The sequence below is a fragment of the Nonomuraea insulae genome (genome assembly GCF_042656245.1).
Genome location: NZ_JBHSPA010000098.1, coordinates 1 through 55,793 on the forward strand (window position 1 = coordinate 1; position 55,793 = coordinate 55,793).

55 protein-coding genes (1 of these 55 running past the window's edge) are annotated in these 55,793 nt (G+C 69.8%); 25 read left to right on the top strand and 30 right to left on the bottom strand.

What is annotated here, in order from left to right:
• Positions 1-105: 105 nt before the first annotated feature.
• The gene (locus ACFPZ3_RS59225; RefSeq protein ID WP_379523263.1) at positions 106-1,116 is read right to left on the bottom strand and encodes a LacI family DNA-binding transcriptional regulator; all 1,011 of its coding nucleotides are present in this window, start codon (positions 1,114-1,116) and stop codon (positions 106-108) included.
• Between the two features lie 269 nt (positions 1,117-1,385).
• On the opposite strand from ACFPZ3_RS59225, the gene ACFPZ3_RS59230 reads away from it, so the two are divergent.
• From ACFPZ3_RS59230 to ACFPZ3_RS59255, 6 genes are all read left to right on the top strand, one after another.
• Positions 1,386-2,174, top strand: a complete 789-nt coding sequence (locus tag ACFPZ3_RS59230; RefSeq protein WP_379523264.1) for an enoyl-CoA hydratase/isomerase family protein — start codon at positions 1,386-1,388, stop codon at positions 2,172-2,174.
• A 24-nt stretch (positions 2,175-2,198) separates the two neighbouring features.
• Positions 2,199-3,728 (top strand): acyl CoA:acetate/3-ketoacid CoA transferase, encoded by a 1,530-nt coding sequence (locus tag ACFPZ3_RS59235; RefSeq protein ID WP_379523265.1) that lies wholly within the window; start codon positions 2,199-2,201, stop codon positions 3,726-3,728.
• Positions 3,729-3,843: 115 nt separating this feature from the next.
• Positions 3,844-5,124, top strand: a complete 1,281-nt coding sequence (locus ACFPZ3_RS59240; protein ID WP_379523266.1) for an MFS transporter — start codon at positions 3,844-3,846, stop codon at positions 5,122-5,124.
• Between the two features lie 31 nt (positions 5,125-5,155).
• Positions 5,156-5,920, top strand: a complete 765-nt coding sequence (locus tag ACFPZ3_RS59245; RefSeq protein ID WP_379523267.1) for an SDR family NAD(P)-dependent oxidoreductase — start codon at positions 5,156-5,158, stop codon at positions 5,918-5,920.
• Between the two features lie 40 nt (positions 5,921-5,960).
• The gene (locus tag ACFPZ3_RS59250; protein WP_379523268.1) at positions 5,961-6,422 is read left to right on the top strand and encodes a MaoC/PaaZ C-terminal domain-containing protein; all 462 of its coding nucleotides are present in this window, start codon (positions 5,961-5,963) and stop codon (positions 6,420-6,422) included.
• A gap of 558 nt (positions 6,423-6,980) precedes the next feature.
• Positions 6,981-7,382 carry a VOC family protein gene (locus ACFPZ3_RS59255; RefSeq protein ID WP_379523269.1) on the top strand — a complete coding sequence of 134 codons (402 nt, stop codon included), beginning with the start codon at positions 6,981-6,983 and terminating at the stop codon, positions 7,380-7,382.
• A gap of 12 nt (positions 7,383-7,394) precedes the next feature.
• Here ACFPZ3_RS59255 and ACFPZ3_RS59260 read toward each other — a convergent pair whose 3' ends face one another.
• The 4 genes from ACFPZ3_RS59260 to ACFPZ3_RS59275 form a co-directional block, all read right to left on the bottom strand.
• The gene (locus ACFPZ3_RS59260; protein ID WP_379523270.1) at positions 7,395-7,520 is read right to left on the bottom strand and encodes a hypothetical protein; all 126 of its coding nucleotides are present in this window, start codon (positions 7,518-7,520) and stop codon (positions 7,395-7,397) included.
• A 501-nt stretch (positions 7,521-8,021) separates the two neighbouring features.
• Positions 8,022-8,519, bottom strand: coding sequence for a MarR family transcriptional regulator (locus ACFPZ3_RS59265; protein WP_379523271.1), 498 nt, complete (start codon positions 8,517-8,519; stop codon positions 8,022-8,024).
• 540 nt (positions 8,520-9,059) lie between these two features.
• Entirely contained in the window at positions 9,060-9,728 is a 669-nt protein-coding gene (locus ACFPZ3_RS59270) for a response regulator (RefSeq protein WP_379523272.1), read from the bottom strand.
• Positions 9,725-10,882, bottom strand: a complete 1,158-nt coding sequence (locus ACFPZ3_RS59275) for a sensor histidine kinase (protein WP_379523273.1) — start codon at positions 10,880-10,882, stop codon at positions 9,725-9,727. The genes ACFPZ3_RS59270 and ACFPZ3_RS59275 overlap by 4 nt, the downstream gene beginning before the upstream one ends.
• A 167-nt stretch (positions 10,883-11,049) precedes the next feature.
• On the opposite strand from ACFPZ3_RS59275, the gene ACFPZ3_RS59280 reads away from it, so the two are divergent.
• Entirely contained in the window at positions 11,050-11,703 is a 654-nt protein-coding gene (locus ACFPZ3_RS59280; protein WP_379523274.1) for a hypothetical protein, read from the top strand.
• Between the two features lie 9 nt (positions 11,704-11,712).
• Here ACFPZ3_RS59280 and ACFPZ3_RS59285 read toward each other — a convergent pair whose 3' ends face one another.
• A complete protein-coding gene (locus ACFPZ3_RS59285; RefSeq protein ID WP_379523275.1) occupies positions 11,713-12,180 on the bottom strand; it encodes a peroxiredoxin family protein in 468 nt (155 codons plus the stop codon).
• Positions 12,181-12,228: 48 nt separating this feature from the next.
• A complete protein-coding gene (locus ACFPZ3_RS59290) occupies positions 12,229-12,768 on the bottom strand; it encodes an RNA polymerase sigma factor (RefSeq protein WP_379523276.1) in 540 nt (179 codons plus the stop codon).
• 153 nt (positions 12,769-12,921) lie between these two features.
• On the opposite strand from ACFPZ3_RS59290, the gene ACFPZ3_RS59295 reads away from it, so the two are divergent.
• Positions 12,922-14,265: an FAD-binding oxidoreductase gene (locus ACFPZ3_RS59295; protein WP_379523277.1), complete on the top strand. Its 1,344-nt coding sequence runs from the start codon at positions 12,922-12,924 to the stop codon at positions 14,263-14,265.
• Between the two features lie 31 nt (positions 14,266-14,296).
• The gene (locus ACFPZ3_RS59300; RefSeq protein ID WP_379523278.1) at positions 14,297-14,611 is read left to right on the top strand and encodes a helix-hairpin-helix domain-containing protein; all 315 of its coding nucleotides are present in this window, start codon (positions 14,297-14,299) and stop codon (positions 14,609-14,611) included.
• A gap of 146 nt (positions 14,612-14,757) precedes the next feature.
• Here ACFPZ3_RS59300 and ACFPZ3_RS59305 read toward each other — a convergent pair whose 3' ends face one another.
• The 3 genes from ACFPZ3_RS59305 to ACFPZ3_RS59315 form a co-directional block, all read right to left on the bottom strand.
• The gene (locus ACFPZ3_RS59305) at positions 14,758-17,409 is read right to left on the bottom strand and encodes an AfsR/SARP family transcriptional regulator (RefSeq protein ID WP_379523279.1); all 2,652 of its coding nucleotides are present in this window, start codon (positions 17,407-17,409) and stop codon (positions 14,758-14,760) included.
• Positions 17,410-17,490: 81 nt separating this feature from the next.
• Positions 17,491-18,738 (bottom strand): phospholipase D-like domain-containing protein, encoded by a 1,248-nt coding sequence (locus tag ACFPZ3_RS59310; RefSeq protein WP_379523280.1) that lies wholly within the window; start codon positions 18,736-18,738, stop codon positions 17,491-17,493.
• A gap of 194 nt (positions 18,739-18,932) precedes the next feature.
• Complete coding sequence (locus tag ACFPZ3_RS59315) at positions 18,933-19,265, bottom strand: GEVED domain-containing protein (RefSeq protein ID WP_379523281.1); 333 nt, start codon at positions 19,263-19,265, stop codon at positions 18,933-18,935.
• Here ACFPZ3_RS59315 and ACFPZ3_RS59320 point away from each other — a divergent pair.
• The 3 genes from ACFPZ3_RS59320 (at position 19,236) to ACFPZ3_RS59330 (ending at position 21,521) form a co-directional block, all read left to right on the top strand.
• Positions 19,236-19,649, top strand: a complete 414-nt coding sequence (locus ACFPZ3_RS59320) for a hypothetical protein (protein WP_379523282.1) — start codon at positions 19,236-19,238, stop codon at positions 19,647-19,649. The two genes, ACFPZ3_RS59315 and ACFPZ3_RS59320, sit on opposite strands and share 30 nt — an antisense overlap.
• Positions 19,650-19,835: 186 nt before the next feature.
• Entirely contained in the window at positions 19,836-20,492 is a 657-nt protein-coding gene (locus ACFPZ3_RS59325) for a class I SAM-dependent methyltransferase (protein ID WP_379523283.1), read from the top strand.
• Between the two features lie 543 nt (positions 20,493-21,035).
• On the top strand, positions 21,036-21,521 hold the full coding sequence (locus tag ACFPZ3_RS59330; protein ID WP_379523284.1) for a GNAT family N-acetyltransferase: 486 nt from the start codon (positions 21,036-21,038) through the stop codon (positions 21,519-21,521).
• 122 nt (positions 21,522-21,643) lie between these two features.
• Here ACFPZ3_RS59330 and ACFPZ3_RS59335 read toward each other — a convergent pair whose 3' ends face one another.
• The 3 genes from ACFPZ3_RS59335 to ACFPZ3_RS59345 form a co-directional block, all read right to left on the bottom strand.
• The gene (locus ACFPZ3_RS59335; protein WP_379523285.1) at positions 21,644-22,498 is read right to left on the bottom strand and encodes an aldo/keto reductase; all 855 of its coding nucleotides are present in this window, start codon (positions 22,496-22,498) and stop codon (positions 21,644-21,646) included.
• A gap of 220 nt (positions 22,499-22,718) precedes the next feature.
• On the bottom strand, positions 22,719-26,003 hold the full coding sequence (locus tag ACFPZ3_RS59340) for a glycoside hydrolase family 97 N-terminal domain-containing protein (protein WP_379523286.1): 3,285 nt from the start codon (positions 26,001-26,003) through the stop codon (positions 22,719-22,721).
• 146 nt (positions 26,004-26,149) lie between these two features.
• Positions 26,150-26,623, bottom strand: coding sequence for a MarR family winged helix-turn-helix transcriptional regulator (locus ACFPZ3_RS59345; protein ID WP_379523287.1), 474 nt, complete (start codon positions 26,621-26,623; stop codon positions 26,150-26,152).
• A 143-nt stretch (positions 26,624-26,766) separates the two neighbouring features.
• Between ACFPZ3_RS59345 and ACFPZ3_RS59350 the strand changes: the two genes are divergently transcribed.
• From ACFPZ3_RS59350 to ACFPZ3_RS59365, 4 genes are all read left to right on the top strand, one after another.
• Positions 26,767-28,059, top strand: a complete 1,293-nt coding sequence (locus ACFPZ3_RS59350) for an amidohydrolase family protein (RefSeq protein ID WP_379523288.1) — start codon at positions 26,767-26,769, stop codon at positions 28,057-28,059.
• Between the two features lie 166 nt (positions 28,060-28,225).
• Positions 28,226-29,500: an ABC transporter substrate-binding protein gene (locus tag ACFPZ3_RS59355; RefSeq protein WP_379523289.1), complete on the top strand. Its 1,275-nt coding sequence runs from the start codon at positions 28,226-28,228 to the stop codon at positions 29,498-29,500.
• Positions 29,501-29,502: 2 nt separating this feature from the next.
• On the top strand, positions 29,503-30,000 hold the full coding sequence (locus tag ACFPZ3_RS59360; RefSeq protein ID WP_379523290.1) for a hypothetical protein: 498 nt from the start codon (positions 29,503-29,505) through the stop codon (positions 29,998-30,000).
• Positions 29,997-30,290, top strand: coding sequence for a suppressor of fused domain protein (locus ACFPZ3_RS59365; RefSeq protein WP_379523291.1), 294 nt, complete (start codon positions 29,997-29,999; stop codon positions 30,288-30,290). Before ACFPZ3_RS59360 ends, ACFPZ3_RS59365 begins: the two co-directional genes overlap by 4 nt.
• A 188-nt stretch (positions 30,291-30,478) precedes the next feature.
• Here the strand turns inward: ACFPZ3_RS59365 and ACFPZ3_RS59370 are convergent, their stop codons facing one another.
• A complete protein-coding gene (locus ACFPZ3_RS59370) occupies positions 30,479-31,423 on the bottom strand; it encodes an acyltransferase domain-containing protein (protein WP_379523292.1) in 945 nt (314 codons plus the stop codon).
• Between the two features lie 488 nt (positions 31,424-31,911).
• Between ACFPZ3_RS59370 and ACFPZ3_RS59375 the strand changes: the two genes are divergently transcribed.
• Together ACFPZ3_RS59375 and ACFPZ3_RS59380 are read left to right on the top strand one after the other, a co-directional pair.
• Entirely contained in the window at positions 31,912-34,314 is a 2,403-nt protein-coding gene (locus ACFPZ3_RS59375; protein WP_379523293.1) for a pentapeptide repeat-containing protein, read from the top strand.
• A 343-nt stretch (positions 34,315-34,657) separates the two neighbouring features.
• Entirely contained in the window at positions 34,658-35,176 is a 519-nt protein-coding gene (locus ACFPZ3_RS59380) for a SixA phosphatase family protein (protein WP_379523294.1), read from the top strand.
• Positions 35,177-35,326: 150 nt separating this feature from the next.
• Here the strand turns inward: ACFPZ3_RS59380 and ACFPZ3_RS59385 are convergent, their stop codons facing one another.
• Positions 35,327-36,067: an aminoglycoside phosphotransferase family protein gene (locus ACFPZ3_RS59385; RefSeq protein WP_379523295.1), complete on the bottom strand. Its 741-nt coding sequence runs from the start codon at positions 36,065-36,067 to the stop codon at positions 35,327-35,329.
• Between the two features lie 13 nt (positions 36,068-36,080).
• Positions 36,081-36,428, bottom strand: coding sequence for a hypothetical protein (locus tag ACFPZ3_RS59390; protein ID WP_379523296.1), 348 nt, complete (start codon positions 36,426-36,428; stop codon positions 36,081-36,083).
• Positions 36,429-36,448: 20 nt separating this feature from the next.
• On the opposite strand from ACFPZ3_RS59390, the gene ACFPZ3_RS59395 reads away from it, so the two are divergent.
• Positions 36,449-36,676 carry a hypothetical protein gene (locus ACFPZ3_RS59395; RefSeq protein WP_379523297.1) on the top strand — a complete coding sequence of 76 codons (228 nt, stop codon included), beginning with the start codon at positions 36,449-36,451 and terminating at the stop codon, positions 36,674-36,676.
• A gap of 250 nt (positions 36,677-36,926) precedes the next feature.
• Here ACFPZ3_RS59395 and ACFPZ3_RS59400 read toward each other — a convergent pair whose 3' ends face one another.
• Both ACFPZ3_RS59400 and ACFPZ3_RS59405 read right to left on the bottom strand, forming a co-directional pair.
• Entirely contained in the window at positions 36,927-37,712 is a 786-nt protein-coding gene (locus ACFPZ3_RS59400; protein ID WP_379523298.1) for a LysR family substrate-binding domain-containing protein, read from the bottom strand.
• Positions 37,713-37,869: 157 nt separating this feature from the next.
• Positions 37,870-38,607: a phosphotransferase family protein gene (locus ACFPZ3_RS59405; protein WP_379523299.1), complete on the bottom strand. Its 738-nt coding sequence runs from the start codon at positions 38,605-38,607 to the stop codon at positions 37,870-37,872.
• Positions 38,608-38,911: 304 nt separating this feature from the next.
• Between ACFPZ3_RS59405 and ACFPZ3_RS59410 the strand changes: the two genes are divergently transcribed.
• From ACFPZ3_RS59410 to ACFPZ3_RS59435, 6 genes are all read left to right on the top strand, one after another.
• Positions 38,912-39,286 (top strand): sigma-70 family RNA polymerase sigma factor family protein, encoded by a 375-nt coding sequence (locus ACFPZ3_RS59410; protein ID WP_379523300.1) that lies wholly within the window; start codon positions 38,912-38,914, stop codon positions 39,284-39,286.
• Between the two features lie 142 nt (positions 39,287-39,428).
• The gene (locus tag ACFPZ3_RS59415; RefSeq protein WP_379523301.1) at positions 39,429-39,755 is read left to right on the top strand and encodes a PadR family transcriptional regulator; all 327 of its coding nucleotides are present in this window, start codon (positions 39,429-39,431) and stop codon (positions 39,753-39,755) included.
• Positions 39,752-40,108 carry a DUF1048 domain-containing protein gene (locus tag ACFPZ3_RS59420; protein ID WP_379523302.1) on the top strand — a complete coding sequence of 119 codons (357 nt, stop codon included), beginning with the start codon at positions 39,752-39,754 and terminating at the stop codon, positions 40,106-40,108. The genes ACFPZ3_RS59415 and ACFPZ3_RS59420 overlap by 4 nt, the downstream gene beginning before the upstream one ends.
• A 1-nt stretch (position 40,109) precedes the next feature.
• Positions 40,110-40,436, top strand: coding sequence for a DUF1048 domain-containing protein (locus tag ACFPZ3_RS59425; RefSeq protein ID WP_379523303.1), 327 nt, complete (start codon positions 40,110-40,112; stop codon positions 40,434-40,436).
• 807 nt (positions 40,437-41,243) lie between these two features.
• Positions 41,244-41,774 carry a pyridoxamine 5'-phosphate oxidase family protein gene (locus tag ACFPZ3_RS59430; protein ID WP_379523304.1) on the top strand — a complete coding sequence of 177 codons (531 nt, stop codon included), beginning with the start codon at positions 41,244-41,246 and terminating at the stop codon, positions 41,772-41,774.
• Between the two features lie 176 nt (positions 41,775-41,950).
• Positions 41,951-42,340, top strand: coding sequence for a GNAT family N-acetyltransferase (locus ACFPZ3_RS59435; RefSeq protein ID WP_379523305.1), 390 nt, complete (start codon positions 41,951-41,953; stop codon positions 42,338-42,340).
• 89 nt (positions 42,341-42,429) lie between these two features.
• Here the strand turns inward: ACFPZ3_RS59435 and ACFPZ3_RS59440 are convergent, their stop codons facing one another.
• The 12 genes from ACFPZ3_RS59440 to ACFPZ3_RS59495 all read right to left on the bottom strand — a co-directional run.
• The gene (locus ACFPZ3_RS59440) at positions 42,430-44,601 is read right to left on the bottom strand and encodes a tetratricopeptide repeat protein (protein WP_379523306.1); all 2,172 of its coding nucleotides are present in this window, start codon (positions 44,599-44,601) and stop codon (positions 42,430-42,432) included.
• 178 nt (positions 44,602-44,779) lie between these two features.
• Positions 44,780-46,459 carry a TROVE domain-containing protein gene (locus tag ACFPZ3_RS59445; RefSeq protein ID WP_379523307.1) on the bottom strand — a complete coding sequence of 560 codons (1,680 nt, stop codon included), beginning with the start codon at positions 46,457-46,459 and terminating at the stop codon, positions 44,780-44,782.
• A 492-nt stretch (positions 46,460-46,951) separates the two neighbouring features.
• Positions 46,952-48,568: a gamma-glutamyltransferase gene (locus ACFPZ3_RS59450; RefSeq protein ID WP_379523308.1), complete on the bottom strand. Its 1,617-nt coding sequence runs from the start codon at positions 48,566-48,568 to the stop codon at positions 46,952-46,954.
• A gap of 5 nt (positions 48,569-48,573) precedes the next feature.
• Positions 48,574-49,206: a cyclase family protein gene (locus ACFPZ3_RS59455; RefSeq protein WP_379523309.1), complete on the bottom strand. Its 633-nt coding sequence runs from the start codon at positions 49,204-49,206 to the stop codon at positions 48,574-48,576.
• Positions 49,203-50,027 (bottom strand): creatininase family protein, encoded by an 825-nt coding sequence (locus ACFPZ3_RS59460; RefSeq protein WP_379523310.1) that lies wholly within the window; start codon positions 50,025-50,027, stop codon positions 49,203-49,205. The genes ACFPZ3_RS59455 and ACFPZ3_RS59460 overlap by 4 nt, the downstream gene beginning before the upstream one ends.
• Before the next feature lie 20 nt (positions 50,028-50,047).
• Complete coding sequence (locus ACFPZ3_RS59465; RefSeq protein WP_379523311.1) at positions 50,048-50,536, bottom strand: cytidine/deoxycytidylate deaminase family protein; 489 nt, start codon at positions 50,534-50,536, stop codon at positions 50,048-50,050.
• Positions 50,533-51,297 carry an amidohydrolase family protein gene (locus ACFPZ3_RS59470; RefSeq protein ID WP_379523312.1) on the bottom strand — a complete coding sequence of 255 codons (765 nt, stop codon included), beginning with the start codon at positions 51,295-51,297 and terminating at the stop codon, positions 50,533-50,535. The genes ACFPZ3_RS59465 and ACFPZ3_RS59470 overlap by 4 nt, the downstream gene beginning before the upstream one ends.
• Positions 51,294-52,244 (bottom strand): ABC transporter ATP-binding protein, encoded by a 951-nt coding sequence (locus ACFPZ3_RS59475; protein WP_379523313.1) that lies wholly within the window; start codon positions 52,242-52,244, stop codon positions 51,294-51,296. The genes ACFPZ3_RS59470 and ACFPZ3_RS59475 overlap by 4 nt, the downstream gene beginning before the upstream one ends.
• Before the next feature lie 5 nt (positions 52,245-52,249).
• Positions 52,250-53,341 carry an ABC transporter ATP-binding protein gene (locus tag ACFPZ3_RS59480; RefSeq protein WP_379523314.1) on the bottom strand — a complete coding sequence of 364 codons (1,092 nt, stop codon included), beginning with the start codon at positions 53,339-53,341 and terminating at the stop codon, positions 52,250-52,252.
• Positions 53,338-54,021 carry an alpha/beta fold hydrolase gene (locus ACFPZ3_RS59485; RefSeq protein WP_379523315.1) on the bottom strand — a complete coding sequence of 228 codons (684 nt, stop codon included), beginning with the start codon at positions 54,019-54,021 and terminating at the stop codon, positions 53,338-53,340. The genes ACFPZ3_RS59480 and ACFPZ3_RS59485 overlap by 4 nt, the downstream gene beginning before the upstream one ends.
• Positions 54,022-54,025: 4 nt before the next feature.
• Positions 54,026-55,063 (bottom strand): ABC transporter permease, encoded by a 1,038-nt coding sequence (locus ACFPZ3_RS59490; RefSeq protein WP_379523316.1) that lies wholly within the window; start codon positions 55,061-55,063, stop codon positions 54,026-54,028.
• Positions 55,063-55,793: the 3' portion of an ABC transporter permease gene (locus ACFPZ3_RS59495; RefSeq protein ID WP_379523317.1), read on the bottom strand. The gene runs 106 nt beyond the window's last position; 731 of the gene's 837 nt are visible here — the last part of the coding sequence; its start codon lies off the right edge, out of view — the gene reads right to left on this strand; it ends in the stop codon at positions 55,063-55,065. The genes ACFPZ3_RS59490 and ACFPZ3_RS59495 overlap by 1 nt, the downstream gene beginning before the upstream one ends.

The following is a 55,793-nucleotide window of genomic DNA, read 5'->3' on the forward strand; positions in this document are numbered from 1 at the left end:
CAATCACCCGGTCACTGACCGCCTACGACCACTGACCGGAGATCGGACTTACTCGTCTAGATCGTTTTCGTACCGACACCGGCACCCGTTCGCCGTCACTCCGGGTCAGTGTCGCGGGCGGGTGGATCTCGTGGCGGTGGACTCGCGGAAGACGGCCGTGGCGACGAGCATGGAGTGGATGACCGTCGAAGGGTCGACGATCATCTGGCTCATCGCGTCCCAGGCGACTTCGCCGAGTTCGTCGGTCCGGATCCTGGCGGTCGTCAGCGCGGGCGTGAACCAGCTGGCGAGCGGTGTGTCGTCGAAGCCGGCGATGGAGATGTCGCCGGGCACGTCGACGCCCATCCGGGTCAGCGTGGCGGCCAGCGAGACCGCGCCGATGTCGTTGTTCGCCAGCACGGCCGTGCATTCGAGATCGAGCACGGTCTTCGCGATCGACGTCCAGGACGGAATGTGCTCGTCTATCGGCAGACGGAACAACTCGACATCGTCCCCCGCGCCGGCCCGCTGGATCGCGGACCATCGCTGCGTGTCCAGGTAGGACTGGACGCGACCGCCGACGTAGGCGATCCGCCGATGGCCCAGGTCCAGCACGTGCCGGGTGATGTCCTCCATGGCGGGCCCGACGTCGGTTATCGCCGTGGAGACCTCGCTCGTGGTGAACCTGCGGTTGACGAAGAGCACCGGCTTGTCGTGCTCGGTGAGCGCGAGCAGGGCCTGGTCGTCGGCGCGCGGGTTGCACATCACCACGCCGTCGCATCGGCGCAGCAGATCGGTGGCGAGCGAGCACTCGGTGTCCACGACTTCGTCGGAGTCGGCGACGAGCACTTCGTAGGAGTCGGCCGCAGAGGCGTGGATCAGCCGTTTGACCAGGGTGGTGAAGTGCGGGTTGGACAGGTCGGGGACGACGACGCCGATGATCCTGCTCTGCCCGGTGGCGAGGTTCTGGGCGGTGATGTGGGGGCTGTAGCCGAGTTCGGCGACCGCGCCGAGCACTTTGTCCCTGTTGATCGCCGACACCTGCCGGGAGCCGGAAAGCACCCGCGACACCGTCGCGGGTGACACGCCCGCGTGCCGGGCGACCAGCCGGATCGTCGCCCGATTGTGGTCTGACATCTCACCTGCTCCGGAATGGCGCGCCCTGTCCGGGCCATGCGATGGCCCCCGTCTGGGACCGGCTCAATGATAGTGACGGTGGGGTGCGACACGTCGGCCGAAGGCATCGCAGATCGTGCCCGGCGGCGTGCGCGGTCATCACACCGCATCTTCTGACCGTTCGTTGACACCCGGTGTGAGCTCGTTGCATACTTCCGCGAAGTCCTTGGAAACCGGTTTCCAGAATTCTGGCAACCGGTTTCCACGGTTCGACGTCAGGAGCAGATTTCATGAGTGCCGCCGCCGCGAAGCCACACGTCGAGCGCACGAGACAGGGGCCGGTCGCGATCCTGCGGCTCTGCAATCCGCCGCTGAACCCGCTGACGGCCGGCATGCGGCAGGAGCTGCTCGACGTGTGCCACGAACTGGCCGCCGACACCTCGGTACGCGCCGTGGTGGTCACGGCCGCCGGGCGACGCGCCTTCTCCGTCGGCTCGGACATCAAGACCTTTCCGCAGTCGGCGGAGGAGGGCCGGCGTCTTTCCGAGTCGGAACACGCCGCCTACGCGGCGCTGGAACAACTGCCACAGCCGGTGTTCGCCGCCCTGCGCGGACACACCCTCGGAGGCGGGCTGGAGCTGGCCCTCGCCGCGGACTTCCGGGTCGCCGACGCCTCGGCCTGCCTCGGCTTTCCCGAAGTCAAGATCGGTGTCTTCGCCTCGGGCGGCGGCACGCAACGACTCGCCCCCCTGGTAGGTCTCGGCCGGGCGAAGGAGCTGCTCTACTTCGGCGAGACGATCAGCTCAGCCGACGCCCAGGCCATCGGCCTGGTCAACCGCGTGGTCCCGGACGGCACCTCGGAAGAGGCCGCGCTCGCGTGGGCGGCGCAGCTGGCCGGCCTCCCACGGCGAGCCGTGCGGGCGACCAAGCGGGCCGTCGATGTGGGCGTCCGCGCCGGCCGAGGCGCGGGTCACACCGCCGAGGTGGACGAGATCGCCGAGCTCTACGTCTCGCCCGACGCGCGCGAAGGCGCTCGCGCCTTCGCGGAGAAGCGTCCGGCGCGGTTCACCCACGCCTGACGGAACGAGGAGACACCCAGCACCATGCAGACGATCAGCAGTGATCAGGCGGCTCGCCTGGTGAACACCCGCGACACCCTGGCCATCGGGGGCTCGGGAGGCGGTCACACCGTGCCGGAGAGCCTCATCGAGGCACTCGAACGCCGCTACCTCGACGAGGGCGCCCCCACCGGACTGCGTACGGTGCATCCGGTCGGCATCGGCGACAAGGCGACCAAGGGAGTGCACCGGCTGCGCCACCCGGGCCTGCTGGAACGGGTCATGTGCGGCACCGTCGTCGACGCCCCCGGGATCGCGGAGTCGGCGGCTCGCGGCGAGATCGAGCTGTTCACGTTGCCCCAGGGCAGCCTTTCCCAGCACCTGCGGGAACTCGCCGCGGGAAGGCCCGGCCTGATCACCGAGGTCGGTCTGCACACCTTCGTCGACCCGCGGGCCGAAGGCGGCAGCCAGGGCCGCCGGTCGGACGACCCGCCCATCGAGCTGGTCGCCATGGCGGGCCGTGACTACATCAGGTACAAGCCGTTCCCGATCGACGTCGCCTTCCTCCGCGGTTCGACGTCGGACGAGGCCGGCAACATCTCGCTGGAGGACGAAGCGTACTTCGGCGAAGGCCTGTCCATGGCGCAGGCCGTCAAGCGATGCGGCGGCACGGTCGTCGTGCAGGTCGCGCGAGTGGTGCCGCGTGGGACGATCGACCCGAAGACGGTGAAGATCCCTTACTTCCTGGTCGACTACGTCGTGGTCGACCGCGCGCAGCCGACCACGTACCTGACGAAGGACAGTCCCGCGTACGCCGGACGCGTCAGGCTCGGACGCGACGCCCTCCCTGGGCTGCCGCCCGGCCCCCGCAGCGTGATCGCGCGAAGGGCCGCCCGCGAGCTGACGGACGGCGCCGTGTGCAACCTGGGGTCGGGCATCTCCACCGGCGTCGCCGTCGCGGCCGCCGAGGACGGCCTGCTGGAACGGGTCGTGCTGACCAACGAACAGGGTCTCATCGGCGGCATGCCGATGGGCGGGCTGGACGCCGGCGCCGCGGTCAACTACGACGCCATGGTCGATCAGCCTTACCAGTTCGACCTTTACGACGGAGGCGGGCTGGATCTCGCCTTCCTCTCCTTCGCCGAGGTCTCGGCACGCGGTGACGTCAACATCAGCAGGTTCGGCGGCCGGATCGTCGGCGTCGGCGGGTTCGTCAACATCAGCCAGGGCGCCTCGACGGTCGTCTTCAGCGGCACGTTCACCGCCGGCGGCCTCGAAACCAGCTGGGACGGGCACCGGCTGAGCATCGGCCAGGAGGGTCGCGTCCGCCGCTTCCTCGACACCGTCGAGCAGATCTCGTTCTCCGGCACCTACGCCCTCGACCGGAGACAACGCGTCGTCTTCGTGACCGAGCGCGCGGTGTTCGAGCTCGACGGCGGCACGCTCGTGCTCACCGAGATCGCCCCTGGCATCGACATCGAACGCGATGTCCTCGCCCACATGGACTTCATGCCGAAGATCGACCAACCCGCCCGCATGGACGCGCGCCTCTTCGAGGCCGCGTACCGGCACTAGCCCGAACACTCACACACGACAGATACCGAGTGCTGCTGTGGATACAAACGCTCATCCGGCCGGGAACTCCGAACCCGCAATCAAACAAGGTGACCTCGACACGTCGTCGACGCGGTTGACGCCACAGGCCAGGAAGGTGCTGCTCGCCGGATCGGTCGGGTCTCTCCTGGAGTGGTACGACTTCGGGCTCTACAGCGCCGCGTCGGCGCTGGTGATCGGGCCGGTGTTCTTCCCCTCGTCGGGATCGAGCACCATCGCCACCCTGGCCGCGTTCGCCACCTTCGCCGTCGGTTTCGGCGCGCGTCCCCTGGGCGGCATGCTCATCGCTCACTTCGGTGACCGGGTCGGGCGCAAACCCGCGTTGATGTTCACCCTGTCGCTCATGGGCGCGTCCACCGTGCTGATGGGGTGCCTGCCGAGCTACGACTCGGTGGGCATCCTGGCGCCCATCCTGCTGATCGTGCTCCGCATCCTGCAGGGTGCGGGAGCCGGGGCGGAGCTGGCAGGCGTGTTCACCATGATCTCCGAGACCACGCCGCCTCGGCGACGAGCGTTCGCGACAGCGGTGCCGAACGGCGCCACCGCCATGGGCGGCGCGATCGGAACGCTGACCTTCCTGGTCATCTCGCAACTTCCCGAGGACGACATGCTCGGCTGGGCGTGGCGGCTGCCGTTCCTCTTCTCGCTGGTCATCTTCGTGATCGCCTACTTCGTGCGAAGCCACGTGGAGGAGACGCCGGAGTTCCGCGACGTCGAAGATCAGGTGAGCGAGAAGGCGCAGGCCAAGGCGCCGGTCGCCGAACTGCTGCGGCTGCATCGCAGGCCGGCGCTGCTCGGCCTCGCCGCCATGGTGGCCCACCAGGCCATGACCTACGTGACGACGACGTTCGCACTCAGCTACGTGGCGGAGACCCTGGAGATGGGCGCGGACCTGGCCCTCGTCGGCTCGCTGTGCGCGTCGGTCGTCGGCGCCCTGCTCGCCGGCGCCTTCGGCATGCTCGCCGACCGGATCGGCCCGCGCCGCGTCTTCATCGGAGGAGCCCTCTACATCACGGTCATGGCCTACCCGTTCTTCGCGCTGCTGAGCCTGCGCGATCCCGTGATCACGGTGCTGGCGCTCGTCGCCACCTACAGTGTCTCGTTCGGCGCGATGGCAGGCGCCCAGGGCGCCTACCTGGCCGGCCTGTTCCCGACCAAGGTCAGGTACTCGGGCGTGGCCTTCAGCCGGGAGTTGTCGTCGGTCCTCGTCGGCGGTCCCGCCCCGTTCATCGCCTCGGCGCTCGTCGCCGTGATGCACGGCTCACCGTGGCTGGTCGGCGCGTTTCTGGTCGCCTGCGGCCTGCTGTCGTTCGGCAGCCTGCTGGCCGGGGCGAAGGTCGCCGTCCGTGCCGGCTGACCACCACGACACACCGAGAGGAAGCACGTCGATGGAAAGCCGGCACACCGATCCGTTCCGTCTGGATGGCCAGGTCGCCGTCGTCACCGGTGCGACCGGTGGCCTCGGCCATGAGATCGCGCGGGCGTTGGGACGCGCGGGCGCCACTGTCGTCGTGCACCACCTCGCGGATCCGGGAACCGCCGCGAAACTGGTCACGGAACTCGAGGAAACGGGCACGACCGCGGTCGCGGTAGAGGCGGACATCACCGAACCCGGCCAGGTCGCCGCCGCCTTCGACGCCGCCGAGGCGAGCGTGGGGCCGGCCACCATCCTGGTCAACAACGCCGGGTACATGGAGCAGGCGGCCTTCGGCACGATGAGCCTCGAACACTGGGAACGCACCGTCCGCACCGACCTGACCGGCACGTTCCTCGCCACCCAGCGCTTCGTCGCGGCGGCGCGGGGGCCCGCGGCCGTGATCAACGTCGCCTCCCAGCTCGCCTTCAAGGGAGCGCCCGGTTTCGCTTCCTACTCCGCGGCGAAGGCCGGCGTCATCGGTCTCACCCGTTCGCTGGCACGCGAACTCGGCCCACGCGTACGTGTCAACGCGATCGCGCCAGGACCGGTCGACACGCCCTTCATATCCGACTACGCGACCCCGGACTGGGTGAAGGAGCGCACCGGCGGTTCCGTTCTCGGCCGGCTCATCACACCCGGCGAGATCGCCCCGAGCGTCGTCTACCTGGCCTCACCCGCCGCCGGTTCACTGCACGGCCAGGTGCTTCACCTCAACGGCGGCGGCGTCATGGCATGACCGTCCACCCACCACCGACAGGAATGACACTGTGAACGCCATGAGCCTGCGCTGGCCGGATCTTCACCTCGGCCAGGAGTTCCAGTCTCGAACCCGGACCATCACCGAGGCGGACGTCGTCGCCTTCGCCGGTCTCACCGGGGACTACTCCGAGATCCACATGAGCGAGTCCTTCGCCGCCGCCGGCGACTTCGGCGGCCGTATCGCGCACGGCCTGCTCGTGCTCTCCTACGCACACGGCATGATGCTCGGCGGCGGCCTTCTCGCGGACTGCGCCGTCGCGTTCCTCGGCATGTCCGAGTGGCGTTTCCGCGGGTCGGTGCACCTCGGCGACACCATCCAGGTCAAGTTCCGGGTCGGTGAGCTACGGAAGAGCCGTTCGCTGGAGCACCGGGGGATTCTCACCTTCGACGTCGAAATCGTCAATCAGCACGGCGCCGTGGTGCAGTCCGGTCGCAAGAGCCTGCTGCTCTCCACGGAGGCAGCGCCACGAGGCCGATGAGATATCGGTTTCTCCACAAGATCCCGTTTGATACTTCGTGGATTCTTGAAATGACGGCAATGAGCTGGCCAAATGCATGACTCATGACAAATCAGGGCTGGACGCTCGTAAAGTCCCGAACGTACGTTCATCGAGAAATCGATTGCTCATTCTCGCCCGGCACGCAGACCACGCTGCTCGCCACCGCCCGCACGCTCGGCTTCACCCACGGTCCGCTGCCCGCCGGCACGACCCGGTACTACCGGGTGCAGGCCGTGGACCTGTCGGGCCGCACCGCCGACATCGGCACCACCGTCACGGGCCACACCGACCCGCAGCGACCTCGACCGGGACGGCAAGGACGACATCCTCACCTTCACCCGCGGCGACACCGCCGACGTGCTCGCGGCCAGGTCGGAGGGCTTCCGCTTCGCCCTCACCGTGGCCAAGTGGCACGACCACTTCGCCGTCGGGACGGAGTGGCCTCAGCCGAGCCAGGTCCGCTGAGTCTCCACGCGGCTGGGGGAGCCCGCCCCCCTTCCCGGGCGGGCTTCGCCGCGCGGACTAGGGTCACAGGACATGAGACCGGATCTACGGCTGACGTCCATGACCATCGGCACCTCTCGTCCGCTCGGCCTCGCCCGCTTCTACGCCGGCCTGCTGGGCTGGCGGGTGACGGAGGCGGAGGAGCCGGTGCCCGGCGACCCTGTGCGCGGCGGCTGGGCGCAGGTCAAGCCGCCCGAGGGGGTCGCCGGTTTCACGCTCAACTTCGAGTACGAGCTGCACTACCGGCCTCCCGTGTGGCCGAGCGTCCCCGGCGCGCAGAACGCCACCCAGCATCTCGACATCCACGTCCCCGATCTGGCGGCGGGGGTGGAGTGGGCCGTGGCGTGCGGCGCGGTGCTCGCCGAGTTCCAGCCGCAGCAGGACGTGCGGGTGATGATCGATCCCGACGGGCACCCGTTCTGCCTGTTCCTGTGAGCCGGTCCCGCGTCACGGGCTGAGGCGGCCGGCGTCCGGGTGGCCGAGCCGGTCGAGGATGTCCAGCGCGCGGTGCAGGGTGTCGTGGGCCGCCGCCTCGTCCCCCGCCGCGGCGTGCATGTCGCCCAGGTACACCATTGTGTCCGCCTCCGCCCAGCGGTCGCCGACCTCCTGGTAGAGTGCGATGGCCCGCTCGTGCTCGCCCTGCCGCCGGGCGGTGTCGAGTGCCAGTTGCTGGGTGCCGAGGAGGTCGTTCCGTCCTCAGTTCGGCGCAGGTCCGTGGCACGAGGGCCGCCCGCGTCTCAGCGCGCATCCGGAGTCGCCGCCGGACACGCAGGATTGCCGCAGCCGGCATACATCGTCACTTCATGCCCCACACCTGTGCTCGTGGTTCCCGGCGGATGCCGCGCATCCGCAAGGACCACCGTGTCAGGGCGCCTTTGCGCGTTCCTTGTGTGATCCATGAATCCGCAGGTCAGCGACCGGCCAGCACGCTGCTCGGCGTCGCGGGCGTGGTCTCCACCACCGCCGGCTGAACGGTGGCCGACGCTCGGCACCCGCTCGACCTGGCCGGGTGCGCCGGCCCGTGACCTGCCGCGCACCGCCCCGCAGGTGAGCCGGCGGTGAACGTCGCGGCGCTTACTCGCCGGCCAATTCGCTGGTGGCGTCCTGGCCGGCGTTGGTGGTGCGGCTCAGGAAGTCGGCGAGCACGTCGAGTTCGGGGCCGGTGTACCGGTCGCAGATCTGGTCCATGACCGAGTTCATGCCGGCGTAGAGGGCGAACAGTTCCGCGTTGCGATCGCGGAGGGCGCGGACTGCGACGGCGCGGCGGTCGGACGCTTGGGGGTCGCGGTCGCGGGTGATCCAGCCGCCCCGCTGAAGCCGATCCAGGATGCCGGTGAGGGTGGCGGGGTGCAGTCCCGCGCGGCGTGCCAGGGCGGTGGGGCTGAGCGGACCGTGCCGGTTGATGATGTCGAGGCAGGACAGGTCGGCGTCCTTGAGCTCGACGCGTGCGCTGACTTGGTGGTTGAGCAGGGACAGCTGGATGCTGAGTTCGCGCAGCGATTCTTTTATCGTGTTCGTCACCCGGCGCCGATGCCGTGCCGGGTCGGCTTCCGCGGGGGTGGATGACGTCATACGATAGGCCTTCCCGAGATCAGGTATGGGTATCGTATTATACGTAATTCGAATGATGGGGCGGCTACGCTGCGCGCGTGAACTCTCGGATGAGATGGGCCAGTCTGGCCGGCTGGTCCAGGGGGAGCAGCGTGTAACTGTCCTCCACCTCGACCAGTCGTCCGTGGGGGAGGAGTGCGGCCAGGCGCCGGCCGTGTTCGGGTGGCATCACCCGGTCTCGGCTCGCCCAGACCACGAGGGCGCGTCGGTCGAAGCTGGGCAGGCGATCGGCGGTGGCGAGCGAGCGGGAGCCGCCGGAGCATCCGGATCCGCATCTGCTGCATGAACAGCCCGAACATCCGGGGTGAGAGTTTGCCGGCGAGCACGAGTGTCCTGCCTGTCAGCCCTGGCGGGAAGTTGTCGAACGCGTCGCATGAGGCGAGCACGACCCGCCCCACTCGTGCGTCGCCGTCGCTCATGAGCAGTTGGACGAGCGCGCCGCCGGTGTCATTGCCGACGAGGGTGACGTCATGGAGATCGAGGCGTTCGAGCGTGGGCCCGTTACCTGTGGCCCGGCTGGACAAGGCCGTACTCGTAGGCGTAGATCACTGCCTGCACACGGTCTCGCAGCCGAAGCTTCATCAGTATTCGGGCCACGTGCGTCTTGACCGTTGCGTCACCGACTACCAGGCCGGCGGCGATCTCGGCATTCGACATTCCGCGGGCCAGCATGTGCAACACCTCGACCTCTCGCGCTGTCAGCTGATTCAGGCCCGGAGGCGGATCCGTGCCGTCCGGCTCCCAGGTGGTATGGGCAAAAGCGGCGATCACTTGGCGGGTGACGAGAGGGTCGAGGAGCGCATCGCCGTGGGCGGCGACGCGGATGGCTTCGACCAGCCGCTCCGGCGGAGCCACCTTCAGCAGAAAGCCGCTGGCGCCCAGCCGTAGCGCGGTCTGCACGTACTTGTCCTCGTTGAACGTCGTCAGCACGACAACCCGCACTTCCGCGTCGGCGGCGAGAATCTGCCGCGTCGCGTCCAGTCCATCCACGCGGGGCATTCGTACGTCCATGAGGATGACGTCCGGCCGGAGCGCGGCGGCGGCGGTGACAGCTTGCGCGCCGTCGGCGGCTTCGCCCACGACCTCGATGTCGCTCTCGGCTTCCAATACCATGCGCAGTCCCGCGCGGATCATGGCCTCGTCGTCGACGAGCAACACCCGGATGGTCATCCGCCGGCCGCCCGCGGAATCGGTAACGTCACCCGCACGGCGTAGCCCTTGCCGAGGTCCGGCCCCGCTTCAACCGTTCCACCGTAGAGCGATGCTCGTTCGCGCATACCCGCCAGGCCGTGGCCCGCTTTCCCATGGTTGATCGAGTCCTCGTTCCCGTGACCATCGTCGAGTACGGCGATCGTGAGTCGCGTGTCGCCGTAGCTGAGCAGAACGCTGGCCCGGGCGGGTCCGGCGTGTTTGAGGGTGTTGGTGAGCGCCTCCTGAACCACCCGGTACGCGACCAGGTCCAGCCCGCCGGGAAGCGGCCGCGGTGAGCCCTCCGTCCGGACCTGGACCGGCACGCCCGCGGCGTGGACCCTGGCGGCGAGCTGGTCAAGATCCGCCAGCCCGGGCAGCGGCGCCAGCAACGCGCCCTCGTCGATCTGCGATTCGGCTCGCAAGATGCCGACGGCGCGGTGCAGCTCCTCGACGGCCTCCCGGCCGAGGCGTTCGACGGCGAGCAGGACGTCGCGTTCTCGCCTGCGGTCCGGATCGGTGTCGAGGCGCCGTCGCACACCCGCGGTCTGGACGGTCATGATGCTGACCGTGTGCGCCACCGCATCGTGCAGCTCCCGAGCTATCCGGGCGCGCTCGGCGCTGACGGCCTCCCGCGCGCGGGCCTCACGCTCGGTCACCAGCTCGGCCGCGAGGGCGGTCAACTCCACGTTGCGTTCGGCCTCCCTGCGTAACAGCCGTCCCGCTCCCCACGCGGTGGCGCAGCCGATCAACGCGACCAGCGCGTCCCAAGGACGGGGACTGAACGCCAATCCCACCGTGAAGATGCCCACAGTAGCGAGCGCGGCCGCAATGCTGATCCGGTCGCGGCAGCGCCGCCCCACGGTTCCGAGTGCGATGAGGCAGCCGGCGACCACCGCGGCCGTCAAACCGTCGCCGATGACGGGTGTTGCCGCGACGACGATCAGAGCCACGAAAAGCGCGAGGCACGTCAAGGGCCGCTGGGACCGCACCAGCATCACGGCCGCGCCCGCGAACACCGCTGTCGCGGTCGCCAGCGGGCGTTCGAAGTCCAGGCGACTGACAGCGACCTCGAGCAGTCCCGTGACCGCCAGCAGCGCTGCGAAGACCGCATCGATCGGCCGGGGCGCGCGCACGACTCGACGCTACCGGGCCGCACCGGTCACGTCGTCCGCACGACGGATGACGCCGTGCCGGGCCCGTCCGCCGTTCGGGGGAGCCGCAGAACGCGAACGCGGGGGACGACAGGTGAGCTGCCGGCGGTCAAGGCTGGACCTGTCCACCACGAACCCCTGAGCGCCGGATGCGCCGACCGCGCACGCGCATCCAAGAAAGGGAAGAAATGAAGCCGTCGATCATTCGGGTGTGCGGTTCGGTCGTCGCCGCCGGCGGGATCACCTGGGGTGCCGCCTTTCTCTTCAGTCCCTCCAGCCCTGAGCGAAACAGCCAGATCGAGATCTGGGCGAGCGCGGTGTTCCAGCTCGGCCTGCTGGCCCTGCTGGCCACGATGTGGGCCACCGCGGCCACCGGTACCGGCCGATGGGGCCGCGGAATCCTCGCCGCGGAGGCGGTCGCGCTGGTTCTCGCGGGGATGTGGACGGCGCCGTACGTATTCGACGCCGATCGCCCCAGCACCGGGATCCTCGTTGTCCTCGATGCCTTCTGGCCACTGAGCATGGCCGGCCTGATAGCCGTCGGCTTCCTGGTCATGCGTGCCCGCCGCTGGCCCACCCCCACCCGCTACCTTCCCCTGGCCGCAAGCCTGCTCATTCCAGTCGACATCGCGGTCAGCTGGGCGCCCGCCGGACTTCGGAGTGCCGTGACCGGGCTCTACCTCGCGCTTGCCTACGGACTCCTCGGTCTCATGATGATCCGGGACTCCGCCTCACTGAGCAGGCGGGCTCCGAACCGCCCGGGCGATGTCCAGCCCGCTCCTGGGGCGCCACCGTTGGCGTGACGCGATAGATCACCCAGACGCGCGGAGGGCCTGGACGGCGGCGGTGATTCCCTTTCTGTGGTAGCCACCGGTGGGCATGGTGGCTCCATGGACGTGGCGGACGATGCCCTGGGAATCGATGAGGACACTCCCTGACTGCTGCATCGAGCCGAAGACCTTTCTGCTCAGGCCGATCACCTCGTGCGGGGTGCTGCCGCGCCCGATGAGAACGGGAAACGGGATCTGGCGCCTGGCCTTCCACTCGGCCGCTGCCCGGCGGTCCTCAGGAACCGCGACAAGCACCCGGACGTTGCCGGCCGCGAACTCGTCGCGGCGCCGGATGAGGTCTTGGACGTGCCGGTTGCAGACCGGGCACGACGCCGACCGCATGAAATAGACGAGCACGGCATGATCGCCCCGATAGCCGGACAGACGGACGGCTTGGCCGTCGGTGTCTTCCAGCACGACGTCGGGCGCGGGCGAGCCGGGTTCAAGCATGGCAGAACTCCCCTTCAACTCGGGTTGTGGAACTACGGTCCGTTCCGGTCAGCCGCCGGTCTTTCCACCCAGGCTGAGCCGGACCGCGCTGCGGGCCCGGTGCAGCTGGGACTTCATCGCGGCGTTGCTCAGGCCGAGCGTCTCCGCGACTCTCCGCCCGGGGTGGCCCAGGACATCCCGCATGATCAATACTCTGCGCTGGACGTCCGGCAGCTCCCTGATCGCCTGCGCGACGACCTCGGCTTCCAGGCGCTGGATGACCTCCTCCTCGGCCGACGCCACCAGACCGGCGCCGGCCTCGTCATAGCGGTCGAGCAGCAGCCGCGCGCGGCGCAGGCACTCGTTCCTGACGATGCGGAACATCCACGACGCCAGCGCCCCGGTGGCGCGAAGTGAGCCGATCTTCCGGTAGAGGATGATCAGCGCCTCCTGCGCGGCGTCCTCGGCATCCTGCGGGGACGCGCACAGATGCTCCGCGAAGCGCCGCACGTGAGAGTGGGCACCATGGACCACCGCGGTGATCGACTCGGGATCACCAGCCTGTGCGGCCTGGATGAGTCGCGTGCTCGCCCAACCCCGGTCAGCCACGTCCGCACCCTTGCCACCGGAACGAGGTCGTACTCATTCGCATCTCCTTCCCAGCGTTCACCCTCATAAGAGACCCCGGAGTGCGAAAAGGATTCATCATCTCAAGTCCGATTCCTACAAGACCGCCCCATTCCGCGCCGTTACGTTGCCTGCATGAACGTGTTTTCGAACCGGGTCTTCCGGCCTGGTGAGCAGGAGTATGACGCCGAACGGAGGGGGCTCAACCGGGCCGTCGAGTCGCGTCCTGCGTACGTGATCGGCGCGGCCGGCGAGCAGGATGTGGTGGCCGCCGTCCAGTTGGCCGCGGCGCAGGGCCGGGCCGTCGGCGTCCTGGCCAGCGGCCACAGCCCAACGGTGGCGGCGGACGGAGCCGTGCTGATCAACACCGCGCGGATGAACGGTGTCGAGGTGCACCCGGACACCGGATCCGCCTGGGTCGAGGCCGGCGCGCGGTGGCGGCAGGTCCTGGAGCGAACCACCCAGCACGGCCTGGCCCCGCTCAACGGTTCCAGCCCGAACGTGGGCGCGGTCGGCTACACGACCGGCGGCGGCGCGGGACTCCTCGGCCGCCGCTTCGGCTTCGCCGCCGACCACGTACGGCGGCTGCGCGTGGTCACCGCCGACGGCCGCCTGCGCGAGGTCACCCCCCGCAGCGACCCCGACCTGTTCTGGGCGGTCCGCGGCGGCAAGGACAACTTCGGCATCGTCGTCGGCATGGAGATCGAGCTGTTCCCGGTGTCCCGGCTGTACGGCGGCGGCCTGTACTTCCCCGCGGACGCCACCCGCGACGTCCTGCACGCCTACACCGAATGGAGCCGATCGCTGCCGCAGGACATGGCCTCCTCGGTGCTGCTTGCCCAGAACCCGGACCTGCCCATGGTGCCGGCGCCGCTGCGCGGCAGGTTCGTCGCCCATGTGCGGATCGCCTTTATCGGCGCCGGGGGCGGCGCGGAACTGGTGCGCCCGCTGAGGGAGATCGGCCCTCCCCTGATGGACACGGTGCGGGACATGCCCTATGCCGAGGTCGGCAGCATCCACCACGAGCCCACCGATGCCCCGTATGAGGCATATGACCGCAACGTACTGCTGCGCGAGATCGACAAGGACGCGGCCGACACGCTCCTGACCCACGCCGGCCCGGACGCGCAGCCGCCGTTCGTCACCGAACTGCGGCATTTCGGCGGCGCCTACGCCCGTCCGCCCGAGATCCCCAACTGCGTCGGCGGCAGGGACGCGGACTTCTCCCTCTTCACCGGCGCCCCGGCGGCACCCGGGAGCCGCGAGCGGCGCGACCGCCTGCTGGCGGCCATGCGTCCCTGGAGCACTGGCGGCACGAATCTCAACTTCGCCGGCGTGGAGGATGCCGACCCGGCCATCGTCCGCACCGCCTACCGGCCCGGCGACTACCTCCGCCTGACCGAGCTCAAGGCCCGCTACGACCCCGGCAACATGTTCCGGATCAACTTCAACATTCCCCCGAAGGAGGGGCCGGCATGACAAGCCTGGCAGCGGCCCGAGAGGCGGTACGGTGACCTCACATGACCGGGCGGACACCACCGGTTCCGACCTCACCGGACTCCTCAACGTCGGCAACGCGGTCGCCCGCTACTTCGAGCGCGTCGGCATCACCCGCATCACGCAGTTGAAGGGCAGGGACCCCGTCGAGCTGCATGAGCAGATGTCAGCCGCCCACGGTCAGGCCCTGGACCCGTGCCTGCTCGACACCATCATGTCCGCCGTGGACCAAGCAGAAGGGCGGCCCGCCCGCCCATGGTGGCACTACACCCCGGAACGCAAAAGGTTGTCGGCCCGAACCGGCTCCGCGCGAACTGAAGGCGCGTAGCCCTGCCTGGCGCGGCTGGCCGGACCCGCTGGAGCGCGCCCTGACCAGCACCGGCCTCAAGTAACCGAAGTCGCCAGCGGCCATGACGGTGGGCCGTGGCGCCGGGCGGCGCGACCGCCCGCCGAGAACCCGCACCACGAGGACGTTCAGGGGAGAGCCAGGAGCGCTCGGGCCGCCTCGGCGCCGTCGCCGCCGGTCTGCTCGAAGACCTCCAGCGCCGCCCGGGCCAGCTCGTGCGCACGCTCGGCCGCGCCCTCCGCCCGGGCGATCCTGGCCAGCGCCAGCAGGGCGTGCGCGTCGAGCAGGCGGTCACCGAGGCGTACCGCGATGCCCCTGGCCTGTTCGGCAGCGGCCCCGGCGGCCGGCTTGGCGCCCTGGGCCAGGCGTACCGCGGACAGCTGTAGCAGCGTGTCGGCCTGCCGGTGGCGGTCGCCCAGCTCGGTCAGGTGCCCGACCGCGGTCAGCAGCCGGTCGGCGGCCTCGTCGAGCCGGCCCGCCCGATGCAGCACGAGGCCGAGCACCTGCTCGGCGTCGGCGGTGTCGCGCTGGTTCTGCACGCCCTCCAGACACGTGAGCAGGGCCCGCTCCGCCTCCTCCAGGCGGCCCAGCTCCAGGTGCACGCGGCCCAGCCGGCGCCGGGTGCGGTTGACGTCCCGGGTCGTGGTGGTCTGGCCGCCCTGGCGCAGGAACATGTCGAGCGCCAGCCGCAGCTTCTCGTGCGCGCGCTCCCACTCCCGTTCGGCCAGGTGCAGGTCTCCCTGGTCCAGCAGGATCAGGGCCTCGCCGCGCTTGTCGCCCGCCCGCCGGGCGGACTCCAGCGCCCGATCGGCCACCGCGCGCCAGTCGTCGAGGAACCGGTGCCGCTCCAGGTACGGCGCCAGCAGGTGCGCCAGCCGCCAGCACCCGTCGTCCAGCCCCGCCTCGTGCGGCCCCGCCTCGTGCAGATCGCCGACCAGGCTGACCAGGAACGCCCGCTCGGCCGCCAGCCACTCCACCGACTCCCTGATGTCCAGGGTCACCACGGCGCGCTCCTCCCGGTTCTCGCCGGACACCAGCGAGAACCGGGAGGAGCGCACCCTGGCCAGCACCACCTCCGACAACCGCGCCAGCACACCGGGCACCGCCTGCTCGCGGGCGAACAGCCGGGTCAGGCCGTGCAGCCGGTAACGGACCTGACCCGCCACGTCCACGCCATGCGTCTCCAGCAGCCCGGCGTCCACCAGCGCCTCGGCCTGCCCGCCCAGCCGCTCGGTCACCCAGTCCGCGAAGTCGCCGGCCGACAACGCGCCGAGCCCGCGCAGCGTCAGCTTCGCCGCCTCCGGCAGCCCGTCGAAGCCGATCGCGAACACGCTTCGCACCGCCAGATCGCCCGCGTGCAGCCGATCCAGCCGCTCGTGCTCGTCCTCCAGCAGCCCCACCAGGTAGTCCACGGTCCACTCGGGGCGGGCCGCCAGCCGGGAGCCCGCGATCCGCAGAGCGATCGGCAGGCCGCCGCAGAAGCGCGCGAGCCTGCGTAACGCATCGTTCGCGGGCCTTCCGGAGCTCCTGACCAGCAGCTCCAGCGCGTCCCCGTCGTCCAGTACGCCCACCGACAGCCGCAGTGCGCCGGGCAGTCCCCCGAGCGGGGAGCGGCTGGTCACCACCGTCGGGCAAGAGCTCAGCAGCGGCCGCACCTGCGCCTCGTCCGCCGCGTTGTCCAGCACCACCAGCAGCCGGCGGTTGGCGGTGTAGGTGCGGAACAGCCGCTCGCGCTGCTCAGGCGCCGCCGGTATCGCCTGCGCCGGACAGCCCAGCCAGCGCAGGAAGTCCTCAAGCACCGCCGCCGGTGCCGTGGTCTCGCGCAGATCGGCGTACAGGATGCCGTCGGGGAAACCCTCGCGCCCGCGCCAGGCCGCGCGCACGGCCAGCGCGGACTTGCCCGCTCCCGCCTGGCCGTGCACCACGACCTGCCCGCTGACGTGCCCACGGGTCTGGCCACGGGTCTGGCCACTGATCTGGCCGCCGCCGACCACCCGGTCCAGCAGGTCCGACCGGCCGGTGAAGTCCGTGATGTCGGGGGGCAGCAACACCGGTGGCCCGGCTGACACGTGCAGCGACGCGTCATCATGCAACATGCGGTGGTGCAGCAGTTGCAGCTCCGGGTCCGGTTCGATCGCGTGCCCGCCGTCGAGCTCGTCGCGCAGCATCGCGTACGCGACCAGCGCGTCCGCCCGGCGGCCGCTGCGGTAGAGGGCCAGCATGTACTGGCCGCGGAAGCGCTGCCACAGCGGGTGCTGCTCCGTCAGGCGCCGCAGCTCGGCCAGCAGTTCGCGGTGCCGTCCCGCGTCCAGGTCCGCCTGCAGCCTGCGCTCCAGCGCCAGCAGCCGCAGCTCCGCCAGCTCCTCGCGCAGCCGCCGCGTCTCCACCCACCGCTCGCCCTCGGGGTCGACGTCCTCCAGGACCTCGCCCCGCCACAGCGCCAGCGCCTCCTTGTGCGCCCCCAGGTCCACGAGCAGCCGGAACCGGTCGACGTCCAGCTGCCCTTCGCCGGGAGCCAGCATGTACGAGCCGGACACGGTCGTGATCGTGTCCGGGCCGATCAGCCGGCGCAGCTGCCCCACGTAGCCGCGGATCAGGGAGTCGGACCGGTCGCCGCCCTCGCTCGGCCACAGCAGCCTGCGCAGCCGCTCGGCCGTCATCGGCCGTCCCGCGTTCAACAGGAACAACGCCAGCAGTTCGCGATGCTTCGGCACGGTCGGCGTGCGATCTCGGCCGTCATCGTCGCGTACTTCGAGCAGCCCCATGATGCGAAATTGCACGCGGCCATCCTTCTGGGAGGAGATCTTGATCAGGATGGCACATTTGATGACTCCTCTCATCCCCGCCCGCGGACCCGCTGATCAGCCGCCGCAGGCGCTGCGGATCTCGTAGAACCACGACAGGTACTTGCTGTGCACGTCGCGGCCCGCGATCCGCAGCATGGAGTCGTCGGCGTTCTCCAGGGTGGTGAAGTTCGCGCTGCCCGTGTAGACGCGGGGCGTGATGTCGTCGTCGTAGTAGCCGTCTATCATCATGAGCTTGGTGTGGGGCACCACGGACCGGTTGCCCACGGTGAACCGGCACGGCCTGACCTGGATGTACTTGCCGTTCGACGCCTGGCGGGCAAGGAGCGTCCTGACGTACTCGGTGACGTTCCTGCTCTCGGGGTCGTCGTAGTACACGACGTCGATCCAGCAGTTCTCCCCGCGCAGCCTGAGCAGTTCGTCGGCGATCGCCTTCCTGCTGGCGTTGAAGGCGGTCAGGGCCAGGCGGATGTCGGTCTGGCGGGTGACGCCGCCGGCGTCCTGGTAGCTGCACTTGATGAGCTTGAGAACGTTGGCGATCGGGTCGCCGCCGGAGGAGAGGCGGGGGAAGAAATGCCCCTTGTACGCAGAGCCGGTGGGAGTCGTCCAGAAGTAGTCGGGGTTGACCGGCTGCAGGCGCCCGGCCCGCAGATCCTTGAAATAGCGCACGTAGCCGTCGTAGACCACGGCGTCGGAGAGGGTGAACCCGTCGTTGTAGGAGTTGTACAGATACCAGTTCGACAGGTTCGACGAGCTCTGGAAGACGACCTTGGCATAGGTGACGCCGTTCGCGACGACGCTGGAGAAGGTGGCGAACTTGTCGTGCAGGTAGTTCCTGGCGATGCAGCCGCGGCTGAGGGTCTCGCTGGGATACTCACAGCGCACGGCCCACGACGTGGCCGTCTCCGTGGTGCCGAGGGCCCCGCTGAGCTGCCCGAAGATCGCGTCGTTCCGGCCGTCGTCCTGGCTGTCCATGATGACCTGTACGCCGACGCCCCGGGCGTGCGCGGCGACCAGTTCCGAGGCCACCTCGCTCGACCGGTCGCCGGGGACGAACTCGTGCATCGCGAACCGGATCTCACCGCCCGCCGGGACGGCCTTGACGAGCCTGATGAGCTGGTCCATGACGGCCGACTGCCCGGCACTCGGGCTCCCCGGGATCCCCGAGTCGGCCGCCGGGTGGTTGAACACCGGCGCGTTCATGACCGGAGGACCGGTGACCTCCGCCTCGGCGGCGGTCATCGGCGCGGCGGCCAGGCATAACGCCAGGATGAAGGTGATGGCCGCGGGTCTCTTGACTTTCATGACGGCTCCCTGCGTGTGATCGCGATCGACGTTCGGGTGGCGAATGGTACGGAAGTTGCCGAGGGACATCCAGCCGTGCGTCCCCGTCTCCTTGACCCGGCCGTAGACCCAGAGGTCCCCCGCCTCATGGTGCGGCGGACGATGTTGAGACCTCGTTGAGGATCTGTTGAGCGGGCCGGGCACGTCAGGGCGCCTCAGCGGCCAGGCGCCGCACCCGCGCTCAGCCGGACGAGCTGGACCCGGTGGTCTTCCACCTCGCCGCTGTCGGACCAGCCGGTCGGTGATACCGCCGCCCTGGCCCGTGCGGTGAGGCGAAGCCGCATCCAGGTGGGCCCGGTGCGCGGCGGTTGCGGAATGGTCCAGCTCAGCTTGGCGGTCGTGGCGGACTTCGCGGCCTGTGCGGTGGCCCGCTCAAGGGGATCGAAGCGGCCGTTGTGGTTGAAGTCGATCCAGCCGGTGACACTCGATGGGATCCGGTCCGTACGGGGACCGCGACCGTGGCCGGGCGGTGGTTCGAACCCGACCACGGCGCGCCGCCGCCCGGCTACAAGGGCTTGGTTCCGCTCGTCACGCAGGAGGAGGCGCGGGCCTGGCTGGAGGTCGAAAGGGACACCTGGCTGGCCGCGTTGCGGCTGGCGGCCGCCGCCGATCGGCACGAACAGGTGGCCGAACTCGGTGAGGCGATGCGCTGGTTCGCGGCCTGCACGCCGCACTGGCTGAGTGACTGGCTGGAGGTGTTCGGGCTGACGCGGGCCGCCGCCGCCCGGCTGCCCGACCGCCGCCGGGAGCTGTGGCACATGAACCGCCACGTCTGGGCGTTCCTCGCCATCTCCTCCCGCGTTGACGCGGCGTTGCGGGAAAGCGCGGAGCGGGCGATGGAGGTCTACCGGCTCGCGGAGGGCAACACGTGACGATCCCTGCGTCTGCGCGCTCATCCCGCTGTTCGACGTGGCGGTGCGCCGGCAAGGGATACGTGTACGAACGCCTGTTCGCTCAGCGCGTGCTCGCCGGGCCGCTGGGAGGCCGGATGGGCGTGGTAGAACTGGCGGCGGCGGGCGAGCACGGCGAGCCGTACAGGATTCTGCTGGGGGGTGCCGATGGCGGGGCGAGATCCGGACGAGGACGCCATCAGGCTGGCCGCCGAGTCTCTGGCGCAGGGAGACGCGACCGGCTGGTTCGAGCGGCTCTACGCCGAGTCGGCGACCGGTGACGCGATCGTGCCTTGGGACTCGCGCTCACCCCACTTCCTGCTGGCCGACTGGGGCGCCCCCGGGCACGGGCGGGCGCTGGTCGTGGGGGCCGGGCTGGGTGACGACGCCGAGTTCGTGGCGGGGCTCGGCTACGAGACGGTCGCGTTCGACGTGAGCGAGTCGGCGGTGCGGCTCGCGCAGGAGCGCTTCCAGGGGAGCGAGGTGCGCTACCAGGTCGCCGACCTGCTGGATCCGCCCGCGGCGTGGCGGCGGGCGTTCGACCTCGTGGTCGAGGTCATGACCGTGCAGGCGCTGCCGGAGCCGCTGCACGCGCGGGCCATCGCCAAGGTCGCGGAGTTCGTCGGGCCTGGGGGCACGTTGCTGGTGATCGCGTCCGGGCGGGAGGAAGGCGGGCCGGTGTTCGCGCCGCCGTGGCCGCTGACGCCGTCGGAGATCGAGACGTTCGCGGCCGGCGGGATGGAGAGGGTGAAGGTCGAGGAGCTGCGCGACGGCGAGCGGCACCGCTGGCGCGCCACCTTCCGCCGGCCCGCCGCCGTCCACTGAGCCCGCCGATCCAGGGGCCGGGCCTGACCGCAAGGCCGGGTTTGGGCTGCCGGCAAGGGTGCTGAGGAGATTGGCCGGGCGGTGCAGATGCCTGGCCCGATCTTGTGGATGAGCCGGCTGCCGGCCCAGCGAGACATGTGTCATCGCGATCGGTTACGCGTCGGCCGGTTCGATCAGTACGCCTGAGAGCGCCTAGCCGACCTCGCCCCAGACGAGCACGCCCTTGCCGATCGCGGATACGCCGTTCTCGGCAGGGCATGGGAAGCCCACCCGGACCAACTGTCGCGGCAACGGGCCTGACTCGTGACGATGCGACACCCAGGCCGTCATCACGAGGCAGCGCCCCTCTCGGCGCAAGGACTCAACCCGGCGTGCCCTGAGCGGTGGAGCTCGAGCCAGTAGTGGTGCCGCACCGCCTGCTCCGCTCTTGTCAGGGGCCCCGGGTTTCGGGACCCTGTGAGCCCCCATAGGCTGCAGAAGCCGGCAATGCTGCGGCGACACCGCAGGCCGGCAGGGACGACAGCACTGCACATGGAGCGGCGAATGACGACCGAGCGGGCCACGTACATCATCCGGGCCGTATCCTACGATGACCCGGCGGCAGGGGAACTGCGCGCGGCCGTGACGGAGGAGCTGGGCCGGCGCTACGGCGACCGGTTTTCCGAGCCCGGCAGCCGGCCCCCTGCGGTGGCCATCGAGGCCGGGTCCGTCGTGTACACCGGTGTCGCATTCGACGCCGATCAGGCTGTCGGGCACGTACTGCTGCGCCGCCTCGGTGAGGAGATCGAGATCAAGCGGATGTATGTCATTCCGTCGCACCGGGGGAGCGGGGTGGCGCGCAGCCTCCTGGCGGCGGCCGAGCAGGCCGCCCGCGAACTCGGCGCCGCGCGCGTCATCCTGCACACCGGGGACCGCCAGCCCGAGGCGATCCGCCTGTACGAGCGCGAGGGCTACACCCGCATCCCGATCTACCCGCCCTACACCTCGATGACCTACTCCACCTGCTTCGAGAAGCCGCTCGTCACCTGAGGCCGCGCCGACGGGGCGTGCGCCATCTCATGTGGCCTGCCGGCATCGCCGCCGATCAGCTTTCCGTCACAGCGACATGAGGGCGCAGGTCCGACGGATCAAGGATTCACCAGCAGTAAGGTTCAGGACCCCGCGTCGTTGAGTGCCGAGACCTCTTCTGGCTCCAGTTTGATGCTCGAGGCGGCGATGTTGTCCTCCAGGTGGGCGACGGAGCCTGTGCCGGGGATGGGCAGCACGGCCGGCGAACGGGCCAGCAGCCAGGCGATGACGATCTGCCGTGTGGACACCCCGTGCGCCTCGGCCGCCTGCCGTACCGCCTGGTCGCCGAGGTCCTGGATGGGCGCCCAGGGCAGGAAGACCAGGTCCTCCTGCTCGGCCAGGTCGAGCACTGACTCCGACGAACGGTCGCTCAGGTTGTAGCGGTTCTGTACGGACACGACCGGCGTGAGGCTCTGCGCCCTGCGCAGTTGGTCCTCGTCGAAGTTGGAGACCCCGATGTGCCGGATCTTGCCCTGCTGCTTCAGCTCGACCAGGGCGCCGATCGAGTCCTCGATGGGCACCTTCGGGTCGGGGCGGTGGAACTGGTAGAGCGGGATCTGCTCCAGCCGGAGCCGCCGCAGGCTGCCCTCGCACGCCTCCTTGAGGTGCTCGGGCCGGCCGTTGGCGGGCCACTGGCCGGGTCCGGTCCGCTCCAGACCGCCCTTCGTGGCGATCACGAGATCGTCGGGGTACGGGTGCAGCGCCTCGGCGATGAGGTTCTCACTGACGTGCGGGCCATAGGAGTCGGCGGTGTCGATGAAGTTGACGCCGAGTTCGACGGCGCGGCGCAGGACCGCCTTGGCGTCGTCGAGGTTGGGCGGCTCGCCCCAGATGCCGTCACCGGTGATCCGCATGGCGCCGAACCCCAGGCGGTTGACGGTGAGGTCACCGCCGATGCCGATCGTGCCGGCGGCTGCCGCGTTCGTTGATATCGCCATGAGTCGGCTCCTATCCGTTGCTGATCGTTCCTGCCACCTTTCGATTCTCGCAGTGGGCCGCCGGGAGCCATGGCCGCCCCCCTCCTTTCGCGGTTGTCACTCCCACGACGGGAGATACGTCGCGACCTCGACATCCGTGTGCGTGCCTCGGGCGGTGATCAGCGCGCAGTCCTTGCCATCTGACGCCTTGAGAGCGGCGCGTTCGGCTGGCCGATGCGGGCTATCGGTGCATGACTCCGGGGTCGGGGTCGAGGGTGATGGAGTCCAGGTTGACGTTGCCGTTGTCGTTGGGGCCGAAGGCGAAGGTGAGCGGGGTGGCAGGGGCGAGGGGGAGGCTGAGCTGGTGCTCCGACCAGGTGTCCCAGTTGGCCAGGGTGGGGAGCGTGAGCTGGATGGACTGGGTGCCGCTGCCGAGGGTCATGGTCTGGGCGGTGCCCATGGCATTGGCGTAGCGGAGGCGGAGGGTGTAGAGGCCGTCGATGGTGACCGGGGCGTTGAACCGTACGCCACTGTCCTTGGTCTTCATGCAGGCCACGAAGCCGGTGCCGGTGTAGCCGGTGTGGTCGGTGCGCAGGCACGCGCCGCTGAGGAGCTGCGCGGATTCCGCTTCGATCCTGCGGGGCCCGGTGGCGAGCACTCCGCTGACGGCCAGCAGGTCGGCCGCGACGTCTTCCGGGATCGGCTCGGCCGTGACCAGGGCCGTGAACCGGTTGAGCGCTTCCCTCATCCCTGCCGGGTCGTTCGCGGCCGCGGCGGTGATCGAGGCTTTGACCTCGGTGCTGAGCCTGCCGGACAGCGCCGGGCCGAGGGCTCCCGCGTCGGTCGCGAGCCGCACCTTCAGCGCGAGGGAGAAGAGCGCCTGCGGTGTGCCTAGCGGGGCGGCGAGCCGGTCGTCGATGGCGGTTCGGGCCTGCGCGGTCACCTCGGCGAGGGAAAGAGCGTAGAGCGCCAGCCGCACTTCCTGAAGTGCCAGGAGACGGCCGATCACGTCGCCCCGGCGGAGCGCGGTCTCGGCCCTGGAGATCGCCGGCTGGAGGAGCGCCATCGCGGACGACGTCACCCCGCCGGACTTCCGCAGCTTCCGAACGAGGTCGAGCAGTGAACGCGGCTGCGCCACCGGAACCGGTTTGCCGCGCTCGCCGCCGGGTGCGCCCATCGCGACCCGGAAGTCCTGGTCGGGGACCTCGGCGGCGGGCAGAACGAACTCGACGGTCCGGGTTCCACCGCCCGCGACGCGGACACGCCGCGCTTGGCCCGCGGCGCGACCGTCGAGGAACAGCCGGGCCTGGAATTCGGCGACGGTGCTGCCCTTGTTGGTAAGGGGAGCCTTCACGGTGAGCTGCTGGGTGGCCGGGTCCAGCACGGCTTCTGGGGTGCCGTAGCCGGCCCGGGGGCCGGCGTACCAGGGGAGGCGGGTGAGGTCCCGGGCGGTCGCGGGCCTGATCCTGACAGCCTGCCCGCCGGCGGCGACCAAAGACATGGACAACCGGGTGGACGATCGGACCAGCGTCCTGCGGAGCTCGACGGGCAGCGGGTCGCCCTTCCAGGTGGTCTCCTGGGCGTCGGCGTAGGTCTCCGCCACGAAGATGCCGTGGGGGAGGAACGACAGCGGAACCTGAAGGGTCCGGTCGTTCTCATCGGTGATCGCGCCGAGATACCAGGTGTCGCCGCTCCGACGGGCCGTCGTGGTGTAGTCCCCGATGATGCTGTCCAGGACGCGGGTCTCGTCCCAGGTGGCGGGCATGTCCTTGAGGAAGGCGAATCCCGGGTGGGCGGCGTAGTTCTCGGGGGTGTCCGCGAGCATCTGCATCGGGCTGAAGAACGTCGGGTACAACGCGAGCTGCGCGGCCGAGGTGGTCTGGACGCGGGTGCCGAGCCGGACCGGGTCCCAGGTGACGTTCAGGACGCCGGGCGTGTAGTCGGCGGGTCCGCCCATGAACCGGGTGAAGGGGAGGATCGTGGCCTGTGCCAGCGGGTTGCCATTGACGCCCATGTAGTTCTGCATCTCCATGCCCGCGACGCCCTCGCCCGTCATCATGTTCGGGTAGGTGCGCGCCAGGCCGGTCGGCTTGATCGCTTCATGTGCGTCGATCGTGATGTGGTGCCGGGCCGCCGCGTCGATCACCCGCTGGTAGTGGCGGACGGCCTCCTGGTCGTAGTGGCTGCGGTTGACGCCGCCGAGCAGGAATTTCGTGGCGTAGCCGGTCTTGATGGCGTGAATGCCGAGTTCCTCGTACCTGGAGAAGATCTTCTCCAGGTTCTGGTCGTAGTAGTCGATGTCGCCCCGGGTCTCGTTGTGGGCGATGTACCCGATGCCGTTGTCGGCGGCGTACCGGAGCACCTCGGGCAGGTCGAAGTCGGCCTGCGGGGTCAGGAAGTCCTGGCCCGCCCAGGAACCGCCGGAGTTGGTGTTCCAGCCCTCGGCCAGCACGAACTTCGCGCCCGCCTGCCTGGCCAGGTCGATGTACTGCTTGACCCGTGCGGTGGTCGCGCCGTGCTTGGGCCCGGCGGTCCAGGTGGTCTGCCTGCGCTGAAGCTCCCACCAGACGCCCACGTACGTCGCGGGCTTGATCCAGGAGGTGTCGCCGCAGATCGCGCACGCGTCGTTGAGGTTCTCGATCAGATGGGACTCGCCCAGGTCGCCGGGGCGCTCGCCCACGGTCAGGGTGCGCCAGGGCGTGGAGAACTCGCCGTTCAGCCTGGCCTTGGCGCCGTCAGGCAGGGCGATCAGGTCGCTGGACAACACGCCAGGCCGCCCGGGTACCGACTTCAGCGTCATGCTGGGGTAGTCGGTCAGGTCGGCCTCGTGCACCACCACGTAGGAGCCGGCGGCCGGCGAGGCGGTGATGGGGGTCTGGGCGGTGGAGACGCCGGACAGAGGCAGATCGCGGTAGTGCTGCTCGTCGGCGGACCAGGTCTTGCCCGCGGCGATCGACCAGCTCCGCGCGGCGGGGTCGAGGGCGAACTCGGTCTGCTCGGCGGTGACGGTGTAGGCGTCCAGGCCGCTCTGGCCGGGGAAGTGGTAGCGGAAGCCGACCCCGTCGTCGAAGACCCGGAACACCAGATCGAGCCTGAACCCCGTGCCGGCCTGGATCGCGTGGACGGTGAGCTCGTTCGCGTGGTTCCTGACCTTGCTCGACGTCCCCCAGACCGGCTTCCACGTCTCGTTGATCGTGCGCCGGTCGACGGAGTCGATGCTCATGTCCCGCGTGAGGCTGGGGCGTCCCGCGAGGTCCACGCCGAGCCCTGATGCGCCGACGAGAGCCTTGCCGTGGCTGTTCACGCTGTAGGTGAGGCGCCCGCCTGCGGTGGTGACCGCGACCCGCAGATCGTCGTCCGGCGACGTCACGACCTGAGCACCCGCTCCGGTGACCTCGGCCAGGGCGACGGGGGCGGGCTCATCGGCCTGGGCGGGAACCGCCGAGATCCCTCCCGAGACCACGACGGCGGCCGCCATCGCGAGCAGTCCCGCCTGTCTTCTCCACGCCGCGTCCGCTCGGTTCATGCACGCCTCTTCTGTGTTGGGGGGTAGGACGGAGCACATCCCGTGACGGTCAAAGTCCGAAAAGGAGCTGACGGTGCGCTGCTCCATGTCAGAGCGTCAAGACGGGCCCGCATCGTGTGTCCGGCTGGTTGTTGAGGCCGGTCAGGTCATGGGAGGTCGCCGCCGTAAGGCTCGATGCGGTCGATCAGCTGCTCGCTCCAGGCCCGGATGGCAGCGGCCTGCTCGGGTGCGAGCGAGTCGAGAAAGTAGCGGCGGATGTTGCCGCCGTGCACGAGGATGGCGTTCTGCGCGGCACGGCGGCCTTTGACGGTCAGTCCGATCCCAGTGCGGCGGCCGTCGGCCCCGCTCTGGGTCCGCTCCACGAAGCCGCGGTTCTCCATGCGCGTCAGCAGGTGCGAGACGCGGCTCTTCTCCCAGTCGAGCGACTCGGAGAGCTCGCCGACGCGCATCTCGCGACCGAGTGCCCGCCACAGCGTCACCAGCACGCTGAACTCAGCCTTCGAGATGCCGCAGTCGCGCTGCAGACCACGGTCGAGCTCCCGCGCGAGCAGGCGCTGCGCGCGCATCCAGGTGTCCCAGAACTCCCACTCCTCGGGTTCCAGCGTACGGATCTCCGCCATGGCGGAAATCATACTGAGCAACTGAGTTGACGCGTCAACTCGGCCTTCTTAGAGTTGACGCGTCAACTCAGTTGAAAGGACGCCATGGCATTCCGCATCCACACCCACATCGCCTCCTGGGCATTCGGGGAGGTGCTCACCCGATGAGGACACTGCTGCGTGGCGGCATGGTGGTCAGCATGGACCCAGCCGTGGGCGATCTCCCGCAGGGAGACGTGCTCATCGAGGACGGCCGGATCGCCGCGGTCGCCGCCACCGTCGCCGCGGCCGACGCCGAGGTCGTGGACGCCACGGGCAAGATCGTGATGCCCGGTTTCGTGGACACCCACCGGCACACCTGGCAGACCGCGTTCCGCGGCATCGGCGCGGACTGGACGTTCGACCAGTACCGCGTCGCCATGCACGGCACCCTACGGCCGCACTACCAGCCGGAAGACGTCTACCTGGGCAACCTGCTCGGCCGGATCGAAGCGCTCGGCTCGGGCGTCACGACCATGCTCGACTGGTTCCACTGCTCCGACCGTCCGGAGAACGCCGACGCCGCGATCCAGGCGCTGCGCGAGGCGCCCGGCCGCTCGGTGTTCTGCTACTGCGCGGGCGTCGGCGACGAGCCGATCGCACCCGAGATCACGCGCGTACGGTCGCAGCTGCCCGACGGCGGCATGATGCTGGGCCTGCGCGGGCCGCAACTGACCACGATGGACACCACCGCCACCGATGTCGCGCTGGCGCGGGAACTTGGGCTGCGGGTGAGCGTGCACGTGCACGGCGCTACCGGCTGGCCCCGTGGCCGCCGTCCGATCGCCGACATGCGTGACCGCGGGCTGCTGGACGACCACACGACCTTCGTGCACGGCAACGGCATCTCCGACGACCAGGTGGCGATGATGGCCGATGCGGGTTGCTCGGTGTCGATCAGCCCGGACGTCGAGCTGAAGATGGGCTTCGGCTGGCCCGAGACCGGCCGCATGCTGGCCGCCGGAATCCGCCCGTCGTTGTCCATCGACGACTGCCCGTCCGCCGGCGGCGACATGTTCGCCACCATGCGCACGGCGCTCGCCGCGCAGCGCGGCCTGGACGGCGGCCTCAGAGCGCGAGACGTCATCGAGTTCGCCACGGTGGACGGCGCCCGCGCGTGCGGACTCGACGCCCGAACCGGCAGCATCGCCATCGGCAAGGACGCCGACCTGGTCCTGCTCGACGCCGAGGACCTCTCGGTTTTCCCCGTCGGCAACCCCGTCGGCACGATCGTCGCTTCCGGCCATCCGGGCCTGGTGGACAGCGTCTTCGTCGCCGGCAGAGCGGTCAAGCGGGACGGCCGGCTGCTCGGCCTGGACCTGGCGGCGTTGCGGGCACGGCTGCTGGAGTCCCGCGATCGGATCGCCGCGGCCGCCGGCATCGCGGTCGACGGATCATGGACGCCCCCGACACGGTGAGTGCCTCGAAAGTACGGGGTGCTTCGGCATGATCGCGGCCGGAATGTCATGTCCGCATGGACGATCACCGCGCTAACATCGCACCGTTGACTCGTGTTATGCGCACGAGTCAACGGTGCCGAAAAGCTTTCCACCCCCCAGCGGAAGTCCCATCGGAGGTAGAGCCGTGAGCTCTGGCAAGAAGATCTGGTCGACGGCTTTGCTCGCCACCGCCATGTTGGCGGTCACCGCGGCCTGCGGCGGCGGCGAGAGCGCCGACGGCGAGATCAAGCTGCGCTTCTCCTATTGGGGCGGTGACGCGCGCCAGAAGATGACCGAAGCGGCGATCGCGAAGTTCGAGGCGAAGAACCCGGCCATCGATGTCGAGGGCGAGGTCTCCGACTTCCCCAGCTACTACGAAAGACTGTCCACGCAGGTCGCAGGCAGGGACGCGCCCGACGTCATGACCCTGGAAATCCGTGGCCTGCGTGAGTACGCCGAACGCGGCACGCTGGCCGAGCTGGCCTCCAAGGTCGACACCTCCGACATCGACGGCAAGGTGCTGGCCACCGGCGCCGTCGGCGGCAAGCAGTACGCCATCCCCACCGGCGTCAACGCCTTCTCCATGGTGATCAACCCGGCCCTGGTCCAGTCCGCCAAGGCCACGCCTCCCGATGACAGCTCGTGGACCTGGGAGGACTTCGTCGAGCTCAGCTCCAAGGTCACCGCCGGCAGCGGGGGCAAGATCACGGGTACGCAGCTGTCCTGGAACCCGGCGTACCTGCAGATCTACGCCGCGCAGAAGGGTGAGCAGCTCTACAACGGCAACAAGATCGGCCTGTCGCCGCAGACCATCAAGGACTGGCTGGCCATCACGCAGAACCTGATCAAGACGGAGGGAGCCCCCGCTGCCGCCAAGACCGCGGAGTTGTACGACGCCGGCATCGAACAGACGCTGATCGGCACCAACACCGGCGCGACGACCATGATGTGGAGCAACGTTCTCGGCGCGGCCGTCAAGGCATCGGGCCAGAACCTGGAGTTGCTGCGGATGCCGAAGATCGAGGGTGCCAGGACCGGCGGCATGTTCCTGCAGCCGGCCATGCTCTACACCGCCTCCTCCGGGTCGCAGCACGCGGCTGAGGCCGCGAAATTCATCGACTTCATGATCAACGACGCCGAGGCCGGCCAGATCATCCTCAGCGACCGCGGCCTGCCGGCCAATGCCAAGGTGCTGGCGGCGGTCAGCGCCAAGCTGCCGGCCGCGGACCTGAAGACGATGGCATTCGTGAACAAGGTCCGTGGCGAACTGACCGATCCGCCCGCCGCCCCGCCAAAGGGCTCCAGCGCCATGGAGGACCTCCTCAGGCGATACGCCGAAGAGGTCATCTTCAATCGGATGACCCCCGACGAGGCCGCGCAGAAATTCATCACCGAGGCCAACGCCTTGCTCGCGGGCTGAGCATGCCGCCCCGGTCGGGCTGTTGCCGGACCGGCACGCTGACTCGGTGCTGGGTCGGCGTCGAGGCGCTGCGAGCGGAGCTGGAGACGCCGGAGGGCCAGGAGCGCTACCTGATGGCCGGTCTGGCCGGGGAGGCCGAACGTGCCGGGATCGTGCCCGGCGCCAAACAGATCTACGACTTCAAGCGCCCGCCGGTCGCCGGCGGCCCGGTCGCGGTCGGCAACATCGACGCCCTCGACTTCGTGGTCGGCGTCAGCGTCGCCGGCCAGATCCACGGGCAGGTGAAGGACCTGCCGGAAGGGGCCGGGATCTCCATCTCCACGGACGTCGAGGAGTCCGGCTGGGCGGCGATCGAGACGGCGTTGCGCGATCTCTACGGCGACACCGAACCGGTGGGCACCTTCGCGACCGAGGTGCCGTACTCGGCTGGTGGTCCGATCCGTTGGACGCGATCCGGATCTACACTCTCGACGAGCCGCGACCGCACTGGCACCTGGTGAGTTTCGGGATGTCCGAGCTCTACGAGAAGGTGAGCGACGACCCGGAGGAGTCGGGCTGGGGGATCGAGTTCAGCATCCGGGTGGCCCGTGGCCCACAGGACGAAGCACCGCCGACCTGGTCGGCCGTGCTGTTGCAGCAGCTGGCCAGGTACGTCTTCGCGGTCCTCGAACAGCACGTACGCGTCCGGCACGCTGCCCTGGTCAGGTCCGCCACCGATGTTGCGCACCTTCTGCCCGCCCGAGCAGGTCGCGCAGGCGGTGATCCCCGCCTCGCCGATCTTGTCGCGTGAGTCCTCGGCCTCCCGCATGAACACCCGGTCCGCCGGCCGCGGCCGCACCTCCAGCCGGCTCGTGACGGTGTTCGGGCGGCCGAGCGACCGGAAGGCGGCCGTGACCGGGATGTCGGTCGCGGGCACGTCCGGTAGGCCGTACCGTAATGCAGGTCATTGACCACGGCACCCGGCGACTGTGACCGCGGCTAGATGGGGAAGCGGCCGCGGCGCCAGTGCCAGTGGCGGCCGGCCTTCAGGTGGTCGACGACCGCGCGCTGGAGCGCGGTACGGCGCGGCAGCTGGTCGAGCGGCGTGGTCAGGCTGCGGAACACGAACCGCAGCACCTCGACGTCGGCGTCCAGCCCTTCCGGCTCCTCGTAGGGCTCCACCTCGAACCTCCGCTGGAACCGGACGATGTTGGAGCCCTCGGGCAGATACTCCAGTAGCTGCGGGTCGAGCAGCCACGAGCCGCAGGAGAACGCCGTGTAGCGCTCGTCGGGAAAGTGGCGTGGGAAGAACGCGCGGGCCTCGTCGAGCGAGGCCGCGACCGCCTCCGGGGTCATCGGCCCCGACTCGGGGATGTGCAGGCCGATGGTGGTGCCGCCGCGATGGTGCTGCAGCCGCCCCAGCTCGTAGACGCCGCCGCGCGCGTGCAGCGTCAGCCAGCTCTGCATGACCGGCCAGCCCTCGCGGTGCATCCGCCGGTCGAGCGCGAGGTTGCGGCCCAGATCCGCGAGGGTCACCCACGACACGGCATCGGCGATGCCATGGTCGCGGTGGTACTTCGTGACGACCTCGACCAGGGCCAGGTACGCGTACACGTAGAGATGCCGCCAGGCGGGGCCCCGTTCGCGCGGCAGCTCCGGACCGGGCGGCAGCCAGCCGTGGCCCCCGAGATCGGCGCGGACCAGGGCGATCGAGCGGTCGAGCAGCCAGCGCAGCTCCGGAGTCCACAGCGGAGAGCCGGGGTCGGGCCAGCCCGCCATGATCTCGGCGGCGTCGTCCGGCCGCACCGCGAGCCGGTCGAGGATCGCGGGCGCGTCGGCCTTGGCGGGTAGCGAAGCCGACGGCCGGTCGCCGGCGAGCCGGTGCACGCGCTCGACGTCCTCGACGGGTACTCCGAGCCGGGCGGCGATGTCGTCCAGATCCACGCGGACGATCCTACGATCACGGCAACGCCACGGAGAAGAGCCAAGGGATCTACCTCGTGTCCTGGTTTGTTGACCTCCTGCTCTCCTCGATGCGAGAGCACCCCCTGTTCTTTATCGTCCGAATTGTTGTCCTGAGCGAAGATTGGATCGTTTCTCGGCTTATCCAAGTGCGCCGGACGGGGATCATTCTCCGCAGGACGCGGACAGATCTCCTGCATTCCGTCACGGCCTCGTGGGACAAGTCGGCTGTTGTGCGGCGCAGGTCGGAGCCCACCGCCGGCCAGGCCTGTCCGTGCCGATGACCAGGACGGCGACGCGCCGTCTCAGCCGGTGACGGCAGGTACGGCCAGCGGCCGCAGCCCACAACTGGCTTATTTCAGAGATCGCCTAAGAGATCGCCGACGATCAAGTAGGCTCACCCGAAATCGGGGCTTGATCGGTCAATTCGTCGTGCATGTCGGAGGACGATTGTGAATGTGGAAGCGAACATGAGCCCAGAGGTGCGGCGGCTCGGATCGCCCGGCCTGGTCAGAGAGACGGACGTGCGGGCCGCCCTGACCATGCTGGACGCGGGTCCGGCCGGGCTTGTGATCACCGGGGGAGCGGGGGCGGGCAAGAGTGCCCTGGCTCGCCAGGTGCTGGGGCGGCTTCAGGCCGATGGCTGGGGCGTGGCCGCCGTGGTGGGCAGATGGTCTCCGCGAACGCTGTTCCGAGGTGTCACAGAGGCCTTCTCAGGTTGGGACGAGGAGCTCTCCCAGGAACAAGCGAGCATCATGGGGGACCTCGGCCTGGCTCCGTCGGACGATGCCATGTTCGACACGACCTGCCGCCTGCTGAAGAGCTTCCCCCTGGTCCTGCTCTTCGACGACCTGAGCCAGAACCTCGACGGCACGGGCTACCTGGATCCCGGCTTCGGCGAGGTGTTCGACCGGCTGTGCCAGGCCGCCGATCGGGGCCGGGTGCTGGTGACCAGCCGGACGCCGCCACCGGCCACGGACAACCTGCTCGGTGTCTTACGGCTCGACCCTCTGGACCTGACCGCGGGAACCGAGATGGCAGCCGGGCTGCCCTTCCTGTCCACGGTGGATCCGGCCACCCGGGAGCGAGTGGTCGGCACGACCGCGGCGCATCCACGGTCCCTGCAACTGGTCGACGCCTGGCTGTCGGCGAACCCCGAAGGTGCGGGGGCGCGGCTCGCGGCCGTGACGCCGGGGGCCGTACCGTTCGACCTCGTCATGGCCGAGCTGACGGGACAGCAGCGAGAGGCCCTGCTCCAGGCGGCGATCTTCACCGTCCCCGTCACCGCACACGACCTGGCCGTCACCTGCGACACGAGTGAGCCGAACCGCAGACAGCGCCCGGAGCCCGAGCGGGCGGCCCTCGAAAGCGTGCGGGCCACCGCGGCCCGGCTCGCCGAGCTCGGACTGCTCAACGCGTGGGAGGGATGGGACGGGGAGACCGTTTACGTCGCCGACCGCTGGATCGCGGAGATGCTGGCGCCGCACCAGGGCCCGGCGATCGCCGACCGTCACGAGCGCGCCATGAACATGCACTACAGCCGGACGCACGGCACCGGCACGTTCGACGACTACGTCGCGGTCTGCCGGCATCTGCTGGCGGTCCAGGGGATGGGTGACCTGACGCACTTCGTCCTCGCCGTCATCGAGAGTCTGGAGACAGACTTCGAGTACGCGGGGATGGCGCTCCTGGGAGAGATCGCGCCGTACGTGCCGGCGGGCAACGGCCACCATCGTCCCATCCGTGACCACCTGGTCACCATGTTGATCCGGCACGATTTCCCGCGCGCCGCGCGAGAGGTGGCAGAACGGTCGCTGTCCGCCGTCAAGGAATGGGCCGCCACCCACCCGGAGCGCGACGAGGCCAGGTTCTGCCTCGGCGCCGCGCACGACATCTGCGGCCAGGCCCGGTTCGCCGACGGCCGGCTGGTGGCGGCCGAGGCCGTCCTCACTGTCGCCGTGGACATCTACCACGAGCTCGCGGCCGAGCACCCGGCCTTCATCGAAGCAGACCAGCGGCTCGCCAACTCGTTGCAGCACCTCGGCGAGGTGTACGGCGCGCTCGACCTGCCGGAACACAAGGACAAGGAATACGAGACCTGGGCCGAGTGCTCGTCGATCCGTACCCGGCTCTTCCAGGCGGACACGAGCCCGGAAACGGCCACGGAAGCCGGCCTGGCCTTCCGACGCCTCGCCGGCCTGGCCACGAGCGACGGCGATCGGGACAACGCGCTGAAACTGCTGAGCACTCGCCTCGCGATGATGGAGGCGATGGCGGAGATGTATCCGTACGACGAGGAACTCGCCGCCGAGCTCGCCATCGCGAGGGAGGACGTCGTCGCCTACTCCATCGACGGTCCTGAGCAGGCAGGGCGTCTCGACGGGGAGATCGGCACAGGAACGGCGGAGGTCATCGGGATCCTGAGACAGGGGCCGTTCGCCTTCAATCAGTGGCGCGCCGACCACGCGGAGGAGGAACTCGACCTTTCCGGCGCCGATCTGCGCGGATTGAACCTCGACCAGATGGTCTTCGCCGGTGCCAACCTCGCCGGCGCGGACCTGTCGCGAGCCTCCGCCCGCGGCGTCATCTTCTCCGGTGCCGACCTGACCGGTGCCAACCTGGCCGGCGTCGACCTGACCAGCGCGGGCTTCGGCTACAGCGAGTTGGTCGACGCGACCATCGCCTTCACTCGGCTGGGCAGTGCGATGATCCAGCCGGCGACCTTGACCGGCGCGGTCTTCACCGGTGCGATCCTCGACCACACTTCGTTCCGTGAGTGTGACCTGATGGGCGTCGACCTGCGCGGATGCGACCTGAGCACGCTGGATCTCAAGCGCTCGAGCCTGGACGGTGCGATCACCGGCACGCCGTAGCACCGCCCGGTGACGGCGGCATCGCCACCGCTGAGGAGCGGCACTTCGAGGCTGAGCGCGGCGACCCGACAGCGATGACGCAGACCGGCATGCTCCCTTGAGCGCGGCAGGCTTCGTCTCAGTCCTACCGGCCTGAGCGGGCGGTGGCCGCCGACGAGTCGGTGTCGTGAGCGATGGTGTTCCCCGTCAAGTCTGCGTGTTGAAGTTTCTTGCGGCGTTCTCCTCGGCATCGCGGGGCCAGAGCAGGTGTTCTCCACCGCCTGGGTTCACGAGCGGCCCGGCTGGGAATCACGTCCCCGTATGTCGCTCTATGCGGTTGAGCAACTACTGAGGGTGGGAAGCGATGACGATGGACACGCCCCGACGGATCGTCCTGGTGCGCCATGCCAAGGCCGACTGGAGCGCGGAGAGCGACCACGAACGGCCCCTGGCCGAGCGCGGCCGCAAGGACGCGTCCGTCGCCGGCCGATGGCTGGCCGGGTCGGGCATCACGCCCGACCTCGCACTCGTCACCACTGCCGTACGCGGCCGGGAGACCTGGAAGCTGATGGTCTCCGAGCTCCCGCAGCGCTCCCGGACCGTATATGACGAGCGACTGTATGAGGCCGGCTTGGGCGAACTCCTCGCCGTGATCAACGAGACCTCCGAGGACGTCGGCGACCTTCTGGTGCTGGGCGGCAACCCCGGCATCCACGGCCTGGCCGACGCTCTGGCCGGCGAGGCCGAGGGTGACCTGCTGGCCCGGATGAACCGGACCGGCTTTCCCACCGCCTCGATCGCGGTTCTGGCATTCACCGGCCCCTGGAAGGTCGTGGAACACGGCGTGGCAAACCTGGTCGCCTTCTGGACGCCGGAGGTCTGACCGGGCTTTGCATCGCCGAACCTCGGGGAAACCTCCCTCAGCGCTGGGTGGAGGTCCGATTCGCGTCGCGCCGGTAGGCGTAGTGGATGAGCCCCTCGTGGAACCTGCCCACCTTGTCGTACAGCGCGCGAGCCGGGGGTACGTGGTTGTTCATCGCAGGGCCGCCGCGAAGACCAGACGGTTGGTGCTGGTGTAGGCGTGTTCACGTTCGGACCATGCGATGCGGGAGATGATTTGTTCGGGACTGGCCGGACAATTGCCGGGGTGAGTCAGGCGTTCTGCCCACCATCGGGCATTACGTGATTGGCGATCGAGAATCGCATCAAGCACACCAGCGCGGCGCGCAGCGGGGAGTCCGTAGGCGTCGGTGAGCACCCGAATCTGGGCTGCTTGCGTGGTGACCGGCGGCGCGGTGGCCTTGGAGGAGATGCACCACGTCCAGGCCATGTATCCGATGTCCTCGAGCGGATTGCCAGGGGCAGCGGTGTCGAAGTCGATGAAGGCAACTGGCAACCCGGCGCGGAACACCGTGTTGTTGGGTCCGGGGTCATGATGGCAGATGACCGGGTGCTCCCCGGTAAGGCCGCTATCGCGGGTGGCGTCGTGCAACGAGCGCAGCAGCGCTCCAGTTGAAGCGACCTGAGCGTCGCTCCAGCGCTGGAACTTGGCAGGCACCCAGCCGGGCAGGTAGCTGAGAATCTCTCGGTCGGCTGTATCCCGTCCGAGATGGCGCGGTGCTCCCGCGAACTGGCATTGCTCGAGGTGCGTGAGCAGGTGAGCAACGAAGACGGAGGAGGCCGTGGCGGGCCGCCGAACGGTATCAGCGACACGGACGACACCTGGGGTGATGCGACCTCCGGTCAGGGGAACTTCAGCGGGAACATGCCGCATGGTGGGAGTTGTCCTATTCAGTACTTGAAGTGCGGGGGACGGTGTTGCGGCCGTTGATCGTGGGGATGCCGAGGTCGACGACGTGGCGGTTGGAGAGCGTCGGTGGAGTTTGCCTTCCGCAGCGGTCGCCTTCGTCGCGCTCCTCGGCGGCGAAATGCCCTATGAATGTCCTGCTGATTACCTGGCGCCACGTCTTCTTGGACATTAGCGTGAATGACACACGGGTGACGAAAATATTCGGCACCTCCAGACATGCGTCTGTCTTCAATCGCGTGGAACCGAAGTGGCGGTCGCTTTCTCCGCTGGGCAAGTAACGGTTGCCAATACCGGTTCCGCGCTTGACGTAGCCGGCCGTATGCACGACGAAAAGGAAGCGGAGAAATGAAGCGAAACGTCACCGGAAGAATTGCCATTACCGCGATCGGCGGCCTCGCGGCTCTACTGCTCTCCGTCAGTCCCGCACAGGCCAAGGAAACGGCGGGTCACTGGTACGGCCCCTACTCCACTCAGGGAATCTGCGAATACTGGAGGAACGGTGTGCAGGCAGGCGGGACACAGACCCATCCCTGCTTCGATGACCAGGGCTGGTACTTCTGGGCAGCGTCCTGAGTGGTCAGTACTCCCGATCGCACGCCCATCGCCGGGCAGATTCCAGGAAGGGTGTAGCCCTCCTGAAGGGGCTCTTGATCTGGAGCTTTGCCTGCGGACAGAGCACGGAGAAGGCGAAGGTGGGCGGCCGGCCGCGCGACGATGTCGATTCTCGCTGTGTGCCAACATCGCCTCTGCCCCGGGTTCAATGCCTTCGCCATTGTTGCGGCCGCGTGCCCCCTGTTGGCGCTGCTGTTGTGAGTCGAACTGCTCAACCGTGCTTTGAAGCGGCATCGCTTCCAAGCTGCCACATTTCATAGTTCCCGCATTCGGCCGTGATCTCAGCCGCCGCCTGAGCCGCGGTGAAGAAGTCGTCGGCCATCGGCGAGGTGCGCGATGCCGCCATCGCGAGGCATACCTGGTCGGGCGCCAGATCCGGGACGGGCACGTAGCTGATGTCCGGATGTGAGTAGAACACGGTCGCCGAACGGGCCAGGAACGAGATGCCCCGGCCGGCCGCGACATGCTCGAGCGTCTCGTCCACCCCGCGCACCAGGTACCCGGCGTTAGGGTGCGGGCGCCTGGTGGGCTGCGTGCTCGTGTCGGCATGCCAGACCAGCGGCTCGCCGGCCAGGTCGGCCTCGGCGATCTGCTCCCGGCCGGCCAACCGGTGGCCGGCGGGCAGCACCGCCACCCGGGGCTCGGTGTACAGCGGGGTGACGCGCAGGCCGGCCTCGTCGATGGGCAGTCCCACATAGCCGACGTCGATGCGGCCGTCGAGCAGCATCGTGGCCTTGTCGTCCCATTCGATCCGCTGCACGTCCACCAGGACGTCCGGGTGCCGGTCGGCGAACAGCCGTATCGCCGGGGTGACCGCGATGCCCGCCCGGAAGCCGACCATCAGCCGCCGGCTGCCCCGCGCGGCCACGGTCACCCGGCGGCGGACCGCGTGCGCGGAGGCCAGCAGCGGGCCGGCGTCGGTCAGCAACTGCCTGCCGGCGTCGGTCAGCGCCACGCCGTGGCGCTGTTGAGGGCTCAGCGGGCGGGCAGCGTCCACTCCCCGCCTTCGCGGGCGGGCGGCCCGGACCGATCCCCCGAGGGATCGATGTCTTCGAGGACCATGACCTCTTCGGTCCGGAAGACGAGGCGCGCTTCGGGAGATGGCCCGCTCGATGCGGCAGAACGGCACTCATAGCCGTCCGGCTTGTGCGGCCTCACATCCGGGATCTCAGCACGTCGAACTCGCAGCCTGGCGAGGACGGGTCGAAGCCGTGCTCGATCAGCCAGCGGGCGGCCAGCAGGCTTCGCAACGACCACCACGCGCGGATCACGTCGAGATCGACGTCGGCGCCGTAGCCGGCGACGACGTCGTCAAGGTGCTCCTCGTGTCCGAGCGTCAAGATGGCGAGGTCGAACAGGGCATCGCCCTGGCTCGCCTCGGACCAGTCGATCACGCCGGTGATCTCGTCACCCTCGACGAACACATGAGTGATCTGCAGGTCGCCGTGCGTGAACACCGGTGTCCACGGCCGGAGCGCAGCCTCGGCAACCCGGCGGTTGCGCGTGACCAGGTCGGTGGGAAGGACGCCGTTCGTGACGAGCCACTCGCATTCGCCGTCGAGGTGCGATGCGATCTCGTCGAGGCTCCGACCGGGCCATGGCGGCAGTGGCGCGTCGTGCAACATCCGTGCGGCGGCACCCGCCGCGGCCCACGCCGCCGGCGACGCGGTCGACGGCTCGCCGAGGCGGCCGAGCGCCGTTCCTGGGACGGCGGCGAGCGCGAGCACGGGCGGCTTGTGCCACAGGACCTCCGGAGTCGGGATCGGCGCCATAGCCATCGCCTCGACCTCGACCTCGGTGCGCGTCTGATCAGTGTCGATCTTCAGGAACACGTCGCCGACGCGCAAGGTCGCGCGCTCCTGATGGGCGACGACGACCTCGATCTCTTCCACGTCGGCCATTATCGCGGGGATGACCATCGACGTCGCCGGGTTTTTCGCGTGCGACCGCATGGCTGACCGCGTCCCGCTGCCCGGCGGCCTCGTGCACGGCACCGGCTGCTGGCGGATCGAGCAGTGAGGTGCTTCTCACCCGAAGGCGCAGGTCACGACCCCGATTGCGGATCACCCGGCTTGGTCGCGAATAGCGAAGCCACTCGCACCCTCCTTGGAATCGACGCGTTTCGCCTCGCGGAGGAGGGCTTCCAGCGGCCCCGCCCGGCCAATCAGCCTGGCGTAAGGAGTCCTATGTCGGACCTTGGTTGCCCGAGCCGTTGCTGACCGCGCCCGACGTGGCCGAGGACATCGCGCTGGCCGCCTGCTCGACATCCTCGCGCCGGACGTCGTCGCCCTGTGCGACGGCGGCGGTGTCAAGCATGCCCTGCTGCGGCCCATTGTGGGGGCTGACAACGTCGCTCGCCTGCTGGCCGTCGGCTGGTGGAAGCGCGACGCGGAAAGGTCGGTCGAGCTGGTGCAGATCAATGGCGGCCCGGGGCTGCTCGTCCGAGTCAACGGCGAGATCGACGGCGTGGTGGCGGTGCGAGTGGAGAACGGCTACGTCAGCGGCGCCTATCACGTGCGCATTCCCGAGAAGCTGTCGCGTATTGGACAGCAGACCGCCGTGAGCCGCTGAGCTCTGCTTTCAACCTCCGGCCCGGTAGCAGGACAACTGGTCCGTGGCCCGCCGCCTGCCGGGCATGATTTCACTACTATGTGGTACTGTGTAGTGGTAATCGGTACTACAGAGTACTAAGGGAGGCGGAAGAGGATCCACGATGGACGACCTGACGGAGATGCTGAAGGGCACGCTTGAGGGCTGCGTGCTGGAAATCATCGGCAGCGAGGAGACCTACGGGTACGCCATCACGCGTCGGCTGAACGAACTCGGCTTCGCCGACGTCGTCGAGGGGACGGTTTACACCATCCTGCTGAGGCTGGAGAAGAACGGGCTCGTCCAGGTGGCGAAACGACCGTCCGGGCTGGGCCCTCCGCGCAAGTTCTTCGCGCTCAACGACGCGGGGCGCGAGGAGCTCACGAGGTTCTGGGCGAAATGGGAGTACGTCACATCACGGATCGACAAGCTCAAGGAGGGCGGGAGATGAACTTCTGGGAGACCATGACAGGCAGCGATCTCACCAGGGAATGGAAGGCGTTCGAAGTCCGGGCCGGGGCATTGCCGGCCGACTATCGGGCGGCGTGGGAGCAGATCAAGGCTCATCTTTTTCCCTACGGGGACTTCACGGGCCGGAACCTGATGCCGATTCTGGACGGTGCTCTGGGGCTGCTCGAAGAGACAGCGGCCGATGGGATGAGCCTTCACGAGGTGCTGGGTGACGACATCGGGGGTTTCTGCGCGGCGCTGGCCGGCGGAGAAGGGGCTCGGAGCTATCGCGACCGGTGGCGCGCGCAGTTGAACAGGAATGTCGCAAGGAAATTGGGCCGGCTAGGAGGCTGACGTGGGCATCCAGGACATCATCGAGGGCAAGAAGCAGTGGCGGGCGCACGTGGCGCGGGTCAAGGCCCTCCCGCCGGACTACCAGATCGTCTACAAGGAGATTCAGAGGTACCTGTTCAAGGTTGGACCGATCGACTTGCTCGGTGGGAATCTGCTCTCAGGGATCGTCGATTTCTTCGAGGAGGGCGTCGCGGCCGGCAAGGGAGTCCTGGAACTCATCGGCAACGACGTCGCTGCCTTCTGCGACGACCTGGTCAAGGACTCGCGCACCTACGCGGACGTCTATCAGGAATCCATCAGCGGGGAACCCGGAGCGGCCGAGAAGTAGCACCCGTCGCCCCAAGGCACCGGCGAGCGCCCCGACCACCCAGGACGTCATTGTCCTGCCAGTGCGCGTATGCCCGGACGGCCCTTGGCGAGCTGGGCACCTGGGGTTAGGCAGTGCGACGGTCGGGCTGGACCCGATCGCTGCCCGCACCACCTTCCGGCTCCCCACCAGGCGCGGACAACTGGAGCGCCGCTACAGCCGCTTGTGCGATGCCTCGTGGGCGCGAATGACCGACAGCACCCCAGGAACCTGGTTCTACGCGCAGACCTGTTACGCCTCCTACGGCGATGTGCACGACCCGGTCGGAGCCGTGCGGACCCAGAACCTGTCCCCAGCTCGCTCGGCACGACGGAAGGCGCAGGCGGCCGAACTCCGCGCCCTGCGGCAGCCGGACGGACACGTCGTCCAGACACCGACGATCCCGACGATGACCAGCTCCGCGCCGAGGAGCACGTACAGCCGCAGGCGGCTTGCGGGCAAACGCGCCGGAGGTACGGGCTCAGCTACGGGGGCGGTGAGCCCCGTGCCTTCGGTGGCCGGAGGATCTTGTACGCGGGCGGCGTCGGCGGTGAGCCGGTTCGATCGCCAGGTGGCGGGATCTTCACCGCACGCCTGGACGAATGCCTCGGTCACTTCCCAGGAGGGCAGCTGATCGCCCGACTCGGCCTTGGACGGGCGGCTGGGGCGGCGCTCGCAGGTCGGATGGAAAACATGACACAAGACGTCGGGTTTTAGATCAATCATGGATTCACCGGTCGGCACCGATGTGGGTGTGGACCGGGGCCCCACGGATGGACAAGGACCTCAATGCGCGAAACACCAGAAGATCTCAAAGAGCTTCAGGCTCTCCTCGGCGCCTCGCTCTCCCGCTCCACCTCGCACCTCCGCTCGATCATCAACACCGAGCGCACACTGACCGCGGAGCAACTCACCCAGGTCCTCACCGGCATGTGCACCCTCGCCCTGTCCACCGTGACGGCGAAGGGCGAGCCGCGGATCAGCGGTGTGGACGGGCACTTCCTGCGCGGAAAGTGGCACTTCGGCACGGCGCGCGGCGCCGCCAAGGCCCGCCATCTCGCCGCCCGGCCCGCCGTCAGCGCCGCGCACATGCGCGGGGAGGATCTGGGCGTGTTCACGCACGGCACGGTGGAGATCCTCAACCCCCAGGACGGCGAGCCGGCCGCGGACTGGCCGGACCTGCTCGCCTACTTCAAGGACTTCTACGGCGACGACTTCTTCGACTGGGACAACGACGTGGTCTACTACCGGCTGCATCCGCACTGGATGACCGTCTACGCCGCCGACGTCGACAAGCTCACCGCGCTGTCCCGGTCCTGATCCGCAAGGTCAACACCGCCGACCTGGTCGCGGCGCTGATGGCCATGACACCACCGCGGTGTCATGGCTGGTGCGGCCCCGGCGCTTGTGGCCTTGAGGCACCGCAGGTCAAAGGCGTGCCTCAGACTTGGGGAGAAGGGGCCACTCGCCGCCGGTGATATCGATCGAGGAGCGTCATGACCGTCGTCCTGTCCGTGGAGCCGGCCGCGTCCGCGCCTGCGTTGCGCCTGCGGCCGTGGCGAGGAGAGGACGCGGCGGCCCTTGTGGCGGCTCATCGTGATCCGCTCCTGCGCCGCTGGTTGACCACCTCTCTGGTCAGCGAGGCGGACGCGCGTCGATGGATCGATGATCAGGACGAAGGGTGGGCCGCAGGCGTCCGATTCAGCTTCGCCATACTGGAGCGCGGCGGCGACGTCGGCGGGCCGGTCGGCCACATCGCGGTGAAGGGCGGCGTCGATCCCACAGGCGCCTCGGCGGAGGTTCCCCCCGATCCGCCGGCCTTCCCCGACAAGGGACACCTGCACGTACGCGCGAACGCGGCGGCTGGATCCATGAGCGTCGAGTAGCACCGGCCCGGCTCCGCGCGGGCTGCACCTTCGACAGCGTCGCATCCGCCACTCGGCCGTCAGCACCGGCCGTATTTCGGTGAGATGCCTCAACCCTGTCGGAGATTCCGGTGGGCGCGCTCCAGGTCGTCTCTGGCGGTCTTGGTCAGTGTCTGCTCGGTGCCCATGACGGCCTCGAATCGGTTCACGACCCATGCGTATTCGGCGAGCGCGTCCGTGGTCCGTCCGACTGCCTCATACGCCGCGGCCAGGCCATGCCGTGTGATCAGCGTGTCGGGATGGTCGGCGCCCAGCAGCCGCGCCTGTTGTCCGGCGACGTGCTCGTACAACTGGACAGCCTCATCAGCCCTGCCCGCCACCTTGTACGCGCGCGCCAGCTGCCCTCTGACGACCCAGGTATCGGGATAGTCGCGATCGAAGAGCCGCTCATGATCAGCTATCAGCTGCTGGAACAACCTGATGCCTCGCCCGGGCCGGCCTCCCTCGACGTTGGTGTAGGCCTGGAAATAGCGCGCCGCGATCAGGGTGGGATGGTCGGGCTCAAGCGCCCGCTCCTGGTCGGCCACAATCCGATCCAGCAGCGGCACCGCCTCCGATGCCCTGCCCGCCATCGTGTACGAGAAGGCCACCGAAGCGCGCGACCACAACGTATCCGGATGATCATCACCAAGGATCCGGGAGCGCTCGGCCGCGACGCGCTGGTAAAGTCCGGCGGCCTCCATTGCCTGGCCCGCGTACTCGAAGGCATGCGCCAGCGTGTGCCGAGCCGTGAGGGTGTCCGGGTGCTCGGCTCCTAGAAGCTGCTCACGCCCCCTGACAACGGCTTCGGCGATCGGGATGGCCCGGGCGCCGTCGTTCAGATAGACCAGGTGGGACGCCACGTCGTGGCGGACCCGGAGCACGAGCTGGGCTGACGTGCGCATTTGTGCGGATTCGTCGTCAGGAACCTGCTCCACGGTTTCCCACAAGGTTGTCGCATGCTCGGCCACCGCCATGATCGTGGGGAACTTCCGCCAGGTGTCCTGGTCGGTGACGTCCTCGACCGCCACGCACAGCCGCTGCGCGGCCGCCTCGATCATCTCGGACAGGGTGCGGTCACGTTTGGCCTGATCGTGTACGGCACGCCGGACGAGGCGGTGGACGAACGCGGTCGTGTCGCTCCGGCTGAAGGTGACCAGCGACCGAGCACCCAGCTCGGCCAGAGCCGTCTCCGCCTGCGGGCCGAGCAGGTCGAAACCGACACCGGACGTCGACAGCACGGACAACTCGCCGAGCAGGTGCGCGGCCGCGGGGCCAGTCTGCCCGACCGACAGCATGATCGCCTGCGCGACGCCGGTGGGGTACGGCTCGCCGCGAGGCCGTGCGAGGAGCACCTCGATGGGGGTGGCGTGCAGCCGTCGCAGGTAGGACGCGCAGGACAGGCGCGGCGGGCCGACCAGCGTCGCGGCGGCGATGCCCAGGGCGAGCGGCAATCGGTCCAGTTCCTCGGCAAGCGACCGGAAACCGCCGTCGTCTCCGCCCACTCGCGTGCGAAGGTAGCCCACCGCCTCGGCCTCGGTGAACTGTTCCACCGGAACCAGCGTGGCGAGCCGCTCAAATGAATGATCATTTGTGGTGATCAGCACACGAGTTCGGCCGTGCGAGGGAAGCAGCGGCGCGAGCAGATCGGGGTCCGTCGCGTTGTCGACCATGACCAGGTACGGCTCACGCCGCTCCTGGAGCCAGACTCTGACCTTGCGTGTCACGGTCGCCGAGTCGTCGAGGTCGCTGCGTAACCCGAGTTCGGCAGCCATCTGATCCACGGAACCGTGAAGTTGCTCGACGGTTTCGGCGTGCAGCCACGCCACCGGGACGCCCTGCTCGATACAGCGCCGGGCGTACGCCGCTGCCAGGTGGGTCTTACCCACCCCGCGACCACCGACCAGGGCGCACACCACCGCCATGTGACGCGCGGAGAACATCTTGTCAACGCGCTCGCTCAGATCCGAACGCGGCTGGAAGGCCTTCGGTTCGCGTGGCACGTCACCGATCACCGCGGGCACCGGGCGTGAGTCACTCTCCGGGGCATGGGGCGGGCTGGTGCCCGGCTCCGCCTGCCCGGCCCAGATGGCGAGCGGCGTTCCGGGGAGCAAGACGACCAGACCCACGACGATGCCTGTGGTGTCGAGTCCGAGCTCGTGCGCCACACAGATCCACCAGGCCAGAACCCCAGCCACCGACGGCAGCAGCGCAGCGATCACGACCTTGAGCCAGCGCGGCATCTCAGCCCTCTCTGCGCAGGAATGGTTTCCGTGAGGAATCAGAAGGCCGTACTCGAAGAGTGTCACATGCCGCTGTTCAGCGGTACTCGGGAAGGACACCAGCGAGGGCGCGTCGATGAGCTCGGTGATGAGCGCGTCGTACCAGGCGGAGCAGTGCTGGGGGCGGGGGTCGACATGCTCAGCTCCGGATGAAGCCGTTGATGATCAGTGGCAGTGAGGCGTCCAGGCCCGCCACGTTCAGCACGCCCTTGTCCTGCGGGTCGCCGATCGAGTGGCCTGTCGCGGTCATCGCCGCCACGACCACGCGGGCCTCGGCGGCCACGGTGCGCCGGTAGGCGTCGAGTTCCTGTGACGGGTGCGCTCGGCCCGCCCAGGTCTCGTTGTCGGTGAACAGCACGATGCCGTCCGCCTCCATCTGCTGCTCGCGCGCCCACCGGAACGGCAGGGACAGGTCGGTGCCGCCGCCGGACGGCTTCCAGGAGGCGATCTCGCGCAGGTTGGTGCGCGGGGTCACCTTCGAGGGGTGGACGCTGGTGTCCACGTCGATGACGTGCACGTTTCCGCGCTCGATGCGGGCCAGCATGACGGCCATGGCGCAGCCGACCTCGTACGCCGAGCCGATCGGCGAGCCGCCGACCGTGACGACGCCACCTGCCCAGCGGCCCGACATGGAATCGGAGGAGTCGACCGCGACGAGCAGTCGCCGGCCGCTGGGCTCGACGGTGCCGAACGCCAGCTCGTACGTCTCCTCCAGGGCGTCGCGGATCGCCGGGGCAGGTGCCCAGGTGTGCGCGCCGGCGCGCGGGTTCGGCTTGGCGCGCCCGGAGCCGTACACGCGCAGTGCCAGGAAGGCGTCCATGGGGTGGATGCGGGCCTTGAGCAGCGCGTCGCGGTCGGTGAGCCGGGCGACTGCGCGCCGGGTGGCGTCGCTCGCGGGCTTGAGCGTGCCGATGCGGGTCATGCGGCCCAGGTTGCGGATGAGGGCGGTCATGCCGACCGTGTCGATCAGGGCGTCCCACACCGCGGGATCGCGCAGCATCGCGTCCGGCAGGAACTCCCACGGCACCCTGCGCTCGGTCACGACACGGACTGCTTCGTGCGGCGTGGTGACGGCCTTCGCGGTCAGGAACCGGTCCACCGCCTCCAGCGCGTCGCGCGCCCGCTCGTCGGAGACGTTCCCGGCGATCCAGCCGAACAGCCGGGCCCGCTCCGGGCTGTCCGCCTTGGGGTGGGCGATGCGCAGCGCGTCACGCAGGTCGAAGGCCTCGCCCTGCGGTGTCTTGCGCTGACGTGCCTTGCACACCTTGAACGCGACGTTGTCCGGGGTGCCGGAGGTGAACCAGGAGGCGAGCGCGGTCCGCAGCGACCGTCCGGCGACGGGTGCGCTGCCGCGAGCGGTCGCCTTGCCGCCCAGGTTCTTGTAGTAGCCGAAGAACTGGGCGAGGTGGTCGGTGGTGCGCGCGACCTGCGGCAGCGCCGCCTTCGCGGCCTGCCGGGTCGCCGCGTCGCCCTTGGCGTAGGCGGCGGCCAGCGCGAACAGCGCCGGGCGCTGCTTGGGGGCGCGTGGTGGGCGCGCCGTCGAGATGGCCGTCAGCAGTTCGACGGCGCGCGGCCCGTCCGCGGCGATGGCCTCGAACAGCACGCCGGCGTTCTCGGTGGTGAGCCGGTCCTGCGCCACGTAGTAGGTGCCGCCGGTGGTGCCGAGGATCAGGAAGTCCTCCAGCCTGCGCCACAGGTCCTTGGCGAACACGTAGCCGCCCGCCGCGTTGCGCACCTGGCCGGTGTGGCCGGGCAGCGGCCGCGTCTGCGGTGTGGCGATGGCGGAGACGCCGGCGAGAGGATCACGGTTACGAGCCATGAATGTGCCTCCAAGGCAGTTCGACCCACCGAGAGGGCGGATGCGGGGGAGGGAGGGCTCCGGCCGGGTGCCCAGTCAGCCTGGGCGTTCAGTGCGATCAGGAGAGGACACGGATGTGGAGATGCTCACCGGCGTTCAGGTGCTCTGCCAACTGAGCTACCGGAGCGTTCAGCCCCGGGCAGGACTCGAACCTGCGACATCCCCATTAAAAGTGGTAACCGACGAACTTCGACCCGTGCCCTCTCCGAACCGCACTGACGGACTGCCCAGCCGGGAACGGGGACGGATGTGAGAAACGGCACCGGATGTGATCTTTTACAGAGAGATAACCGATGCCATTCGACCCGTACGCGCACCAGACCCGACGGACCTGAGAGGGGCTCATGAAGTAGACGGTAGCGAGTCCGTCAGCGAGTCTCGATCTATTTTCCTGTGATCCACACGATGCGGATGACCTCGTGGAGGACAAGAGCCGTGAGTGGCGTTCCCCAGTCACATCACCCAGGCGGCTCCGTCCGCCCTTGGGTCGCTGGCCGCGGCCAGCCCTTCCCGGGTCAGCCGGGCGGCCTGTACGTGGCCCGCGTCGTCATGGAGCGCGGGAAATTCGGCGACCGCGAGCCCGAGATCGAGGGCCGTGGCCCTCAGGACGCCGGCGTCGTGTACGCCTGGTTCGAGCACGAGGGACGGGACGTCGACCCCCAGGTCGCGTGCGCCGATCACCCAGCGGGGGCGTGCCAGGAGTGTGGTCAGGTCGCGGGCCTCGGCCACGTCTCCGGCCACCTGCGCCAGGATCCATGGCTGGGCCCGGCCTCCCTGGCAGCCCAGCGCCACCACATCGCCCTGGCTCGTACCGATGGCGGGGCAGAGGGTGTGCGGCGGCCTGGCTCCCGGGCGGGCCTCGCCGGGGTGACCGGGCACCAGGCTGAAGGCCGAGCCGCGGTTGTGCAGCACCACTCCGGTGGACGGCTCCAGCAGGCCGGACCCGAAGCTCTGGAACACGCTCTGGATCAGGGTGACCGCGCTGCCGTCCGCGGCCACGGCGGTGACCGCCACCGTGTCCCCGGCAGGTTTGGGGCCTTGGGGCAGGTCGTCCACCGCGCGGTCGGCGCGCAGCATCAGCCCGTCCAGGTCCACCGTGCCCGTCCTGGGATCGCCGAGCAGCGCGTCCCTGCGTGACTCCGCCGCCCGCGCCGCCGTCAGCAGCCCCCCGGCCGAGGTGAGTACGGCGAGCAGTGAGGCGCCCTGGCTCGGCGGAGGGGCCGCCCACCACGTCATGGCACCGGCCTCGCCACGCAGTGGCTCGCACACCTCGGCCCGGTGCCCGGCGAAGTCGCTCGCCCGCAGCGGGGAGCCCAGCTTTCGCAGGCCCTCCACCAGGCGTCGCGCGACCTCACCGGTGTAGAAGGAGCGCCAGTCCGCGGCCACCGACTCCAGGGTCGCGGCCAGGGCGGGCTGCCGGAGCGCGGCGCCGGCGGGCAACGGCTCTCCTGACGCGCCGATCAGCAGCGCGGACAGGCCCGGGTCGGCCTTGACGACGTCGAGCCTGGCCCGGGTCGCCCTGGCCAGGCCGTCACAGACGGGTACGCCATCGCGGGCGAGCGCCACCGCCGGGGCCAGCACCCGGTGCGGCGGCAACCGCCCGCCCAACCCGGCCAGCGCCGCCCAGCCCGCGACGACCCCGGGCACGGTCACGGTCAGCGGCCCGCCCGGCGGCATTCGCGGCCATTCACCGGGCGGGCCGGTGGCGGGGCGCGTCGACCCGGACACGCCGGAACGCAGGGCCTCGACGTCGAGGGCCTGGGCGGCGGCGCCTGCCGACAGCACGGCCCGCACCGTGCCGTCGGCGCTGCGAAACAGCGCCACCAGGTCGCCCCCTACCGAGCACTGATGCGGGTAGGCGACGGTCAGCGCCGCCGCCGCGGCCAGCGCCGCGTCCACCACCCCGCCCCCGTCCGCGACGACCGCCTGTGCCGCCGCCACCCCCGCCGGATGCGGCGCCGCGATGGCGATCCCGCCTCCGGCGGCATCGTCCCCGGCCAGTTGTGGTGCGGCGGCGCGCAGCGGGCGCATAGGCGGCAGGGCGGCCGGGTTTTCGCGGGGTGTGCGCATCGGTGTCAGCTCCGGTCGATGAGGATCGCCCGGGCGAACGAGCCGTCCGCGCCCACCAACTTGGCCGGCAGGCACACCAGCTCGTACACCCCCGCCCCCACCTGATCGAGATCCGCGTTCTCCAGAATCAGCACCCCCGCCTCCAGCAACGCATGGTGCGCGTCCCAGGTGTCGGTACGGCGGTGGCTCTCGATGGTCAGGTAGTCGATCCCCACCAGCTCCACCCCCTGCCCGACCAGCCAGGCGGCGGCCTCGGGCGAAAGCCCCACCCAGTGCGGCGCCCGCTCGGCCTCCTTCAGCGGCCCCGCCGAGTTGGAGGTCTTCAGCAGCACCCGCCGCTGCCCGGCCACGCCCGCCTCCGTCAGGTGGGCGACCTCGACGTCCCCGCGCACGTGCGTGAGGTCCACCACCACGACAGGCCCGACCAGGGTGTCGAGGGAGACCTGGTCGATGGGCGTGGCCCCGTCGACGAAATGGGCGGGCGCGTCCACATGGGTGCCGGTGTGGGCGCCGAGGAGCCAGCGGGTGACGTTCGAGGCGTCGCCGTTGGCCAGCGACTCCACGACGTGGACCTCGGGTTTGCGGCCCCAGTGCAACATCTCGGGGTGGATGGGCAGCGTGATGTCGTAGATCTTCACTGGGTGCCTCCAGGTCGGTGGGTGGGGTCGGGCCAGGGCTCGCGTACGGCGGCGGCCACGGCGCGCGCGGTCGTGAGCACGCATCGGCCGAACTCGGCCGCCCCGTGTTCCGCGCTCGCCTCGGCCACGTCGCGCCCCCACACGCCGGTCTCGCTGACCTGGTCCATCCGGTAGTCCCAGAAGGAGTCCACATCGACGTGTGAGGTCACCCGGTCCATGCGGACCAGCTCCGGATGGAGGTGCAGCATGACGGAGGTCTCGAAGTAGTTGGCGTGCATGAGGGCGCGGCCGTACCGTACGTGGCCGTCCACCTCGGGGCCGGGGTACATGGTGACGTACCCGAGAGCTCTGACCCGCGAGTCGCGGTGGCGTACGCGGAGCTTCTCGGCGGACACGTCGAGCGAGCCGTTGTTCCAGATGTGGCCGTTGAGCAGCACGAACTGGCGTACGCCCGAGGCGTGCAGTGAGTCGATGACGTCCTCGACGACGGCGATGAGCGTTTCCGGGCGCAGCGCGACCGTGCCGGCGAAGTCGCCGTGTGAGGCGGACACGCCGAAGGCGAGCGGCGGGACGACGGGCACGCCGGTCAGGGCGGAGACGCTGAGCGCGACCGCCTGGCAGATCAGCGTGTCCACGGCGAGCGGCAGGTGGGGGCCGTGCTGCTCGGTCGCGCCGACCGGGATGATCACCGCGTTCAGGTCCGCGGCGGTGTGACCGGCCTCCTGCCAGGTGAGTTCTTCCCAGAGCACCGGCGAGCCGGTGCCGCCGAGTTCGGCGGCGAGTGCGGGGACGTCCAGGCCGGTGGATGGTGTGGGGGTCACGTCATGTTCTCTCCTGTCGGTCACCACAGGCGGCGGGTCTTCTCGGGAAGCAGGTCGAGCGCGGGCATCGCGGTCACGGTCTCGCCCGCGGTGATCCAGACGGTGGCGTCGGGGCTGTAGTCGCTGATCAGCTCCCTGCACACGCCGCATGGCGCGATGATCCTGAACTGTCCGGCCGGTTTGATCTGCACGGAGACCACGCTGGTGACCAGGAGCGGCGCGTCCGGGTCGAGCCCGGCGCGCGCCGTGCCCAGCGCGACGCCCTCGGCGCAGATCGAGCTGCGCCGGCAGGAGCCCTCCACGTGAACCCCGGTGTAGACGGCGCCGTCGGCGGTGCGCAGGGCGGTGGCCACCTCATGGCGGCCCTGCTTCCACACCCGGCCGAGCAGCCGCTGCGCGAGCTCCAGAAGTTCCGCGTCCGGCGCGGGCATCCCGGCTGGCGGGGCGACGGGCAGGGTCACAGGGGGAGTCACGGGCGGGGCGGCGGGCCGCATCTCGGCGGCGCTCACGGGGCCAGCCCCAGCAGCCGGGCCATGTTGCCGCCCTCCACCAGCGCGCGGTCCTTCTCGTCCGGGATCGCTTTGGCGATCTTCATGCGTTCCAGGTCGAAGTCGGAGCCGGGCCATTCGCTGCCCATGAGGATCTTCTCGGGCCCGAGCCGGGCGTAGGCCCGCTTCACGTCGCTCATCAGCGTGGCGGAGGTCTCCAGGTAGACGTGTGGCCGGCGCTCGGCGACGATGATCGCCTCCGGTACGTTCCACACCGCCCCCATGTGGGCGATGATCGTCGGCACCTGGGGGTGGTCGCGGGCGATCTCCTCGATGGCCAGCGGCGCGCAGAAGGCGTCGTCCAAGGCGTTGATCAGCACCATCAGGCCGCGTCGCGCGCACGCCTCGAACACCGGGTCGAGCAGGCCGTGGTCGGCGACATGGTAGCCGTGCAGGCTCGGATGCAGCTTGAGACCGGGCAGCCCCGCGTCGGCGATCCTGTCGATCTCCTCGATGGCGTCGTCGGCCTGGGGCAGCACCTGGCCGAACCCGAAGAGGCGGTCCGGGTGCGCCTTGGTCAGCCCGATGATGAAGTCGTTCTCGACGCGCTGGGCGAGCGAGCAGACCATGGCCATGTCCACGCCGGCCGCGTCCATCCGGTCGAGGATCCGGCGCGGGTCGAACGGCGTGTACGGCGGCGGCTCCTCGCCTGGACGGGCCCCGGTGAGGTAGTCGGACCTGCCGCGCACGTCCTGGGTGGTGTTGTACGCGTCGATGATCAATGCTCGGCCTCTTTCACTAGATGGCAGCGGACGCTGCGCCCCGGCCCGATCTCGCGCAGCTCCGGCATGGAGGTACGGCATCGTTCCTCCACCAGCGGGCACCGGGTGCTGAAAAGGCATCCGCTGGGCGGATTCGCCGGGTCGGGAAGGTCCCCGTCGAGCGTGATCCGCCCGCCGCGGGGCCGCAGGGAAGGCACCGACGACAGCAGCGCCTGGCTGTAGGGGTGGGCGGGGGCGGCGAAGAAGTCGTCCCTGGCGGCGATCTCGATGATCTGCCCCAGGTACATGACCGCGACCCGGTCGGCGATGTGCCGTACGACGCCCAGGTCGTGGGAGATGAACAGCATGGTCAGCCCTCGTTCGCGGACGAGGTCGGACAGCAGGTTGATGACCTGGGCCTGGATCGACACGTCCAGCGCCGAGACGGGTTCGTCGGCCACGACGAAGCGGGGTGAGGAGGCCAGGGCACGGGCGATGCCGATCCGCTGCCGCTGGCCGCCGGAGAACTCCCCGGGCCTGCGCAGCCCGGCCTCGCCGCCCAGGCCGACCAGGTCGAGCAGCTCGCCGGCCGCCTCGGCCGCCTGCGCGCGGGTCGCGCCGCGGGCCCGCAGCAGCGGCTCGGCGACGATGTCGGCGACCCGCCGCCGCGGGTTCAGCGAGTCGAACGGATCCTGGAACACCATCTGCAGATCGGCCCTGGTACGCCGGAAGGCCCGTCCCCGCAGCCGGGTGATGTCCAGCCCGAGGAACTCGATCCGCCCGGCGGCCGGTTCGAGCACCCGCAGCAGCGCCCGGCCGAGAGTGGACTTGCCGCACCCGGACTCACCGACCAGTCCCAGCGTCTCACCCTCGAAGACCTCCAGGTCGACCTCCCGCAGCGCCCGGACCTTCCCGCCGGACCGCCCGGGGTACTCCACGCGCAGGCCCTCGGCCCGCACCAACGGCACACCCGTTATGATCGGCTCTCCTCGGCATGAGCGGCTTCCCCCGGCACGCCCCCGAGCGGCGACGAGGCTCGCGACGACGCCCGGGACGTGCCTCCAAGCCGCGCCGTCGTACGGGCGCGCTCGTCCAGGACGCAGGCGTCCAGGTGGCCGGGCCCGCCGAAGCGCCGAGTCAGGGCGGGCGGGTCGTCGCACGCGCCGTGCGCGAACGAGCACCTCGGCGCGAAGGCGCACCCGGGCGGCCGGTCGATCCCGGTCAGCGGGCTGCCGGGGATGGCGGGCAGGCGCGCCGCGATCGGCCCGTCGATGGGCGGCACCGAGGCCAGCAGCCCCATCGTGTACGGATGCTGCGGCGCGAACAGCACCTCCTCCCGCGTCCCCTGCTCGACGATCCGCCCCGCGTACATCACCGCCACCCGGTCCGCGATCTCGGCGACGACGCCCAGATCGTGGGTGATGAGGATGATCGACGTGCCGTGGTCGGCGCGCAGCCGTTCCAGCACCGCGAGGACCTGCGCCTGGATGGTCACGTCCAGCGCTGTCGTGGGCTCGTCGGCGATGAGCACGGCCGGGTCGTTGGCCAGCCCCATCGCGATCATCACCCGCTGCCGCATGCCGCCCGACAACTGGTGCGGGTAAGCCCGGGCGGTCTGGCGCGGGCCGGCGATGCCCACCTCGCCGAGCAGCTCGACCGACCGGTCCCAGGCCGCCGCGCGGGACACGTCGCGGTGCGCGCGGATCATCTCCGAGACCTGCGCGCCGGCCCGGTGCAGCGGGTTCAGTGCGGCCAGCGCGTCCTGGAAGACGACCGCGACCTCCTTGCCGCGCACCCGGCGCAGCCGCGACTCCGGCGCCTCGACGAGGTTCCCGCCGGGGTCGCCGCTGAGGGACACGTGGCCGCTGATGTGGGTACGCGGGCCCCGGTTGAGCCCCACCAGGCTCATCGACAACGCCGACTTGCCCGACCCGGACTCGCCGACCAGCGCGAGGATCTCCCCGCGGCGCAGCGTCATGTCCACCCCGGTGACGGCGGGCAGCCGGCCGCCGGGCACGTCGAACTCGACGCGCAGCCCGCGGACCTCCAGGACGACGTCGCTCACGGCGCCACCGCGGACACGGCCGCGGTGATGATGGCGGCGACCCGGTCGGGGTGGACGAGCGTCGTGTAGTGGCTGCCGGGCACTCGTTCGAGCGTCGCGCCCATCCGGTGGGCCATGTCGGCCTGGATCTCGGGGCGAAGCGTGCGGTCCTGCTCGGCCAGCAGGTACCAGCTCGGCAGCGTCCGCCACGCGGGCGCCCCGGTCGCCTGCTTGAAGATCAGGTCCTCGGCCGCACGCCCCTCGGCCTCGACGATCGAGCGTTGCTCCGGCGACAGGTCCCAGCCGATCTCCGCCCAGAAGTCCGGGCCGGGCTCGGACTTCCAGTCGCCGTTCGCGCCGCGCCGCATGTGTCTGGAGATCTCCGCGGGCTCGTAGCGCTCCACGATCCCGTTCACCGTCTCGCCCTCCTCGGGCGCGAAGGCCGCGATGTAGACCAGGGCGCGCACGCGAGGGTGGCGGCCGGCGTTGGTGATGACCGCGCCGCCGTAGGAGTGGCCGGCCAGCAGCACGGGCCCGGACGTGGCCTCGACCGCCGCGAGGGTGTTGGCGACGTCGTCGTCGAGCGAGGTCATGGGATTGGTCACCGTGATCACGTGGTGGCCCTGAGCGGCCAGGAGCGGCGCCACCGCGGACCAGGTGGTCGGGCGGCCTCCGGCCCCGTGTACCAGAACGATCTCCAAGGGGTCATCCTTTCCGAAGGCGCGGATCGAGGACCAGGTAGAACAGGTCCACCGCGACGTTGACCAGGGTGAAAAGCAGGGCGATGGCCAGGGCGGCGCCCTGCACGACCGGGTAGTCGCGCTGCAGCACGCCGCCGACCAGCAGGTTTCCGACCCCCGGGTACGAGAACACGGTCTCGGTGATCACCGAGCCGCCGAGCAGCGAGCCGAACTGCAGGCCCAGCACGGTCACGATGGGCAGCCAGGAGTTGCGGAGCACGTGCCGCCGCACCACCGCGCCCTCGGCCAGGCCCTTCATCCGCGCGGTCCTGACGAAGTCGTCGCCGAGCACCTCCAGCACCGAGGCCCGCACGATGCGGGTGATGAACCCGGCCATCGACAGCGCCAGCGTCGTCGCCGGCAGGATCAGGTGCTGCACCCACGGCCACACCAGCTCGGGCCGGTCCTGCAGGATGGCGTCGAGCAGCACGAAGTTCGTGGTCGGGTGATAGCCGAGCGAGCCCGGCAGCCGGCCGATGACCGGCAGCCAGCGCAGCCACACGCCGAACACCACGATGCCGAGCACGCCCAGCGCGAACCACGGCAGCGAGAAGCTCACCGTCGCGACCGTCCTGGCGGAGGCGTCGATCCAGGTGCCTCTGCGCAGCGCGGCGAGCACACCGCTGACCACGCCCAGCAGCACCGCGATGGCCATCGCGGCCAGGGTCAGCTCGATGGTGGCCGGCAGCGCGCCGCCCAGCAGGCCGGCGATGCCGTTGGAGCCGTAGAAGGACGAGCCCAGGTCGAGCCGCGCGAGATCGCCGAGGAAATGGGCGTACTGGGTCAGGATCGGTTCGTCGAGCCCGAGCGCCTGGCTGACGCGGGCCTCGTTGGCGGCCAGTTCCCGCGCCGACAGCGTCTGCGCCCCGCCGGCGGACAGCGCGGTCGCGGGGGAGCCGGGCAGCAGCCGCATCGCCAGGAACACCACCGTGCTCAGTGCGAGCAGCACCACCGGCACGGCCAGCAGCCTGCGTGCCACCTGGGCGAGCAGCGAGCCCCGCATCACGCGACCCCTCGCGGGTCGAGACCGTCGCGCAGGTCGTCGCCGGCGAAGTTGCAGGCCACGACGAGGACGAGGGTGAGCGCGGCGGGCAGCACCACCAGCCGCGGCGCGGTGAACAGGAACTCCTGCCCGGCCTGCACCATGTACCCCCAGTCGGGGGTCGGCGGCTGGATGCCCAGGCCGAGGTAGGACAGGCCGGCGGCGTACCCGGCGGCGACCGACAGGGTCATGACGACCTGCGCGAGCATCGGCCCGGCGATGTTCGGCAGGATCTCCTGCACCATGACGCGGGGCGTGCGGGTGCCGCCGAGCCGGGCGGCCACCACGTAGTCGCGGGCCGCCTCCCGCGCGGTGAGCGCCCTGGCCAGCCTGGCCAGGCCCGGCGCGAGCGACACGCCGATCGCGATCACCAGGCTCATGGTGCCAGGACCCGCCGCCGCGACGACCAGGATGACCAGCAGGATCGACGGGAACGCCAGCGCCAGGTCGACGACCCGCATCACGGCGCCCTCGGCCCTGCCGCCCGCGACCCCCGCGAGCAGACCGATCCCGGTGCCGAGCACGGAGGCCAGCGCGGTGGCGAGGAAGGCCACCGCCAGCAGCGGCCGGGCGCCGTGCACCAGCCTGGCCAGCTCATCGCGGCCCAGGTCGTCGGTGCCGAGCGGATGCCCGGGCGCGCCGATCGGCAGCAGTGCCTGGTTCGTCTGGCGTACGGGATCGGCGCCGACCA

Excerpts from the sequence above, each read along its gene's own strand:
- ACFPZ3_RS59310 (WP_379523280.1), bottom strand. The coding sequence starts at position 18,738 with ATGAAAGTCAAGAGACCCGCGGCCATCACCTTCATCCTGGCGTTATGC.
- ACFPZ3_RS59235 (WP_379523265.1), top strand. The coding sequence starts at position 2,199 with ATGCAGACGATCAGCAGTGATCAGGCGGCTCGCCTGGTGAACACCCGC.
- ACFPZ3_RS59440 (WP_379523306.1), bottom strand. The coding sequence starts at position 44,601 with ATGCCGCGCTGGCTCAAGGTCGTGATCGCTGCGCTGCTGCCGTCGGTG.
- ACFPZ3_RS59340 (WP_379523286.1), bottom strand. The coding sequence starts at position 26,003 with ATGAACCGAGCGGACGCGGCGTGGAGAAGACAGGCGGGACTGCTCGCG.
- ACFPZ3_RS59285 (WP_379523275.1), bottom strand. The coding sequence starts at position 12,180 with ATGCTTGAACCCGGCTCGCCCGCGCCCGACGTCGTGCTGGAAGACACC.
- ACFPZ3_RS59345 (WP_379523287.1), bottom strand. The coding sequence starts at position 26,623 with ATGGCGGAGATCCGTACGCTGGAACCCGAGGAGTGGGAGTTCTGGGAC.
- ACFPZ3_RS59430 (WP_379523304.1), top strand. The coding sequence starts at position 41,244 with ATGCGCGAAACACCAGAAGATCTCAAAGAGCTTCAGGCTCTCCTCGGC.
- ACFPZ3_RS59490 (WP_379523316.1), bottom strand. The coding sequence starts at position 55,063 with ATGCGGGGCTCGCTGCTCGCCCAGGTGGCACGCAGGCTGCTGGCCGTG.
- ACFPZ3_RS59265 (WP_379523271.1), bottom strand. The coding sequence starts at position 8,519 with ATGACGTCATCCACCCCCGCGGAAGCCGACCCGGCACGGCATCGGCGC.
- ACFPZ3_RS59420 (WP_379523302.1), top strand. The coding sequence starts at position 39,752 with ATGAACTTCTGGGAGACCATGACAGGCAGCGATCTCACCAGGGAATGG.
- ACFPZ3_RS59270 (WP_379523272.1), bottom strand. The coding sequence starts at position 9,728 with ATGACCATCCGGGTGTTGCTCGTCGACGACGAGGCCATGATCCGCGCG.
- ACFPZ3_RS59435 (WP_379523305.1), top strand. The coding sequence starts at position 41,951 with ATGACCGTCGTCCTGTCCGTGGAGCCGGCCGCGTCCGCGCCTGCGTTG.
- ACFPZ3_RS59450 (WP_379523308.1), bottom strand. The coding sequence starts at position 48,568 with ATGCGCACACCCCGCGAAAACCCGGCCGCCCTGCCGCCTATGCGCCCG.
- ACFPZ3_RS59230 (WP_379523264.1), top strand. The coding sequence starts at position 1,386 with ATGAGTGCCGCCGCCGCGAAGCCACACGTCGAGCGCACGAGACAGGGG.
- ACFPZ3_RS59225 (WP_379523263.1), bottom strand. The coding sequence starts at position 1,116 with ATGTCAGACCACAATCGGGCGACGATCCGGCTGGTCGCCCGGCACGCG.
- ACFPZ3_RS59335 (WP_379523285.1), bottom strand. The coding sequence starts at position 22,498 with ATGGCGATATCAACGAACGCGGCAGCCGCCGGCACGATCGGCATCGGC.
- ACFPZ3_RS59360 (WP_379523290.1), top strand. The coding sequence starts at position 29,503 with ATGCCGCCCCGGTCGGGCTGTTGCCGGACCGGCACGCTGACTCGGTGC.
- ACFPZ3_RS59280 (WP_379523274.1), top strand. The coding sequence starts at position 11,050 with ATGCGCCGACCGCGCACGCGCATCCAAGAAAGGGAAGAAATGAAGCCG.
- ACFPZ3_RS59325 (WP_379523283.1), top strand. The coding sequence starts at position 19,836 with ATGGCGGGGCGAGATCCGGACGAGGACGCCATCAGGCTGGCCGCCGAG.
- ACFPZ3_RS59380 (WP_379523294.1), top strand. The coding sequence starts at position 34,658 with ATGACGATGGACACGCCCCGACGGATCGTCCTGGTGCGCCATGCCAAG.
- ACFPZ3_RS59395 (WP_379523297.1), top strand. The coding sequence starts at position 36,449 with ATGAAGCGAAACGTCACCGGAAGAATTGCCATTACCGCGATCGGCGGC.
- ACFPZ3_RS59260 (WP_379523270.1), bottom strand. The coding sequence starts at position 7,520 with ATGGTGTACCTGGGCGACATGCACGCCGCGGCGGGGGACGAGGCGGCG.
- ACFPZ3_RS59350 (WP_379523288.1), top strand. The coding sequence starts at position 26,767 with ATGAGGACACTGCTGCGTGGCGGCATGGTGGTCAGCATGGACCCAGCC.
- ACFPZ3_RS59250 (WP_379523268.1), top strand. The coding sequence starts at position 5,961 with ATGAGCCTGCGCTGGCCGGATCTTCACCTCGGCCAGGAGTTCCAGTCT.
- ACFPZ3_RS59375 (WP_379523293.1), top strand. The coding sequence starts at position 31,912 with ATGAGCCCAGAGGTGCGGCGGCTCGGATCGCCCGGCCTGGTCAGAGAG.
- ACFPZ3_RS59295 (WP_379523277.1), top strand. The coding sequence starts at position 12,922 with ATGAACGTGTTTTCGAACCGGGTCTTCCGGCCTGGTGAGCAGGAGTAT.
- ACFPZ3_RS59245 (WP_379523267.1), top strand. The coding sequence starts at position 5,156 with ATGGAAAGCCGGCACACCGATCCGTTCCGTCTGGATGGCCAGGTCGCC.
- ACFPZ3_RS59255 (WP_379523269.1), top strand. The coding sequence starts at position 6,981 with ATGAGACCGGATCTACGGCTGACGTCCATGACCATCGGCACCTCTCGT.
- ACFPZ3_RS59385 (WP_379523295.1), bottom strand. The coding sequence starts at position 36,067 with ATGCGGCATGTTCCCGCTGAAGTTCCCCTGACCGGAGGTCGCATCACC.
- ACFPZ3_RS59330 (WP_379523284.1), top strand. The coding sequence starts at position 21,036 with ATGACGACCGAGCGGGCCACGTACATCATCCGGGCCGTATCCTACGAT.
- ACFPZ3_RS59445 (WP_379523307.1), bottom strand. The coding sequence starts at position 46,459 with ATGGCTCGTAACCGTGATCCTCTCGCCGGCGTCTCCGCCATCGCCACA.
- ACFPZ3_RS59415 (WP_379523301.1), top strand. The coding sequence starts at position 39,429 with ATGGACGACCTGACGGAGATGCTGAAGGGCACGCTTGAGGGCTGCGTG.